Below are 56,380 nucleotides of genomic sequence, written 5' to 3'. Positions count from 1 at the left end.
GGGGGAAGGGTTTGATGTATTTCTCACTGGTGGGGATGCGGACTTGGTCTCCGAGATCGTGCCCGAGGCCAAGGTGGTGCCAGATCTTGTGTTTGTAGGTTTGGCTATGGCGTGTCCGTTGCCCTGAGGTTTTTATGCGTTGGTTGTTTTTGCTGCTGCTCGTTCTCAATACGTTCTATTACATCTGGCACCAACAAGAGGCTCCTCTTCGCGCCAAGGACGTCACGCCATTGAGTTTGTATAAGGGGGCGCAACAGGATATCCGCTTGCTGAGCGAGGCGGCTGATGCTGCTCGCGATAAGGGGAAGGCTAACCAGGCCGACGATGGTTGTCTCTACCTGGGTGGTTTTGCTCGCCAGGAGGCTTCTCAGGCAGTTGAGCGGCGGTTGGCTGGTATGGATATCAAGTTCCAATCCTTGCCGAAGGATTCTTCGGATTCTGCTGGTTACTGGGTACGCGTAGCTCCCGAAAGCCGGCGCTGGCTGGACGATTCGCAGCTAAAAAACCTTTCTAAAGAATTCAATGAGTTAAAACATAAAATAATGCCATGCGAGGGGGTTGCACCCGCCGAATAGTTTGCATAGAATGGCGCCCGCTTCGCAGTGAAGACCTTTACCGGTCAGCAGTGCGAAACAGAGTCAATGCAGCTAACCTCAGGTTTTTAATGAGAAAATGCTTGACAGAAGGCTGGCATGATATAGAATGCCGGCTCGCTTAGGAGGGGTTCCCGAGCGGCCAAAGGGATCAGACTGTAAATCTGACGTCTACGACTTCGAAGGTTCGAATCCTTCCCCCTCCACCATTTTTAGCGAGAGCTGCAAGCTCGCGGGTATAGTTTAGTGGTAGAACCTCAGCCTTCCAAGCTGATGATGCGGGTTCGATTCCCGCTACCCGCTCCATGTTTGCAGATCCTGCATAGTGTTACGCTCTTGTAGCTCAGTTGGTAGAGCACACCCTTGGTAAGGGTGAGGTCAGCGGTTCAAATCCGCTCAAGAGCTCCATATAACAAGGCAGATATGAAAATATCTGCCTTTGTTTTAATGGTCTGGTTGTGTTTCGTTGTGCCTGAGGGTGGTTTGAGTCCCGGGTGCTGGTGGAGTGCAAAGGCCATTGAGTAAATTGTTGTAAAGTCTTTTTCGGGCCGGCATAATGGTCGGCCTGATTTTGTTTTAGGTCAGTAGCTCAATTGGCAGAGCGACGGTCTCCAAAACCGTAGGTTGGGGGTTCGATTCCCTCCTGACCTGCCAGATTCACTTGGTGTGTCTGGCTTTCTTTTCACAGGATCTTCATAGATGACTCCTAAAGCTGAAGCTCAAGGCTCTCGCTTCGATCTGCTCAAGTGGCTAGTAGTAGTTGCTTTGGTGGTTGTTGGCGTTGTTGGTAATCAGTATTACCATGCTGCGCCGATCCTGTACCGTGTGCTCGCTTTGCTTGTCATTGCTGCTGTAGCTGCCTTTGTAGGCCTGCAGACAGTCAAGGGCAAGTCTTTCTTTGTACTGGTGAAGGAAGCTCGCACCGAGATTCGTAAAGTCGTATGGCCAACTCGCCAAGAAACCACGCAGACCACGTTGATTGTTGTGGCTGTTGTTCTGGTTATGGCGTTGCTGTTGTGGGGGCTTGATTCCCTGCTCGGCTGGCTTGTTTCCTTGATTGTCGGCTAAGGGTGTCCCGTGGCTAAGCGTTGGTACGTTGTGCATGCTTACTCCGGTTACGAGAAGCATGTCATGCGCTCGTTAGTAGAGCGCGTAAAGCTGGCTGGCATGGAAGATGGCTTTGGCGAAATTCTGGTTCCCACTGAAGAAGTGGTTGAAATGCGTAATGGCCAGAAACGCAAAAGCGAGCGTAAATTCTTCCCAGGTTATGTGCTGGTTCAGATGGACATGAATGAGGGTACTTGGCACTTGGTCAAGGATACTCCTCGGGTGATGGGTTTCATTGGCGGTACTGCTGATAAGCCTGCGCCAATCACAGACAAAGAGGCGGAAGCGATTCTGCGTCGTGTTGCTGATGGTAGCGACAAGCCGAAGCCGAAGACATTGTTCGAACCAGGCGAGTCGGTACGTGTCAACGACGGACCGTTTGCCGACTTTACCGGTACGGTTGAAGAAGTTAACTACGAAAAGAGCCGGATCCAAGTGGCAGTGCTCATTTTCGGACGCTCTACTCCGGTAGAGCTAGAGTTCAGCCAGGTCGAAAAGGTCTAGCTGATCAAGCATCCCAACCCCGCAGCCCTAGGCTGTGGGGTTTTGTCGTCACTGGGATAAACGCGCAAGTAACCGGGGAGCCTTTCGAGGCGTTCGAACCCGTAATTGGAGTGCCTCATGGCCAAGAAGATTACCGCTTACATCAAGCTGCAAGTGAAGGCCGCTCAGGCTAACCCAAGCCCACCTGTTGGTCCTGCTTTGGGTCAGCACGGCGTGAACATCATGGAATTCTGCAAGGCTTTCAACGCCCGTACCCAGGGTATTGAGCCAGGTCTGCCGACTCCAGTGATCATCACTGTTTACAGTGACCGCAGCTTCACTTTCGAAACCAAATCCACCCCTGCTTCGGTTCTGCTGAAGAAGGCGGCTGGTCTGACTAGCGGTTCTGCTCGTCCGAACACCGTTAAGGTTGGCACCGTGACTCGTGCTCAGCTGGAAGAAATCGCGAAAACCAAAAACGCGGATCTGACTGCAGCTGATATGGAAGCAGCCGTGCGTACTATCGCCGGTTCTGCTCGTAGCATGGGCCTTAACGTGGAGGGTGTGTAATGGCTAAGTTGACCAAGCGTCAAAAGGCTATCGCCGGCAAAATCGAAGCAGGCAAGTCCTACAACTTTGTAGACGCTGCTGCTCTGCTGGCTGAGCTGTCGACTGTCAAGTTCAGCGAGTCGTTCGACGTTGCTGTGAACCTGGGTGTTGACCCGCGTAAATCCGACCAGGTCGTTCGTAGCGCTACTGTGCTGCCACACGGCACTGGCAAGACTGTTCGCGTAGCTGTGTTCACCCAGGGTCCAGCTGCTGAGGCCGCTCTGGCTGCCGGCGCTGACCGTGTAGGTATGGACGACCTGGCTGCCGAAATGAAAGGCGGCGACCTAAACTATGACGTAGTTATCGCATCTCCGGATGCAATGCGCGTTGTAGGCCAGTTGGGTCAGATCCTCGGTCCACGTGGTCTGATGCCTAACCCTAAAGTCGGCACCGTAACTCCAGACGTAGCTACCGCGGTTAAGAACGCCAAGGCTGGTCAGGTTCGTTATCGCACCGACAAAAACGGCATCATCCACACTTCCGTTGGCAAGATCGGCTTCGACGCCGTCAAGCTGAAGGAAAACGTTGAAGCCCTGATCGCTGATCTGAAGCGTATCAAGCCAGCTTCCTCGAAAGGCATCTACGTTAAGCGCGTTACCCTGAGCACCACTATGGGTCCAGGTCTGGTCATCGACCAAAGCTCGCTCGACGCGTAAGACACAGGTTGGCGCGAGCGATCGCGCCAATTGAAAGATTGGGGTCCCTGCCTGGCGGGGGCTATCCAAGACCGTAGGCGACGCAAGTCTTAAACCTCAAGCCTACGCAGATGGTGCTCCCGGTTCCTTACCGAATCAGACACCAAAACGACATCCGGCTCCGGCCAGATGAAACGGTAACAAGCAGGAGTTAAACCCGTGGCAATTAAACTCGAAGACAAGAAGGCCATCGTCGCTGAAGTCAACGAGGCTGCCAAAGTCGCTCTGTCCGCTGTCGTGGTTGATGCCCGTGGCGTAACAGTAGGCGCAATGACCGGACTCCGTAAAGAGGCTCGTGAAGCTGGCGTTTACGTACGTGTTGTACGTAACACCCTGCTCAAGCGCGCTGTTGCTGACACTGAATACAGTGTTCTCAACGACGTGTTCACCGGCCCGACCCTGATTGCATTCTCGAACGAACATCCGGGCGCTGCTGCCCGTATCTTCAAAGAGTTTGCCAAGGGTCAGGACAAGTTCGAGATCAAGGCAGCTGCGTTCGAGGGCAAGTTCCTCGCAGCTAATCAGATCGACGTACTGGCAACTCTGCCGACCCGTGACGAAGCAATTTCCCAGCTGATGAGCGTGATTCAAGGCGCTACCAGCAAATTGGCTCGTACTCTGGCGGCAATTCGCGACCAGAAAGAAGCTGCTGCAGCCTAAGGCTCGTCAACTTCTCGCGTTTTTTGTTTATTTCGATGGTCGCGTAGGCCGTCCCCCAATTCAGGAATTGAGTCATGTCTCTGACTAACGAACAAATCATCGAAGCAATCGGCCAGAAATCCGTAGTGGAAATCGTTGAGCTGATCAAATCGATGGAAGAAACCTTCGGTGTTACCGCTGCTGCTGCTTCGGCTGGTCCAGCTGCTGCTGCCGCTGTTGTTGAAGAACAAACTGAATTCAACGTCATGCTGACCGAAGCTGGCGAGAAGAAAGTTAACGTGATCAAGGCAGTACGTGAACTGACCGGTCTGGGCCTGAAAGAAGCCAAGGCAGTAGTTGACGGCGCTCCTGGCATCGTTCTGGAAGCTGTTTCGAAAGACGCAGCTGACAAAGCAAAAGCCACTCTGGAAGAAGCAGGCGCTAAAGTCGAGCTGAAGTAAGCATCGACTTTGCGTCTCCAGCCCGAGCGTTAAGCGAAAGGCTGATGGCTGGTGGCTCTTGCCACCGGCCTTTTTCCGTTACTGGCAGCCGACTGGGTCGGTGCTGGTAACGAGCTGTAACCACCCGATGCGGTGGCGCAAACCATGGGGTTTGCACGATTTTCTGGCTGCTCCCGTCGGGAGGGGCCAAACAAGCAGGTGACCAAGCTGGGGAACGCTGATGGCTTACTCATATACTGAGAAAAAACGTATCCGCAAGGACTTTAGCAAGTTGCCGGACGTCATGGATGTGCCGTACCTCCTGGCCATCCAGCTGGATTCGTATCGTGAATTCTTGCAAGCGGGAGCGACTAAAGATCAGTTCCGCGACGTGGGCCTGCATGCGGCCTTCAAATCCGTTTTCCCGATCATCAGCTACTCCGGCAATGCTGCGCTGGAGTACGTCGGTTATCGCCTGGGCGAGCCGGCATTTGATGTCAAAGAATGCGTATTGCGCGGTGTAACTTACGCCGTACCGTTGCGGGTAAAAGTGCGCCTGATCATTTTCGACAAAGAATCGTCGAACAAAGCGATCAAGGACATCAAAGAGCAAGAAGTCTACATGGGTGAAATCCCCCTGATGACTGAGAACGGTACCTTCGTAATCAACGGTACCGAGCGTGTAATCGTTTCCCAGCTGCACCGTTCCCCGGGCGTGTTCTTCGACCACGACCGTGGCAAGACGCACAGCTCCGGCAAACTGCTTTACTCCGCGCGCATCATTCCTTACCGCGGTTCGTGGTTGGACTTCGAGTTCGACCCGAAAGACTGCGTGTTCGTTCGTATCGACCGTCGTCGCAAGCTGCCTGCATCGGTACTGCTGCGCGCGCTGGGCTATACCACTGAAGAAGTGCTCGACGCGTTCTATACCACCAACGTCTTCCACGTACAGGGTGAAAACCTCAATCTGGAACTGGTGCCTCAGCGCCTGCGTGGTGAAATTGCTGTCCTGGATATCCTGGATGACAAAGGCAAGGTTATTGTCGAGCAAGGTCGTCGTATTACGGCTCGCCACATCAATCAGCTGGAAAAAGCAGGGATCAAAGAGCTGCAAGTGCCTCTGGACTACGTCCTGGGTCGCACTACCGCCAAGGTCATCGTGCATCCGGCAACCGGCGAAATCCTGGCAGAGTGCAACACCGAGCTGAACACCGAGATCCTGGCAAAAATCGCCAAGGCTCAGGTTGTTCGCATCGAAACTCTGTACACCAACGATATCGACTGCGGTCCGTTCGTCTCTGACACGCTGAAGATCGACTCCACCAGCAACCAATTGGAAGCGCTGGTCGAGATCTATCGCATGATGCGTCCAGGCGAGCCGCCAACCAAGGACGCAGCCGAAACCCTGTTCAACAACCTGTTCTTCAGCCCTGAGCGCTATGACCTGTCTGCGGTCGGCCGGATGAAGTTCAACCGTCGTATCGGTCGCACCGAGATCGAAGGTTCGGGCGTGTTGTGCAAAGAAGACATCGTCGCGGTATTGAAGACCCTGGTCGACATCCGTAACGGTAAAGGCATCGTCGATGACATCGACCACCTGGGTAACCGTCGTGTTCGCTGCGTAGGCGAAATGGCCGAGAACCAGTTCCGCGTTGGCCTGGTACGTGTTGAGCGTGCGGTCAAAGAGCGTCTGTCGATGGCTGAAAGCGAAGGCCTGATGCCACAAGACCTGATCAACGCCAAGCCAGTGGCTGCGGCGGTGAAAGAGTTCTTCGGTTCCAGCCAGCTTTCGCAGTTCATGGACCAGAACAACCCGCTGTCCGAGATCACCCACAAGCGTCGTGTGTCTGCACTCGGCCCTGGCGGTTTGACTCGTGAGCGTGCCGGCTTTGAAGTTCGTGACGTACACCCGACTCACTACGGCCGTGTATGCCCGATTGAAACGCCAGAAGGCCCGAACATCGGTCTGATCAACTCCCTGGCCGCTTATGCGCGCACCAACCAGTACGGCTTCCTCGAAAGCCCGTACCGTGTGGTGAAAGACGCTTTGGTCACCGACGAGATCGTGTTCCTGTCCGCCATCGAAGAAGCTGATCACGTGATCGCTCAGGCTTCGGCCACGATGAACGACAAGAAAATGCTGATCGACGAGCTGGTTGCTGTTCGTCACTTGAACGAGTTCACCGTCAAGGCGCCGGAAGACGTCACCTTGATGGACGTATCGCCGAAGCAGGTAGTTTCGGTTGCAGCGTCGCTGATCCCGTTCCTCGAGCACGATGACGCCAACCGTGCGTTGATGGGTTCGAACATGCAGCGTCAAGCTGTACCAACTCTGCGCGCTGACAAGCCGCTGGTCGGTACCGGCATGGAGCGTAACGTAGCGCGTGACTCCGGCGTTTGCGTCGTGGCTCGTCGTGGTGGTGTTATCGATTCCGTCGACGCCAGCCGTATCGTGGTTCGTGTTGCTGATGACGAAGTTGAAACCGGCGAAGCTGGTGTCGACATCTACAACCTGACCAAATACACCCGCTCCAACCAGAACACCTGCATCAACCAGCGTCCGCTGGTGCGTAAAGGTGATCGGGTTCAGCGCAGCGACATCATGGCTGACGGTCCGTCCACCGACATGGGTGAACTGGCACTGGGTCAGAACATGCGCATCGCGTTCATGGCCTGGAACGGTTACAACTTCGAAGACTCCATCTGCCTGTCGGAACGAGTTGTTCAAGAAGATCGCTTTACCACGATCCACATTCAGGAACTGACCTGTGTGGCACGTGACACCAAGCTTGGGCCAGAGGAAATCACTGCAGACATCCCGAACGTGGGTGAAGCTGCGCTGAACAAGCTGGACGAAGCCGGCATCGTTTACGTAGGTGCTGAAGTTGGCGCTGGCGACATTCTGGTCGGTAAGGTCACTCCGAAAGGCGAGACCCAACTGACGCCGGAAGAAAAACTGCTGCGTGCCATCTTCGGTGAAAAAGCCAGCGACGTTAAAGACACCTCCCTGCGCGTGCCTACCGGCACCAAGGGTACGGTCATCGACGTACAGGTCTTCACCCGCGACGGCGTTGAGCGTGATGCTCGTGCACTGTCGATCGAGAAGACTCAACTCGACGAGATCCGCAAGGATCTGAACGAAGAGTTCCGTATCGTTGAAGGCGCCACTTTCGAACGTCTGCGTTCCGCTCTGGTCGGCCACAAAGCCGAAGGCGGCGCCGGTCTGAAGAAAGGTCAGGACATCACCGACGAAGTTCTCGACGGTCTTGAGCATGGTCAGTGGTTCAAACTGCGCATGGCTGAAGATGCTTTGAACGAGCAACTCGAGAAGGCTCAGGCCTACATCGTTGATCGCCGCCGTCTGCTGGACGACAAGTTCGAAGACAAGAAGCGCAAACTGCAGCAGGGCGATGACCTGGCTCCAGGCGTGCTGAAAATCGTCAAGGTTTACCTGGCAATCCGTCGCCGCATCCAGCCGGGCGACAAGATGGCCGGTCGTCACGGTAACAAGGGTGTGGTCTCTGTGATCATGCCGGTTGAAGACATGCCGCACGATGCCAATGGCACCCCGGTCGACGTCGTCCTCAACCCGTTGGGCGTACCTTCGCGTATGAACGTTGGTCAGATCCTTGAAACTCACCTCGGCCTTGCGGCTAAAGGTCTGGGCGAGAAGATCAACCGGATGATCGAAGAACAGCGCAAAGTCGCTGAACTTCGTAAATTCCTCGACGAGATCTACAACCAGATCGGCGGTCGAAACGAAGATCTGGATAGCTTCTCCGACCAGGAAATCCTGGATCTGGCGAAGAACCTGCGTGGCGGCGTTCCAATGGCCACTCCAGTGTTCGACGGTGCCAAAGAAAGCGAAATCAAGGCCATGCTGAAACTGGCAGACCTGCCAGAAAGCGGCCAGATGCAGCTGACCGACGGCCGTACCGGCAACAAGTTCGAGCGCCCGGTTACTGTTGGCTACATGTACATGCTGAAGCTGAACCACTTGGTAGACGACAAGATGCACGCTCGTTCTACCGGTTCGTACAGCCTGGTTACCCAGCAGCCGCTGGGTGGTAAGGCGCAGTTCGGTGGTCAGCGTTTCGGGGAGATGGAGGTCTGGGCACTGGAAGCATACGGTGCTGCTTACACTCTGCAAGAAATGCTCACAGTGAAGTCGGACGATGTGAACGGCCGGACCAAGATGTACAAAAACATCGTGGACGGCGATCACCGTATGGAGCCGGGCATGCCCGAGTCCTTCAACGTGTTGATCAAGGAAATTCGTTCCCTCGGCATCGATATCGATCTGGAAACCGAATAACACGTGACGCGAATCGAGAGCGGGGCAGGATTGCCCGCTCTCTGCTCCGCCAGGAGGAAAGGCCTTGAAAGACCTACTGAATTTGCTGAAAAACCAGGGTCAAGTCGAAGAGTTCGACGCCATCCGTATTGGATTGGCATCGCCTGAGATGATCCGTTCGTGGTCGTTCGGTGAAGTTAAAAAGCCGGAAACCATTAACTACCGTACGTTCAAACCTGAGCGTGACGGCCTGTTCTGCGCCAAGATCTTTGGCCCGGTAAAGGATTACGAGTGCCTGTGCGGTAAGTACAAGCGCTTGAAGCACCGTGGTGTGATCTGCGAGAAGTGCGGCGTTGAAGTCGCGCTGGCTAAGGTTCGTCGTGAGCGCATGGCGCACATCGAACTGGCTTCGCCGGTTGCCCACATCTGGTTCCTGAAATCGCTGCCGTCGCGTATCGGCTTGCTGATGGACATGACCCTGCGTGATATCGAACGCGTTCTCTACTTCGAGAGCTATGTCGTTATCGATCCAGGCATGACCACCCTTGAAAAAGGTCAGCTGCTGAACGACGAGCAGTACTTCGAAGCGCTGGAAGAGTTCGGCGACGATTTCGATGCCCGCATGGGTGCCGAAGCTGTCCGTGAGCTGCTGCACGCTATCGACCTGGAACACGAGATTGGCCGTCTGCGTGAAGAAATTCCGCAAACCAACTCCGAAACCAAAATCAAAAAGCTGTCCAAGCGTCTTAAGTTGATGGAAGCCTTCCAGGGTTCCGGCAACCTTCCAGAGTGGATGGTGCTGACCGTTCTGCCGGTTCTGCCGCCAGATCTGCGTCCACTGGTCCCGCTGGATGGCGGTCGCTTCGCGACTTCCGACCTCAACGATCTGTATCGTCGAGTGATCAACCGTAACAACCGCTTGAAGCGTCTGCTCGATCTGTCCGCTCCGGACATCATCGTGCGCAACGAAAAGCGTATGTTGCAGGAAGCCGTCGATGCACTGCTCGACAACGGCCGTCGTGGCCGCGCTATCACTGGTTCCAACAAGCGTCCTCTGAAATCCCTGGCTGACATGATCAAGGGTAAGCAAGGTCGTTTCCGTCAGAACTTGCTCGGTAAGCGTGTTGACTACTCCGGTCGTTCGGTAATTACCGTAGGTCCGACCCTGCGTCTGCACCAGTGCGGTCTGCCGAAGAAAATGGCTCTCGAGCTGTTCAAGCCGTTCATTTTTGGCAAGCTGGAAATGCGTGGTCTCGCGACCACCATCAAAGCTGCCAAGAAGATGGTCGAGCGTGAGCTGCCAGAGGTTTGGGATGTTCTCGCTGAAGTAATCCGCGAACACCCGGTTCTCCTCAACCGTGCACCGACCCTTCACCGTCTGGGTATCCAGGCGTTTGAACCGGTACTGATCGAAGGTAAGGCTATTCAGCTGCACCCGCTGGTCTGCGCCGCGTACAACGCCGACTTCGACGGCGACCAAATGGCCGTGCACGTACCGCTGACACTGGAAGCCCAGTTGGAAGCGCGTGCGTTGATGATGTCGACCAACAACATCCTGTCGCCAGCCAACGGTGAGCCAATCATCGTTCCGTCGCAGGACGTTGTATTGGGTCTGTACTACATGACTCGTGAAGCGATCAACGCCAAGGGCGAAGGTCGTGTGTTCGCGGATCTGCAAGAAGTTGACCGTGTGTTCCGTGCCGGCGAAGCCGCACTGCACGCCAAGGTTAAAGTGCGGATCAACGAAACCGTCAACGATCGTGATGGCGGCAGCGTCAAGAACACCCGTATCGTCGACACCACTGTCGGCCGTGCGCTGTTGTTCCAGGTTGTTCCACCTGGCCTGTCGTACGATGTCGTTAACCAGCCGATGAAGAAAAAGGCGATCTCCAAGCTGATCAACCAGTGCTACCGCGTGGTTGGTTTGAAAGAGACCGTGATCTTCGCTGACCAGTTGATGTACACCGGTTTTGCCTATTCGACTATTTCCGGCGTTTCCATCGGTGTTAACGACTTCGTTATCCCGGATGAAAAAGCCCGCATCATCGGTGCTGCTACCGACGAAGTGAAAGAGATCGAAAGTCAGTACGCCTCCGGCCTGGTAACCCAGGGCGAGAAGTACAACAAAGTGATCGACCTTTGGTCCAAGGCGAACGACGAAGTTTCCAAGGCGATGATGGCTAACCTCTCGAAAGAGAAAGTCATCGACCGTCATGGTGTCGAAGTCGACCAGGAATCCTTCAACTCGATGTACATGATGGCCGACTCGGGCGCACGGGGTTCTGCTGCGCAGATCCGTCAGCTCGCCGGTATGCGTGGCCTGATGGCCAAGCCGGACGGTTCCATCATCGAAACGCCGATTACCGCGAACTTCCGTGAAGGTTTGAGCGTACTTCAGTACTTCATCTCTACTCACGGTGCTCGTAAAGGTTTGGCGGATACCGCGTTGAAAACGGCGAACTCCGGTTACCTGACTCGTCGTCTGGTAGACGTGGCGCAGGATCTGGTTGTGACCGAGATCGATTGCGGCACCGAGCATGGCCTGGTAATGACTCCGCACATTGAAGGCGGTGACGTTGTTGAGCCATTGGGTGAGCGCGTATTGGGTCGTGTTATTGCCCGTGACGTGTTCAAGCCAGGTTCCGAAGAAATCATCGTTCCTGCCGGTACGCTGGTAGACGAGAAGTGGGTCGAGTTCATCGAGCTGAACAGCATCGACGAAGTGATCGTGCGTTCGCCGATCAGCTGCGAAACCCGCTATGGCATTTGCGCCAAGTGCTACGGCCGTGACTTGGCTCGTGGTCACCAGGTGAATATCGGTGAAGCGGTCGGCGTTATCGCTGCCCAGTCCATCGGTGAGCCGGGTACCCAGCTGACCATGCGTACGTTCCACATTGGTGGTGCGGCAAGCCGGACCTCCGCAGCCGACAGCGTTCAGGTGAAAAATGGCGGTACCGTCCGTCTGCATAACCTGAAGCATGTTGAGCGAGTGGATGGTTGCCTGGTTGCTGTGTCCCGTTCCGGTGAGCTGGCAATCGCTGACGACTTCGGTCGTGAGCGCGAGCGTTACAAGCTGCCGTACGGTGCTGTGATTTCGGTAAAAGAAGGTGACAAGGTCGACGCTGGCGCAATCGTGGCCAAGTGGGATCCGCACACTCACCCAATCGTTACCGAAATGAAAGGTACCGTGACCTACGTGGGCATGGAAGAAGGCATCACGATCAAGCGTCAGACTGACGAATTGACCGGTATGACCAACATTGAAGTACTCGACGCCAAAGACCGTCCAGCTGCCGGTAAAGATATCCGTCCAGCTGTGAAGATGGTTGATGACAACGGCAAGGATCTCTTGCTGCCGGGTACCGACGTAATTGCTCAGTACTTCCTGCCTGCCAACGCCCTTGTCGGTGTTGCGGACGGTGCGAAAATCGCGATCGGTGATGTTATCGCTCGTATTCCGCAAGAGACTTCGAAGACCCGTGACATCACCGGTGGTCTGCCGCGTGTTGCCGACTTGTTCGAAGCCCGTCGTCCGAAAGAAGCCTCGATTCTGGCTGAAGTCAGCGGCACCATCGCGTTCGGTAAAGAGACCAAAGGCAAGCGCCGTCTGGTTATTACCCCGAACGACGGTAGCGATCCGTACGAAGAGCTGATTCCGAAGTGGCGTCACCTGAACGTCTTCGAAGGCGAACAGGTAAACCGCGGCGAAGTTATCTCCGATGGTCCGAGCGATCCACACGACATCCTGCGTCTGCTGGGTGTGAGTGCGCTGGCCAAGTACATCGTGAACGAGATCCAGGACGTTTACCGTCTGCAAGGCGTGAAGATCAACGACAAGCACATCGAGACCATCCTGCGTCAGATGCTGCGTAAAGTTGAAATCGCTGAATCCGGCGATTCCAGTTTCATCAAGGGCGACCAGATGGAATTGACTCACGTTCTGGTAGAGAACGAGCGTCTGGCTGGCGACGAGAAATTCGTTTCCAAGTTCACTCGCGTGCTGTTGGGCATCACCAAGGCGTCGTTGTCCACCGAATCGTTCATCTCGGCGGCTTCCTTCCAGGAAACCACACGTGTACTGACCGAAGCGGCGGTAACCGGCAAGCGCGATTACCTGCGTGGCCTGAAAGAAAACGTAGTCGTGGGTCGTCTGATCCCGGCCGGTACCGGTCTGGCTTATCACAGCGAGCGCAAGCGCCGCCGTGAAGCTGACAAACCGTTGCGCGTAAGCGCCAGTGAAGTGGAAGCTGCACTGACCGAAGCACTGAACTCGAGCGGTAACTGAGTTCTGCGGTAAATAAGCGTGGGGCCCCGGCAGTCCCGTTCATCGAATCAAGACAAATTGTCGAGGTTGGATGAGCGGGGAGGTCGGGGCCTTGCCTTGACTGGGGACAAGATCCTCTTTAGACTCTTGTACCCCTAAATTTGGCGGGAATTCGTTCCTGCCATTTTGCTTTTCTTGCAAGACAATAGCGTCGCAAGACAACAGTGGAGCTAGTAGATGGCAACTATCAACCAGCTGGTACGTCAGCCGCGTAAGCGTATCGTCGAGAAATCCGACGTGCCTGCGCTGCAGAACTGCCCGCAACGTCGTGGCGTATGCACCCGTGTGTATACCACCACGCCGAAAAAACCTAACTCGGCACTGCGTAAAGTATGCCGTGTGCGTCTGACCAACGGTTTCGAGGTTTCCTCGTACATCGGCGGTGAAGGCCACAACCTGCAAGAGCACAGCGTCGTACTGATCCGTGGCGGTCGTGTAAAAGACTTGCCAGGTGTTCGTTACCACACCGTTCGCGGCTCTTTGGATACTTCCGGCGTTAAAGGTCGTAACCAGGGTCGTTCGAAGTACGGTACCAAGAAGCCTAAGTAGTAGTGGCTTTTTGTAAAAACTGATTTTCTATTTTTCTGAGTCGATAAGAGTAAGGTCGGAGGCGTCCCGTAAGGGCACCGATTCCGAGCGAACCTGAAGACCGTTTGAGGGCTTATCCATGCCAAGAAGACGCGTAGCAGCCAAGCGCGAAGTGCTTGACGATCCAAAATACGGAAGCCAAATCCTGGCCAAGTTCATGAACCACGTTATGGAAAGCGGCAAGAAAGCCGTTGCCGAGCGTATCGTTTATGGCGCGCTGGAAAAGGTTAAAGAACGCAAGAACAGCGATCCCCTGGAAATCTTCGAGAAAGCTCTCGACGCCATCGCTCCGCTGGTCGAAGTGAAGTCGCGCCGTGTAGGCGGTGCTACTTACCAGGTTCCGGTCGAAGTTCGCCCGTCCCGTCGTAACGCCCTGGCAATGCGCTGGTTGGTAGACTTCGCCCGCAAGCGCGGCGAGAAGTCTATGGCTCTGCGTTTGGCTGGCGAACTGTTGGACGCCGCTGAAGGTAAAGGTGCTGCAGTTAAGAAGCGTGAAGACGTGCACCGTATGGCTGAAGCCAACAAGGCTTTCTCGCACTACCGCTTCTAATTTTAGCGTCACTAATTTTGCGAGGGCTTTATGGCTCGTACAACACCGATTAACCGCTACCGTAACATCGGTATCGTTGCTCACGTGGATGCTGGTAAAACCACCACCACCGAGCGCGTCCTTTTTTACACCGGCAAAAGTCACAAAATGGGCGAGGTGCATGACGGCGCCGCGACCACAGACTGGATGGTGCAGGAGCAGGAGCGTGGTATTACCATTACTTCTGCTGCCATTACCGCCTTCTGGCAGGGTTCCGAGAAGCAGCACAAAGATCAATACCGCTTCAACGTCATCGACACCCCGGGCCACGTTGACTTCACTATTGAAGTTGAGCGTTCCCTGCGTGTTCTCGACGGCGCGGTCGTTGTGTTCTGCGGTACCTCGGGTGTTGAGCCTCAGTCGGAAACCGTATGGCGTCAAGCCAACAAGTACGGCGTTCCACGTCTTGTTTACGTAAACAAGATGGACCGTGCTGGTGCGAACTTCCTGCGCGTGATCGGTCAGATCAAGCAGCGTCTGGGTCACACTCCGGTGCCAATCCAGTTGGCTATCGGTTCCGAAGACAACTTCCAGGGTCAGATCGATCTGATCGCCATGGAAGCTGTTTACTGGAATGACGCTGACAAAGGCATGGTTCCACGTCGCGAGCCTATCCCTGCTGAACTGCAAGAATTGGCTAACGAGTGGCGCGGCAATATGGTTGAGGCTGCGGCCGAAGCCAGCGAAGAGCTGATGAACAAGTACCTCGAAGGTGAAGAGCTCACCAACGCGGAAATCAAGGCCGCTCTGCGTCAGCGTACTATCGCTGGTGAGATCGTTCTGGCTGTTTGCGGTTCTTCCTTCAAGAACAAGGGTGTTCCCCTGGTTCTCGACGCCGTTATCGACTACCTGCCGGCTCCTACCGACATTCCTGCCATCAAGGGTACTGACCCGGATGACGAGACCAAGGAAATGGAGCGTCACGCAGACGACAGCGAGCCGTTCTCGGCTCTGGCGTTCAAGATCGCTACCGACCCATTCGTGGGTACCTTGACCTTCGTTCGAGTTTACTCGGGCGTGTTGGCCTCCGGCGACGGCGTGATCAACTCGGTTAAAGGCAAGAAAGAGCGCGTGGGTCGTATGGTGCAAATGCACGCAAACGCCCGTGAAGAAATCAAGGAAGTGCGCGCTGGCGACATCGCGGCCTTGATCGGCATGAAGGACGTCACCACTGGTGAAACTTTGTGCAACGCTGACAAGCCAATCATCCTGGTTCGCATGGATTTCCCGGAGCCGGTTATTTCGGTTGCCGTAGAGCCTAAGACCAAGGACGACCAGGAAAAAATGGGTATCGCTCTGGGCAAGCTTGCTCAGGAAGACCCGTCTTTCCGCGTCAAGACTGATGAAGAGACTGGTCAAACGATCATCTCCGGCATGGGCGAGTTGCACCTGGACATCCTGGTTGACCGGATGCGCCGTGAGTTCAACGTCGAAGCCAACATCGGTAAGCCTCAAGTTTCGTACCGTGAGCGCATCACGAAGAGCTGCGAAATCGAAGGCAAGTTCGTTCGTCAGTCCGGCGGTCGTGGCCAGTTCGGTCATTGCTGGATTCGTTTTGCTCCTGCTGACGAAGGTCAGGAAGGTCTGCAATTCCTGAACGAAGTAGTGGGTGGTGTGGTTCCTAAGGAATACATCCCGGCTATCCAGAAGGGTATCGAAGAGCAGATGAAGAACGGCGTTGTGGCCGGCTATCCGCTGATCGGCCTGAAGGCTACCGTGTTTGATGGTTCCTACCACGACGTCGACTCCAACGAGATGGCGTTTAAGGTGGCTGCTTCCATGGCAACCAAGCAACTGGCCCAGAAGGGCGGTGGTGAGTTGCTTGAGCCGATCATGGCGGTAGAGGTTGTTACACCTGAAGACTATATGGGTGACGTGATGGGCGACCTTAATCGTCGTCGCGGCATGATCCTGGGTATGGAAGATACGGTTTCCGGCAAAGTGATTCGCGCCGAGGTTCCGTTGGGTGAAATGTTCGGTTACGCAACCGACGTTCGTTCCATGTCCCAAGGTCGCGCAAGCTACTCTATGGAATTCAAAAAATACAATACAGCTCCGTCGCACATCGTCGAAACTGTTACCAAAAAACAAGGCTGATTCAGCCCCCTTTAGGCTAGGAGTTAATTGTCGTGGCTAAAGAAAAATTTGACCGTACCCTTCCGCACGTCAACGTTGGCACCATCGGTCACGTCGACCACGGTAAAACCACGCTGACCGCTGCTCTGACTCGCGTCTGCTCCGAAGTTTTCGGTTCGGCTGTTGTTGCTTTCGATAAAATCGACAGCGCTCCAGAAGAAAAGGCTCGTGGTATCACCATCAACACCGCGCACGTTGAATACAACTCGCTGATCCGTCACTACGCTCACGTTGACTGCCCAGGTCACGCTGACTATGTGAAGAACATGATCACCGGTGCTGCTCAGATGGACGGCGCTATCCTGGTTTGCTCGGCCGCTGATGGTCCGATGCCACAAACCCGTGAGCACATCCTGTTGTCCCGTCAGGTTGGCGTTCCGTACATCGTTGTCTTCCTGAACAAGGCTGACATGGTTGACGACGCTGAGCTGCTGGAACTGGTTGAGATGGAAGTGCGCGATCTGCTGAGCACTTACGACTTCCCAGGTGACGACACTCCGATCATCATCGGTTCGGCTCTGATGGCTCTGAACGGCCAAGACGACAACGAAATGGGCACCACTGCCGTTCGTAAACTGGTTGAGACTCTGGACAGCTACATCCCAGATCCAGTTCGTGTTATCGACAAGCCGTTCCTGATGCCAATCGAAGACGTATTCTCGATCTCCGGTCGCGGTACTGTTGTAACTGGCCGTATCGAGCGCGGTATCGTCAAGGTTCAGGATCCACTGGAAATCGTTGGTCTGCGTGACACTACCGTCACCACCTGCACCGGTGTTGAAATGTTCCGTAAGCTGCTCGACGAAGGTCGTGCAGGCGAGAACTGCGGCGTTCTGCTGCGTGGTACCAAGCGTGACGACGTTGAGCGTGGCCAGGTTCTGGTTAAGCCAGGTTCGGTTAAGCCGCACACCAAGTTCGAAGCTGAAGTCTACGTTCTGAGCAAAGAAGAAGGCGGTCGTCACACTCCGTTCTTCAAAGGCTACCGTCCACAGTTCTACTTCCGTACTACTGACGTGACTGGTAACTGCGAGCTGCCAGAAGGCGTTGAAATGGTAATGCCGGGCGACAACATCAAAATGGTTGTCACCCTGATCAAGACCATCGCAATGGAAGACGGTCTGCGTTTCGCTATCCGTGAAGGCGGTCGTACCGTCGGCGCTGGCGTCGTAGCCAAAATCATCGAGTAAGCTCTTTTTGAGTAAGCTTCGATGAGTTGAAAAAGCCCCCGCTTAGCGGGGGCTTTTTTATTGGGTTGACACCTATCTGGGGCGTCTATAGAATTGCGCCTCCTTTTAACGGGCGTATTGCGCTCGGTGGGAATAGCAGCCGGAGTCTGAAATCCAATGCAAAATCAGCAAATCCGTATCAGGTTGAAGGCTTTTGACCATCGCCTGATCGACCAATCCACCCAGGAAATCGTGGAAACCGCGAAACGTACTGGTGCTCAAGTGCGTGGTCCAATTCCACTGCCTACCCGTAAAGAGCGGTTCACCGTTCTGGTCTCCCCGCACGTCAACAAAGACGCGCGTGACCAGTACGAGATCCGTACTCATAAGCGCGTTCTGGACATCGTCCAGCCAACGGATAAAACCGTTGATGCTCTTATGAAGCTTGATCTTGCGGCCGGTGTGGAAGTGCAGATCAGCCTCGGCTAAGACTCGGTCTTAGTCGTGTAACGCTCTGAAATGGGCGGCCATAGCGGGTGAAAGCCCCGTACACTCATGAGGTTTACAACATGACTATTGGTGTAGTCGGTCGTAAATGCGGTATGACCCGTATTTTCACCGAAGAAGGTGTCTCCATTCCGGTCACGGTCATTGAGATCGAGCCGAATCGCGTCACCCAGTTCAAAACTGAAGAGACCGATGGCTATCGTGCAGTGCAAGTCACTGTAGGCGAGCGTCGTGCTTCGCGTGTTACAGCTGCTCAGGCTGGCCACTTCGCTAAGGCGAACGTTGCCGCTGGTCGTACCGTAATGGAATTCCGCCTTGAAGAAGGCGAGTACCAGGCCGGCGATCTGATCAACGCTGAAATTTTCGCCGCTGGTCAACTGGTTGATGTAACCGGTCAGTCCAAGGGTAAAGGCTTCCAGGGTACGATCAAGCGTTGGAACTTCCGCGGGCAAGATAATACCCACGGTAACTCCGTGTCCCACCGCGTTCCAGGCTCTATCGGCCAGTGCCAGACTCCTGGTCGTGTATTCAAGGGCAAAAAAATGTCCGGTCATATGGGCGCTGAGCGCGTGACCGTGCAGTCCCTCGAAGTAGTGCGCGTGGACGCTGAACGCAATCTGTTGTTGGTCAAGGGCGCTGTTCCTGGCGCTACTGGCGGCAACTTGGTTGTACGTCCAGCAGCCAAGGCTCGCGGTTAAGGGGAAGCTGACATGCAATTAAATGTAAATGACGCTCAAGCGATCGAAGTTTCCGAACTGACATTTGGCGGCGAATTCAACGAGACGCTGGTTCACCAAGCAGTCGTGGCCTACATGGCCGGCGGCCGTCAAGGTAGCAAGCAGCAAAAGACCCGTTCCGACGTTCGTGGTGGCGGTAAGCGCCCATGGCGTCAGAAAGGTACTGGCCGTGCTCGTGCCGGTACTATCCGTAGCCCAATCTGGCGCGGCGGCGGTACCACTTTCGCAGCTCGTCCTCAGGATCACACCCAGAAGCTGAACAAGAAGATGTATCGCGCAGCAATGCGTTCCATCCTTGCTGAGCTGGTGCGTACTGATCGTCTGGTTGTGGTTCAGGACTTCGCTGTTGATGCACCGAAGACCAAAGATCTGCTGAACAAGCTGACCGGCATGGGCCTGACTGACGTCTTGATCGTGTCTGAAGTGGTTGATCAGAACCTGTACCTGGCTGCTCGTAACCTGCCACACGTTGATGTACGTGACGTGCAAGGTTCCGATCCAGTTAGTCTGATCGCATACGACAAGGTGTTGATCACCGTGTCGGCCGTGAAGAAATTCGAGGAGCTGCTGGGATGAACCAGGAACGCGTATTTAAAGTTCTGCTTGGCCCGCACGTTTCCGAGAAGGCTACGGTTCTGGCTGACAAAAAAGGCCAGTTCGTTTTCAAGGTTGCAACTGACGCAACCAAGCTGGAAATCAAGAAGGCCGTCGAAAGCCTGTTCAGCGTGAAAGTAGAGCGTGTTACTACCCTGAATGTTCTGGGTAAGAGCAAGCGCACTGCTCGCGGTCTGGGCAAGCGTAATGACTGGAAGAAGGCAGTTATCTCCCTTCAGCCAGGCCAAGATCTCGATTTCAGCAGCAGTGCTGAGTAAGGAAGGGGTGCATCATGGCAATCGTTAAATGCAAACCGACTTCCCCTGGCCGCCGTTTTGTGGTCAAGGTGGTCAACCAGGAGCTGCATAAAGGCGCTCCTCACGCACCGCTGCTCGAGAAAAAATCGAAGACTGGTGGTCGTAACAACAATGGTCGCATTACCACTCGTCACATCGGTGGTGGCCATAAGCAGCATTATCGTCTGGTCGATTTCCGTCGCAACGACAAAGATGGCATCTCTGCCACTGTCGAGCGTATTGAATACGATCCAAACCGTACTGCTCACATCGCTCTGCTGCTGTACGCAGATGGCGAGCGTCGCTACATCATTGCCCCTAAAGGCGTGAGTGCTGGCGACCAGCTGATCGCAGGTGCTCTGGCACCGATCAAGCCGGGCAACGCTCTGCAACTGCGTAACATTCCAGTTGGTAGCACCGTACACGGCATCGAATTGAAGCCAGGTAAAGGCGCGCAAATCGCTCGTTCCGCTGGTGCTTCGGCTCAGCTGATCGCTCGTGAAGGTGTCTACGTGACCCTGCGTCTGCGTTCTGGTGAGATGCGTAAAGTGCTGGCTGAATGCCGCGCGACCCTGGGTGAAGTCTCGAACTCCGAGCACAGCCTGCGTTCGCTGGGTAAAGCTGGTGCCAAACGCTGGCGTGGCGTTCGCCCAACCGTTCGTGGTGTTGCCATGAACCCGGTTGACCACCCACATGGTGGTGGTGAAGGTCGTACCTCTGGTGGTCGTCATCCGGTATCGCCATGGGGCTTCCCGACTAAGGGCGCGAAGACTCGTGGTAATAAGCGTACCGACAAAATGATCGTCCGTCGTCGCAAGTAAATAGAGGGATACGACAGTGCCACGTTCTCTGAAAAAAGGTCCTTTTATCGATCTTCACCTACTGAAGAAGATCGAAGTGGCGGCGGAAAAGAATGATCGCAAACCGGTGAAAACCTGGTCGCGTCGTTCGATGATCCTGCCACAAATGGTCGGTTTGACCATCGCAGTACACAACGGTCGTCAACACGTCCCAGTTCTCGTTAACGAAGACATGGTCGGCCACAAACTGGGCGAGTTCGCCGGTACCCGCACTTATCGTGGGCACGTGGCAGACAAGAAAGCCAAGCGTTAAGGGGTTAGGAAATGGAAGTAGCCGCTAAGTTGTCGGGCGCTCGAATCTCCGCCCAGAAAGCCCGCTTGGTCGCCGACCAGATCCGCGGGAAGAAGGTGGGCGAAGCGCTCAACTTGTTGGCTTTCAGCAGTAAGAAAGCCGCCGAGATCATGAAGAAAGTGCTGGAGTCGGCCGTAGCCAACGCCGAGCATAACGAAGGCGCAGACGTTGATGACCTTAAAGTCAGCACCGTTTTCGTCAACGAAGGGCGTTCGCTGAAGCGCATCATGCCACGTGCCAAAGGCCGTGCTGATCGCATCGTCAAGCGGTCTTGCCATATCACTGTCAAGGTTGCTGACAAGTAACGGAGTCGAAGAGATGGGTCAGAAAGTACATCCCATTGGCATTCGCCTGGGAATCGTCAAGGAGCACACCTCCGTCTGGTACGCAGACGGTCGGACTTATGCGGACTATTTGTTCGCTGATCTGAAGGTGCGTGAGTATCTCCAAGACAAACTAAAAAGCGCGTCCGTAAGCCGTATCGATATCCATCGTCCGGCTCAAACTGCACGTATCACCATCCACACCGCTCGTCCAGGTATCGTTATCGGGAAGAAGGGTGAAGATGTTGAGAAACTGCGTCAGGACCTGACCAAACAAATGGGTGTGCCTGTGCACATCAATATCGAAGAAATCCGCAAGCCGGAACTCGACGGTATGTTGGTTGCGCAGAGCGTAGCTCAGCAGCTGGAGCGTCGCGTAATGTTCCGTCGCGCTATGAAGCGCGCTGTACAGAACGCCATGCGCATTGGTGCCAAAGGCATCAAAATCCAAGTGAGCGGTCGTCTCGGCGGTGCTGAAATCGCACGTACTGAATGGTATCGCGAAGGTCGTGTGCCACTGCACACCCTGCGTGCCGACATCGACTATGCCAACTACGAAGCTCACACCACTTACGGTGTGATCGGTGTAAAGGTTTGGATCTTCAAAGGCGAAGTAATTGGTGGTCGCCAAGAAGAACTGAAACCACAAGCACCAGCGCCTCGTAAAAAAGCTGCTAAGTAAGGGGTACGCCAAATGTTGCAACCAAAGCGTACGAAGTTCCGCAAGCAGATGACAGGCCACAACCGTGGTCTGGCTCAGCGCGGTAGCAAAGTCAGCTTCGGCGAGTTCGCGCTGAAGTCTGTAGCTCGTGGTCGTCTCACCGCTCGTCAGATCGAGTCAGCGCGTCGTGCTCTGACCCGTCACGTTAAACGTGGCGGCAAGATCTGGATCCGTGTATTCCCGGACAAGCCTATTTCCAAAAAGCCACTCGAAGTTCGGATGGGTAAAGGTAAGGGTAGTGTGGAGTACTGGGTTGCCCAGATTCAGCCAGGCAAAGTCCTGTATGAAATCGAGGGTGTAACTGAAGAGCTGGCGCGTGAGGCTTTTGCCCTGGCTGCTGCAAAGCTGCCGCTCGCCACCGCCTTTGTTAAACGGACGGTGATGTGATGAAAGCGAACGAACTTCGTGAAAAAGACGCGCCGCAGCTTAACGAGCAACTGCTCGGCCTGCTGCGCGACCAGTTCAATCTGCGCATGCAGAAAGCAACTGGCCAGTTGGGGCAGTCTCACCTGCTCCGGCAAGTTAAGCGTGACATCGCTCGCGTGAAGACTGTGCTCAAACAGCAGGCAGGTAAGTAATCATGGCTGAAGCCGAAAAAACCGTCCGTACGCTGACTGGCCGTGTTGTCAGCGACAAAATGGACAAGACCATCACCGTTCTGATCGAGCGTCGCGTTAAGCACCCGATCTACGGTAAATACGTTAAGCGTTCGACTAAGCTGCACGCGCACGACGAAACCAATCAGTGCCACATCGGCGACAAAGTCACTATTCGTGAAACTCGTCCGCTGGCCAAGACCAAGTCTTGGGCATTGGTTGATGTTCTCGAACGCGCTGTGGAAGTCTAAGGACTAGGGGTCGGAGAAATTATATGATTCAGACTCAATCCATGCTCGATGTGGCCGATAACAGCGGCGCACGCCGCGTTATGTGCATCAAGGTGCTGGGTGGCTCCCATCGTCGTTACGCTGGTATCGGTGACATCATCAAAGTTACCGTGAAGGAAGCAATTCCTCGCGGTAAAGTGAAAAAAGGCCAAGTGATGACTGCTGTTGTAGTCCGCACTCGTCACGGCGTACGTCGTGCTGATGGCTCCATTATCCGCTTTGATGGCAACGCTGCTGTTCTTCTGAACAACAAGCAAGAGCCGATCGGCACCCGTATCTTTGGGCCAGTGACCCGTGAACTTCGTACTGAGAAGTTCATGAAGATCGTCTCGCTCGCCCCAGAAGTGCTGTAAGGAGATCCGACATGCAAAAGATTCGTCGTGACGACGAGATCATCGTGATCGCCGGCAAAGACAAAGGTAAGCGCGGTAAGGTGCTTAAGGTTCTCGCTAATAACCGTCTGGTTATTGGTGGTCTGAACCTGGTTAAGCGTCATACCAAGCCTAACCCGATGTCGGGCGTACAAGGCGGTATCGTCGAAAAAGAAGCTCCACTGGACGCTTCTAACGTCGCCATTTTCAACGGCGAAACCAACAAGGCTGACCGCGTTGGTTTCAAAGTAGAAGACGGCAAGAAAATTCGTGTCTTCAAGTCGACCCAAAAAGCGGTTGATGCTTGAACACTGCTAGGTAGAAGACCATGGCACGACTAAAAGAGATTTACTGGAAGGAAATCGCACCGAAACTTAAGGAAGAACTTAAGCTTTCGAACGTGATGGAAGTTCCACGCGTTACCAAAATCACCCTGAACATGGGTCTGGGCGAAGCGGTCGGTGACAAAAAAGTCATCGAGCACGCTGTTGCCGACCTGGAAAAGATCACCGGCCAGAAAGTCGTTGTGACTTACGCTCGGAAATCCATCGCTGGCTTTAAAGTCCGTGAAGGTTGGCCGATCGGCGTCAAAGTGACCCTGCGCCGTGAGCGTATGTACGAGTTCCTGGATCGTCTGCTGTCGATCTCCCTGCCTCGGGTTCGCGACTTCCGCGGCCTGAATGCCAAGTCCTTCGATGGTCGTGGTAACTACAGCATGGGCGTTAAAGAGCAGATCATCTTCCCGGAAATCGACTACGACAAGATCGATGCTCTCCGCGGTCTGGACATTACCCTGACCACCACTGCCAAGAACGATGATGAAGGTCGCGCCCTGTTGCGTGCTTTCAAATTCCCGTTCCGCAACTGATTGGAGTAGGAAAATGGCCAAGATGAGCATGAAAAACCGCGAGCTGAAGCGTCAGCTCACGGTTGCCAAGTACGCCAAAAAGCGTGCAGCACTGAAAGCTATCATCGTTGATCTGAACGCAAGTCCAGAAGCACGTTGGGAAGCTACAGTAGCTCTGCAGAAGCAGCCACGTGACGCAAGCGCTTCGCGCATGCGTAACCGCTGCCGCCTGACCGGTCGTCCACACGGCGTTTACCGCAAGTTCGGCCTTGGCCGTAACAAACTGCGTGAAGCGGCAATGCGTGGTGACGTACCTGGTCTGGTTAAAGCCAGCTGGTAAGCACTATCAAAGTCAGGGTGTCCGGGATCGCAAGATCCTGACCACCGGTGACCTTGAACTTGAATCAAGCCCCTTTTGGGGCTTGATTCATTTGTGGGGTGTGTCTAGAATACCCGGCTCGCCTGAGCCCGTGCTTTTTCTGCATGGATGAGCTCGGCGACACGTAGTAGCCGCAAGGCTAATTTTTTTGTATTAGGAGCGTCTAGCCCATGAGTATGCAGGACCCGTTAGCGGACATGCTAACTCGAATCCGTAATGCCCAGATGGCTGAAAAGTCCGTCGTAAGCATGCCATCTTCTACTTTGAAGGTAGCTGTTGCCAAAGTCCTGAAGGACGAAGGTTACATTGCGGGTTATCAGATCAGCAGCGAAATCAAACCTCTGCTGTCCATCGAGCTGAAGTACTTCGAAGGCCGTCCGGTTATCGAAGAAGTGAAGCGCGTTAGCCGTCCAGGCCTGCGTCAGTACAAGTCCGTCGATGATCTGCCAAAAGTTCGTGGCGGTCTCGGTGTGTCTATCGTCTCCACCAACAAAGGTGTGATGACGGATCGTGCTGCGCGCGCTGCCGGTGTCGGCGGCGAAGTTCTTTGCACTGTGTTCTAAGGGGGGATAAGCATGTCACGCGTCGCTAAGAACCCCGTTAAGCTGCCAGCCGGCGTCGAAGTAAAATTCGCAGGCCAACAGCTTTCGGTGAAGGGTGCCAAGGGCACTCTCGAACTGAACATCCATTCGTCCGTTGAGATCGTTGAAGAAGCTGGTGAGCTGCGTTTCGCTGCTCGCAATGGCGATCAACAAACTCGCGCAATGGCTGGTACCACTCGTGCGTTGGTAAACAACATGGTCCAAGGCGTAAGCCAAGGCTTCGAGCGTAAGCTCCAGCTGGTCGGTGTTGGTTACAAAGCGCAAGCAAAAGGCACAGTGCTGAACCTGGCTCTTGGCTTCTCGCACCCAGTGGATTATGAACTGCCGGAAGGCATCACCGCTGAGACTCCTAGCCAAACCGACATCCTGATTCGGGGTATCGATAAGCAGCTGGTAGGTCAAGTGGCCGCCGAGATCCGCGACTTCCGTCCACCAGAGCCTTACAAAGGCAAAGGTGTGCGCTACGCGGACGAAGTCGTCCGTCGTAAAGAAGCCAAGAAGAAGTAGGGCATAGCAAATGACCGACAAAAAAGTTACTCGACTGCGTCGCGCTCGCAAAGCACGCCTGAAAATGCACGAACTCGAAGTCGTGCGTCTCTGCGTGTTCCGCTCGTCGCAGCACATCTACGCCCAGGTCATTTCGGCCGACGGCAACAAAGTCCTGGCATCTGCCTCGACTTTGGATAAAGAACTGCGTGATGGCGCCACTGGCAACATCGACGCGGCCACTAAGGTTGGCCAGCTGGTCGCTACGCGTGCTAAAGCCGCTGGCGTCTCGCAGGTGGCTTTCGACCGCTCTGGCTTCAAGTACCACGGCCGCGTCAAGGCGCTGGCTGATGCTGCTCGTGAAGCTGGGCTGGAGTTCTAAGTTATGTCAAATAACGACCAAAAGCGCGACGAAGGCTACATTGAGAAGCTGGTTCAAGTTAACCGCGTAGCCAAAACCGTAAAAGGCGGCCGTATCTTCACTTTCACCGCGTTGACCGTGGTTGGTGATGGTAAAGGGCGTGTTGGCTTCGGCCGTGGCAAGTCACGTGAAGTGCCTGCTGCGATCCAGAAGGCAATGGAAGCTGCTCGTCGCAACATGATCCAAGTTGATCTGAACGGCACCACTCTGCAGTACGCAATGAAGTCCGGTCACGGCGCTTCGAAGGTGTACATGCAGCCTGCTTCTGAAGGTACCGGTATCATCGCTGGCGGCGCTATGCGTGCAGTCCTCGAAGTTGCTGGCGTTCAGAACGTTCTGGCCAAGTGCTACGGCTCGACTAACCCGGTAAACGTGGTTCACGCCACTTTCAAAGGTTTGAAAGCTATGCAGTCTCCTGAATCCATTGCCGCCAAGCGTGGTAAAAGCGTCAAGGAGATCTTCTGATCATGGCTACCGTTAAAGTTACGCTGATCAAAAGCATGACCGGCCGCATCCCTAACCACAAACTGTGCGTTAAGGGTCTGGGTCTGCGTCGCATCGGTCACACTGTAGAAGTACTTGATACTCCCGAGAATCGCGGGATGATCAACAAGGCTTACTACATGCTGCGTGTCGAGGGTTAATCGATGAAACTCAATGATCTGAGTCCAGCGCCGGGTTCCCGTCGCGAAAAGCATCGTCCGGGCCGTGGTATCGGTAGTGGTTTGGGCAAGACCGGTGGCCGCGGCCACAAAGGTCAGTCCTCCCGCTCCGGTGGCACCATTGCTCCAGGCTTTGAAGGCGGTCAACAGCCGCTGCATCGTCGCCTGCCGAAGTTCGGTTTCGTTTCCCTGAAGGCCATGGATCGCGCAGAAGTGCGTTTGTCCGAGCTGGCTAAAGTGGAAGGCGACATCGTCACCGTGCAGTCCTTGAAAGATGCCAACGTGATCAACGTCAACGTACAGCGTGTGAAAATCATGCTGTCCGGCGAAGTTACTCGCGCTGTCACCATCGGAAAGGGAATCGGCGCCACCAAAGGTGCGCGTGCGGCTATCGAAGCAGCTGGCGGCAAGTTCGAGGAATAAATGGCTAAGCAAGGTGCTCTCTCTGCGCTCGGCAAAGGCGGTATGTCTGAACTCTGGGCTCGTCTGCGTTTTCTGTTCCTGGCGATTATCGTCTACCGAATAGGCGCACACATCCCGGTTCCAGGTATCAACCCGGACCGACTCGCGGACCTGTTTCGACAGAATGAGGGGACCATTCTTAGCTTGTTCAACATGTTTTCTGGCGGCGCGCTGGAGCGGATGAGCATCTTTGCACTGGGGATCATGCCGTACATTTCGGCATCGATCATCATGCAACTGATGAGCGCCGTCAGCCCGCAGCTGGAGCAGTTGAAGAAGGAAGGTGAAGCTGGCCGTCGCAAGATCAGCCAGTACACCCGCTACGGCACTGTCGTCCTTGCTCTCGTTCAGGCCATTGGCATGTCCATTGGTCTGGCGGGGCAGGGCGTTGCGTTCACTGGTGACTTTGGCTTCCATTTCGTTGCGGTATCCACTTTTGTGGCTGGTGCGATGTTCATGATGTGGCTGGGTGAGCAGATTACTGAGCGTGGTGTTGGCAACGGTATCTCGATGTTGATTTTTTCGGGTATCGTCGCCGGTCTTCCGAGAGCGATCGGGCAGTCTTTCGAGTCTGCGCGTCAGGGTGATATCAATATCTTCGCCCTGGTTGCCATCGGTTTGCTGGCAGTAGCGATTATCGGTTTCGTGGTGTTCATTGAGCGTGGTCAGCGTCGTATTGCTGTTCATTACGCCAAGCGTCAGCAGGGCCGCAAGGTCTTCGCTGCGCAGACTAGCCACTTGCCGCTGAAGGTGAACATGGCCGGTGTTATTCCGGCCATTTTCGCGAGCAGCATTTTGCTGTTCCCGGCTTCGTTGGGTGCCTGGTTCGGCCAGTCTGAAGGTATGGGCTGGTTGCAGGACATCTCGCAGTCGATCGCTCCTGGTCAGCCGTTGAATATTCTGCTGTTTAGTGCAGGGATTATTTTCTTCTGCTTCTTCTATACGGCGTTGATGTTCAATCCGAAAGACGTAGCGGAAAACCTGAAGAAGTCCGGTGCCTTTATTCCGGGTATCCGTCCAGGTGAGCAGTCCGCGCGCTACATTGATGGCGTTCTGACCCGCTTGACCATGTTCGGTGCTCTATACATGACGGCCGTGTGCTTGCTTCCCCAGTTCCTGGTGGTTGCAGCAAACGTACCGTTCTACCTTGGCGGGACCTCGTTGCTGATCGTCGTCGTGGTTGTGATGGACTTCATGTCCCAAGTACAATCGCACCTCGTTTCGCACCAGTACGAATCCCTGATGAAGAAAGCCAACCTGAAGGGTTACGGCAGCGGCATGTTGCGCTGAGTACCCATAAGGTTCGAGGAGTTGGTGATGAAAGTTCGTGCATCGGTGAAAAAGCTGTGCCGTAACTGCAAGATTATTCGCCGCGAAGGTGTTGTTCGAGTAATTTGCAGCGCGGAACCGCGTCACAAACAGCGCCAAGGCTGAGTGTGATTGTGCTTCAAGCCCGGTAGCTAGTGCGCTGCCGGGTTGATTATTTGTTATTACAGCGATATTATCTCGCGCCCTATTTCTTGGCTTCCGGGGCGTAGGTAGCTGTCAATTGGAGTCCCACTGAATGGCCCGTATTGCAGGCGTTAACATTCCAGATAACAAGCATACTGTTATCTCGCTGACCTACATCTATGGTGTTGGTCGCACTACTGCACAGAAGATCTGTGCAGTGACTGGGGTAAACCCAGCCGCAAAGATCAAAGATCTGAGCGACGAGCAGATTGAACAGCTGCGTGGCGAAGTGGCGAAGTTCACCACTGAAGGTGACCTGCGTCGCGAAATCAACATGAAAATCAAGCGTTTGATGGACCTCGGTTGCTATCGCGGTCTGCGTCATCGTCGTGGTCTTCCAGTGCGCGGTCAGCGTACCAAGACTAACGCGCGTACCCGTAAAGGTCCGCGTAAGCCGATCCGCAAGTAATCGCCCCAGCGAATCGACAGGAAATTAATCATGGCTAAACCTGCTGCTCGTCCTCGTAAAAAAGTCAAAAAGACAGTGGTTGATGGCATCGCCCACATCCACGCGTCTTTTAACAACACAATCGTGACCATCACCGACCGTCAAGGCAACGCTCTTTCCTGGGCTACCTCCGGTGGTTCGGGTTTCCGCGGTTCCCGCAAGTCCACTCCGTTTGCTGCTCAAGTAGCTGCTGAACGTGCTGGGCAAGCTGCGCTGGAATACGGTCTGAAAAACCTCGACGTTAACGTCAAAGGTCCAGGCCCAGGTCGTGAATCTGCAGTCCGCGCTTTGAACGGCTGTGGCTACAAGATCGCCAGCATCACCGACGTGACGCCAATCCCGCATAACGGGTGCCGTCCGCCGAAGAAGCGCCGCGTGTAATCCAGGAGATTGTAAAGAATGGCTCGTTACATTGGTCCAAAATGCAAACTCGCTCGTCGCGAAGGCACCGATCTCTTTCTGAAGAGCGGCGTGCGCGCGATCGAATCGAAGTGCAACATCGAAGCAGCACCTGGTATCCACGGCCAACGCCGCGGTCGCCAGTCCGATTACGGCACCCAACTGCGTGAAAAGCAGAAGGTCCGTCGTATCTACGGCGTTCTCGAGCGTCAATTCAGCGGCTACTACAAAGAAGCAGCTGGCAAGAAAGGTGCAACCGGTGAAAACCTGCTGCAACTGCTCGAATGCCGTCTGGACAACGTTGTATACCGTATGGGTTTTGGCTCTACTCGTGCCGAATCCCGTCAGCTGGTATCGCACAAATCCGTCAGCGTTAACGGTCAGACCGTAAACGTGCCGTCGTACCAGGTTCGTGCTGGTGACGTGGTCGCGATTCGCGAGAAAGCAAAGAACCAACTTCGCATTGTCCAAGCTCTCGATCTGTGTGCCCAACGTGGCCGCGTAGAATGGGTAGAAGTAGACACTGAGAAGAAGTCGGGCGTTTTCAAGAACGTTCCAGCTCGCAGTGATCTGTCCGCCGACATCAACGAAAGCCTGATTGTCGAGCTCTACTCCAAGTAAGGGCTAGAAAATAGGTGCATCCATGCAGATTTCGGTAAATGAGTTCCTGACACCCCGCCATATTGATGTGCAGGTTGTCAGTCCAACCCGCGCCAAGATCACTCTCGAGCCTCTCGAGCGTGGTTTCGGCCACACCCTGGGCAACGCGCTGCGCCGCATCCTGTTGTCCTCAATGCCCGGCTGTGCAGTAGTCGAGGCCGAGATTGATGGTGTACTCCATGAGTACAGCGCAATCGAAGGCGTACAGGAAGACGTAATTGAAATCCTGTTGAACCTTAAAGGTCTGGCTATCAAGCTGCACGGTCGTGACGAAGTTACGCTGACCTTGTCGAAGAAGGGTTCGGGGGTGGTTACCGCTGCCGATATTCAGCTGGATCATGATGTCGAGATCGTTAACCCCGATCACGTAATCGCTAACCTGGCGTCTAACGGCGCCCTGAACATGAAGCTCACCGTAGCTCGTGGTCGTGGTTATGAACCGGCAGACTCGCGTCAGAGCGATGAAGACGAAAGCCGCAGCATCGGTCGCTTGCAGCTTGACTCTTCGTTCAGCCCGGTTCGCCGTATCGCATACGTGGTGGAAAACGCCCGTGTCGAGCAGCGTACTAACCTGGACAAGCTGGTTATTGATCTGGAAACCAACGGTACCCTGGATCCTGAAGAGGCTATCCGCCGCGCTGCAACCATTCTGCAACAGCAGTTGGCTGCGTTCGTCGACCTCAAAGGTGACAGTGAGCCAGTGGTTGTCGAGCAGGAAGACGAGATCGATCCGATCCTGCTTCGCCCGGTTGACGATCTGGAACTGACTGTACGTTCGGCTAACTGCCTTAAGGCGGAAAACATCTACTACATCGGTGACCTGATTCAGCGTACCGAAGTAGAGCTGTTGAAGACTCCGAACCTTGGCAAGAAATCCTTGACTGAAATCAAGGACGTTCTGGCCTCCCGCGGTCTGTCCCTCGGCATGCGCCTCGACAACTGGCCGCCTGCAAGTCTTAAGAAGGACGACAAGGCGACTGCCTGATCGTCGTAATCACCGAACGTTGTGTTTGGTAAGGAATGAACCATGCGTCATCGTAAAAGTGGTCGTCACCTGAGCCGCACCAGCTCGCACCGCAAGGCCATGTTTCAAAACATGGCGGTGTCGCTGTTCGAGCACGAGCTGATCAAAACTACACTGCCAAAAGCCAAAGAACTGCGTCGCGTTGCTGAGCCGCTGATCACTTTGGCCAAGACAGACAGCCTGGCTAACCGCCGTCTGGCTTTCGACCGTACTCGTTCGAAGGCTATCGTTGGTAAGCTCTTCAACGACCTGGGCAAGCGTTACGCTACCCGTGAGGGTGGCTACCTGCGCATCCTCAAGTGCGGTTTCCGCACTGGCGACAACGCGCCTATGGCGTACGTCGAGTTGGTTGATCGTCCTGCCGGTGGTGAAGCTGTATCCGCTGAGTAAGACGTCAGTCTGAAACAAAAAACCGGGCCTGGTGCCCGGTTTTTTGTGGGCGCTCGAAAAGTGTATTGGCGTTAGTATTTTTCTATCGGTTCGTAAAGGTTAATGAATTTGTAGGCGTCACGTTCGTGGTCAATACTTCCTCTCAGCCGATTAGCCGGCAGCTAAAGACTGACAAAGGAAGAGAACGCATGAGCCAGAGCAAAACGCTGACCACCGCCAGTGGCGCTCCTGTCGCCGACAACCAGAATTCCCGCTCAGCCGGCCCTCGTGGGCCGCTGCTTCTCGACGACTTCCACCTGATCGAGAAGCTTGCCCACTTCAACCGTGAAAACATCCCTGAGCGCCGGGTGCACGCCAAAGGATCGGGTGCTTACGGCACGTTCACCGTCACTCGTGATATCACCGAGTACACCAGCGCCAAACTGTTTGAATTTGTCGGCAAGCAAACCCCAACCTTCCTGCGGTTTTCCACCGTGGGCGGTGAGCGAGGTTCGGCCGACACCGAGCGCGATCCACGCGGTTTTGCCCTGAAGTTCTATACCGAGGAAGGTAATTGGGACATCGTCGGAAACAACACACCGGTCTTCTTTATCCGAGACCCGCTCAAGTTTCCGGACTTTATCCACACCCAAAAGCGCTTGCCGCGAAGCAATCTGAAAAGCGCACAGATGATGTGGGACTTCTGGTCGCACTCGCCTGAAGCGCTCCACCAGGTCACCATTCTGTTTTCCGATCGTGGTATTCCTGACGGCTACCGTCACATGCACGGTTTCGGCAGTCACACTTACAGCCTTATCAGCGCCGGTGGCCAGCGTCACTGGGTGAAGTGGCACTACAAGACCCAGCAGGGAATCAAGAACCTGGCGCCGGCAGAGGCTGCGCGCCTGGCGGGTTCTGACCCGGATTACGCTCAACGAGACCTGTTCACGGCGATCGAACGTGGAGATTTCCCGAAATGGCGCGTGTGCATTCAGATCATGACTGAAGCGCAAGCGGCCGCGCACTACGAGAACCCGTTTGACGTGACCAAGACCTGGTCACAGAAAGAGTTTCCGTTAATCGAAGTAGGCGAACTGGAGCTCAACCGCAATCCGCAGAACTATTTCGCCGAAGTCGAGCAGGCAGCATTTGGCCCGAGCAACATGGTGCCGGGCGTTGGTCTGTCGCCAGACCGCATGCTGCAAGGTCGCGTGTTCGCATACGCCGATGCGCACCGCTACCGCATTGGCACCAACCACCAGCAGCTGCCGGTGAATGCGCCTCGAAGCCCGGTCAATAGCTACCAGCGCGATGGCTCCATGGCGTTCGGCAGTAATGGCGGTGCAGCACCGAACTACGAACCGAACAGCTACGTCGAGTCGCCAAAACAAGCACCTCATTACGCCGAGCCGGCTCTGGCATTGAGTGGTGCGGCTGATCGTTACGATCACCGCGAAGATACCGACTACTACAGCCATGCCGGTGCGCTGTTCCGACTGATGAATGATGAGCAGAAAGCCCTGCTGGTCAACAACATCGCGGGCTCGATGGCGGGGGTTTCCGGTGATGTGATTGACCGTCAACTGCAACACTTTTTCAAAGCCGATCCGGCGTATGGAGAAGCAATCGCAACGGCGTTGGGCGTACAGCTTAACGAAGTCTAAACGAGAAGCAGAACCGCCCTCATGTGGGCGGTTTTTGCTGTATTTAAGCCACTTTTCTCGGAATATCTTCGCTTTTATGGCGCAAGCGGAGTGACCAAAGAGTCGGCTTGGTTCAAACTGCAGACTTTCAAGCAGGGAGATGTAGGGCGATGCAAGGCCACCCAGACGTAATCGATTACCTCAACACGTTGCTGACCGGCGAGCTGGCGGCGCGTGATCAATATTTCATCCATTCGCGGATGTACGAGGACTGGGGTTTCACCGAGCTCTACGAACGCATCAATCACGAAATGGAAGAAGAGGCGCAGCACGCTGACGCCCTGATGCGCCGAATTCTGATGCTCGAAGGCACCCCGCGCATGCGTCCGGACGATCTGGATGTCGGCACCACTGTGCCGGACATGCTCGCTGCCGACTTGCGACTGGAAAACAAAGTCCGCGCCGCACTCTGCAAGGGCATCGAGCTTTGCGAGCTACACAAGGATTACGTGAGCCGCGAGATGCTGCGTATTCAGCTGAACGACACCGAAGAAGACCACACCTACTGGCTCGAGAAGCAGCTGGGCCTGATCAAGTTGATCGGTCTGGAGAATTATCTGCAATCGCAGTTCTGATTGTGTTGTAGGAGCGAGGCTTGCCCAGGAAGGGATCGCCGCGGTGCATCAGCCAAACCGAGGTGAGGCCTTCGCGGGCAAGCCTCGCTCCTACAGAAGCGTACAAAAAAGCCCCTGTCACCAACCCAGTGACAGGGGCTTTTTCATGGACCTGATTCAGGCCCTGTCGCGCTCCAGCAACGGCTTGAGGTAGAAGCCGGTATGCGATTGCTTCATCTCGGACACTTCCTCCGGCGTACCGACGGCAATGATCTGTCCGCCCTTGGAGCCGCCTTCCGGCCCCAGGTCCACCAGCCAGTCGGCCGTCTTGATCACGTCCAGGTTGTGCTCGATCACCACCACTGTGTTGCCGTGGTCGCGCAGGCGATGCAACACGTCGAGCAGTTGCTGAATATCCGCGAAGTGCAAGCCAGTGGTCGGCTCATCAAGGATGTACAGCGTCTTGCCGGTATCGCGCTTGGACAGCTCGCGGGACAGTTTCACCCGCTGGGCTTCACCACCCGACAGTGTCGTCGCCGATTGCCCCAGCTTGATGTATGACAGGCCCACATCCATCAACGTCTGGAGCTTGCGCGCCAGCGCCGGAACCGCGTCGAAGAACTCCCGAGCTTCCTCAATGGTCATCTCGAGTGTCTCGTGGATGCTCTTGCCCTTGTACTTGATTTCCAGGGTTTCGCGGTTGTAGCGCTTGCTCTTGCAGACGTCGCACGGGACATAGATGTCCGGCAGGAAGTGCATTTCCACCTTGATCAAGCCATCGCCCTGGCACGCTTCGCAGCGCCCGCCCTTCACGTTGAAGGAGAAGCGCCCCGGACCGTAACCGCGTGAGCGGGATTCCGGGACGCCGGCGAACAGTTCGCGAATCGGCGTGAACAATCCGGTATAGGTCGCCGGGTTGGAACGCGGCGTGCGCCCGATCGGGCTTTGGTCGATATCGACAACTTTGTCCAGATGCTCCAGACCCTTGATGCTGTCGTGAGCGGCGGCTTCCAGGGTCGTTGCACCGTTGAGTGCCGTGGCGCTCAAGGGAAACAGGGTGTTGTTGATCAGCGTTGACTTGCCCGAACCGGACACGCCGGTGACGCAGGTCAGCAGACCGATCGGAATGTCCAGATCGACGTTGCGCAGGTTATTGCCGCGAGCGCCCTTGAGGGACAGCGACAACTTCTTGTTACGTGGCGTGCGCTCGGCTGGAACGGCAATCTTCACTCGGCCCGACAGGTACTTGCCAGTCAACGAGTCAGGGTGGGCCATGACCTCGGCTGGCGTACCTTCGGCGACGATGTGTCCACCGTGTATACCCGCGCCAGGACCAATATCCACCACGTAATCTGCCAGCCGGATGGCATCTTCATCGTGCTCGACCACGATCACTGTGTTGCCGATGTCCCGCAGATGCTTGAGCGTGCCGAGCAGGCGATCGTTATCGCGCTGATGCAAGCCAATCGACGGTTCATCGAGGATGTACAGAACGCCAACCAGGCCAGCACCGATCTGACTGGCCAGACGAATACGCTGTGCCTCACCGCCGGACAAAGTGTCCGCACTGCGATCCAGCGACAAATAGTCGAGGCCCACGTTGACCAGGAACTGCAGGCGCTCGCGGATTTCCTTGAGAATCTTGTCGGCAATTTCGCCGCGACGGCCCGTCAGCTTCAGAACGCCGAAGTACTCGCAGGCGTCGCCGATTGGCAGATTGGTCACCGCAGGCAATGTCTTCTCGCCGACCCATACGTGTCGCGCCTCGCGACGCAAACGGGTGCCGCGGCAATCCGGACAAGGCTGGGTGCTGAGGAACTTGGCCAGCTCTTCACGCACCGAGGCGGATTCGGTTTCGCGGTAGCGACGCTCCAGGTTCGGCACGATGCCTTCGAACGGGTGCGACCGTTTGACGATGTCGCCGCGGTCGTTCAGGTATTTGAAATCGACGTTTTGCGAGCCGCTACCGTGCAGGATGAACTTCTGCTGATCGGCCGGCAGTTCGTTGAACGGCACTTCCAGGCTGAACTTGTAGTGGGAAGCCAGCGAGCCGAGCATCTGGAAGTAATAGACGTTACGCCTGTCCCATCCGCGAATCGCGCCTTCGGCCAACGTCAGTTCACCGTTCACCAGCCGCTTGATATCGAAGAACTGCTTAACACCCAAGCCATCGCATGTCGGGCAGGCACCGGCCGGGTTGTTGAAGGAGAACAGCTTGGGTTCCAGTTCGCTGATGGCGTGGCCGCAGATCGGGCAGGCGAAGCGCGCGGAGAAGATGATTTCTTCGCCAGGCTCGTCGTCCATCGGCGCAACCAGCGCAATGCCATCCGCCAGCTTCAATGCGGTTTCAAACGACTCGGCCAGGCGCTGCTGCAAATCGGCGCGGACTTTGAAACGGTCGACCACGACATCGATCGAATGCTTCTTCTGTTTGTCCAGCTTCGGCAACTCGTCAAGCTCGCAGAGCCTGCCGTTGACCCGTGCCCGCACAAAACCCTGGGCGCGTAACTCTTCGAAGACCGAAAGGTGTTCGCCTTTGCGCTCGCGGATCACCGGGGCCAGCAGCATGAGTTTGCTGCCCTCCGGTTGCGCGAGCACCAGGTCGACCATCTGGCTGACGGTCTGGGCTTCCAGCGGAATGTCGTGATCAGGGCAGCGCGGAATGCCGACGCGGGCGTAAAGCAAGCGCAGGTAGTCGTAGATTTCGGTGATGGTGCCAACGGTCGAGCGTGGGTTGTGCGAGGTCGACTTCTGTTCGATGGAGATCGCTGGCGACAGCCCTTCGATGGTGTCGACGTCAGGCTTTTCCATCATCGACAGGAACTGCCGGGCATAGGCCGAAAGCGACTCGACGTAGCGGCGCTGGCCTTCGGCGTACAGCGTGTCGAAAGCCAGGGACGACTTGCCAGATCCGGACAAGCCGGTGATGACGATCAGTTTGTCCCGTGGCAGGGTCAGGTCGATGTTCTTCAGGTTGTGGGTTCGGGCCCCACGAATCAGGATCTTGTCCAAAGTGGCCTCGCTCGGCGGGCGTCGAAAACGTAGGAGTATACGGCCAAATACTGGATGGATGCACACTATCGAATAAGCGGGTTATTGTCTTTCATGAAGAGTCTGTCAGCAGAGCGCGGCAAAGCGTCGCGATATACCCCGTCAACCGATGGGACTGGTAGAATCGCCGCCGGTTCACATGAGGTTTTTCCATGCACGATCCCCACAGCGAACGCATGAGTGGCAGTGAGACCCGCGCAGCAAGCGGTCTAGCCCTGGTGTTCGCCTTCCGTATGCTTGGCATGTTCATGGTATTGCCGGTACTGGCAACCTATGGGATGGATCTGGCAGGAGCGACCCCGGCCCTCATCGGGCTGGCGATTGGCGCTTACGGCCTGACCCAGGCGATCTTTCAAATTCCTTTTGGCTTCATTTCCGACCGTATCGGTCGCCGTCCGGTGATCTATCTGGGGCTGGTCGTCTTCGCCCTCGGTAGCGTGCTGGCGGCCAATGCCGATTCGATCTGGGGCGTCATTGCCGGACGAGTCCTGCAGGGGGCCGGGGCCATTTCCGCGGCGGTCATGGCGTTGCTGTCAGACCTGACCCGGGAACAGCACCGGACGAAAGCAATGGCCATGATCGGCATGACGATTGGTCTGTCGTTCGCTGTCGCCATGGTTGTAGGACCGCTGCTGACTCGCGCCTTCGGCCTGTCCGGGCTGTTTCTCGCCACTGGCGGCATGGCGTTGTTTGGCATTGTGATCGTGATGTTCATGGTCCCGCGCGCCACCGGGCCATTGCAGCATCGAGAATCCGGTGTCGCGCGCCAGGCGCTGATACCGACACTCAAGCACCCGGATCTGCTGCGCCTGGACCTGGGCATTTTTGTGTTGCACGCGATGTTGATGTCGAGCTTCGTTGCATTGCCGCTGGCCTTGGTCGAAAAAGCCGGGCTGCCTAAAGAGCAGCACTGGTGGGTGTACCTGACCGCACTGCTGATTTCCTTCTTCGCCATGATCCCGTTCATTATCTACGGCGAGAAGAAACGCAAAATGAAACGAGTTTTATTGGGCGCCGTGCTGACGCTGATGCTCACTGAGCTATTCTTCTGGCAGTTCGGCGATAGCTTGCGGGCTCTGGTGATCGGGACGGTGGTGTTCTTTACCGCGTTCAATCTGCTGGAAGCTTCGTTGCCATCGCTGATCAGCAAAGTTTCACCGGCAGGTGGCAAGGGCACGGCAATGGGGGTGTATTCCACCAGCCAGTTCCTCGGTTCGGCACTGGGCGGTATCCTCGGCGGCTGGATGTTCCAGCATGGCGGTTTGTCGGTTGTGTTCCTGGGATGTGCCGGGCTGGCTGCCCTCTGGTTGGCCTTTGCTGTTACCATGCGCGAACCTCCCTACGTGACGAGCCTGCGCTTGCCGTTGTCGCCCGAGGCGATCCGCGAAGCGGGTCTGGTCGAGCGCCTGAAGGCCCTCGTAGGGGTAACAGATGCAGTGATAGTCGCTGATGAAGCGGCCATTTACATCAAATTGGACACAGAACTATTGGATCGCACCACCCTCGAGCGTCTGGTGAACAACCCGGCCTCAGCTGCGTGCGAAGCCTAGGAGAACGTTATGGCCCGTGGGGTTAACAAAGTCATATTGGTCGGCACTTGCGGCCAGGATCCCGAAGTTCGCTACCTGCCTAACGGTAACGCCGTGACCAACCTGAGTCTGGCGACCAGTGAACAATGGACCGACAAGCAAACCGGCCAGAAGGTCGAGAAGACCGAATGGCACCGTGTGTCGATGTTCGGCAAGGTGGCGGAAATCGCCGGCGAATACCTGCGTAAGGGTTCGCAGGTCTACATCGAAGGCAAGCTGCAGACCCGCGAGTGGGAAAAAGACGGTATCAAGCGTTACACCACTGAAATCGTGGTCGACATGCAAGGCACCATGCAACTGCTGGGCGGCCGTCCACAACAGGGCGACCAGCAAGGCGGGGGTAACAACTACCAGCAGTCCGCTCCGGCTCCACGCCAGCAGGCTCCGCGTCCACAACAGTCGGCACCGCAACAGTCGCGTCAGGCTCCGCCTCCACAGCAGGCAGCTCCGCAACCGGCTCCGGATTTCGACAGCTTTGATGATGATATCCCGTTCTAATTTGCTGCTTTTTTCAGAACCGTAAACAAAAAAAGCGAAGCCATTGATCTGGCTTCGCTTTTTTGTTGGCGCTGTTAACGGGACAGAGCGGTCACATTGGCTCGCGCCATGTGCAATTTTTTGTAGCTGTCGATCAGGCGCAGGTGTCTATCGAGCCCCTCCAGTTTTATGCTCGTAGGCGTCAAGCCGTGGAAGCGCACGCTGCCGTCCACCGATCCGATCGCTGCATCCATCCGCTCGTTGCCAAACATCCGGCGGAAATTGGCCTCGAAGTCCTCCAGTTCCAGGTCTTCGTCGAGCTTCATCTCCAGCACCACATTGACGGCCTGGTAGAACAAACCACGCTCAACCGTGTTGTCGTTGTACTGCAGGAACATTTCCACCGCCTCTTTCGCCTCTTCAAATTGCTGCAAGGCGAGATAGATCAGAAGCTTCAACTCCAGGATCGTCAGCTGACCCCAGGCCGTATTGTCGTCAAATTCGATGCCGATCAAGGAGGTGATGTCGGTGTAGTCGTCCAGCTCACTTTCCACCAGACGCTCAACCAGCGCTTGCAGTTCCTCTTCGTCCAGGCGATGCAGGTTCAGGATATCGGTGCGGAAGAACAGCGCTTTGTTAGTGTTATCCCAGATCAGATCGTCTATTGGATAAATTTCCGAATAGTCCGGCACCAGAATGCGGCAGGCCGTTGCGCCGATATGCTCGTAGACCGCCATGTACACTTCCTTGCCCATGCCTTTGAGAATACCGAACAAGGTCGCGGCTTCCTCGGCATTCGAGTTCTCACCCTGGCCGGAGAAGTCCCACTCCACGAATTCGTAATCCGATTTGGCACTGAAGAAGCGCCACGACACCACGCCGCTGGAGTCGATAAAGTGCTCAACGAAGTTATTCGGCTCGGTCACCGCATGACCTTCAAAGGTCGGCTGGGGCAAGTCGTTGAGGCCTTCGAAGCTGCGGCCCTGCAACAATTCGGTCAGGCTGCGTTCCAGCGCCACTTCCAGGCTCGGGTGCGCACCGAACGAGGCGAACACACCGCCGGTACGCGGGTTCATCAATGTGACGCACATCACCGGGAATTCACCCCCCAGGGACGCATCCTTCACCAACACGGGGAACCCTTGCTCTTCCAGCGCCTGAATACCGGCCAATATCCCGGGGTACTTCGCGAGCACGTGGGCTGGCACATCCGGCAGTGCAAATTCACCTTCGATGATTTCGCGTTTTACCGCGCGCTCGAAGATCTCCGACAGGCACTGGACCTGGGCTTCGGCCAGCGTATTCCCGGCGCTCATGCCGTTGCTCAGGTACAGGTTTTCAATCAGGTTGGACGGGAAGTACACCACCTCGCCGTCCGACTGGCGCACGTAGGGCAGTGAGCAGATACCGCGCTCTTCGTTGCCCGAGTTGGTATCGATCAGATGGGAGCCGCGCAGTTCGCCGTCGCGGTTGTAAATCCTCAGGCAGTACTCGTCGAGAATTTCAGTCGGCAATGCGTCTTTGCGGCCGGGCTTGAACCAGCGCTCGTTCGGGTAATGCACAAACGCCGCATTGGCGATGTCTTCGCCCCAGAACTGATCGTTGTAGAAGAAGTTGCAGTTGAGTCGCTCGATAAACTCGCCCAACGCCGACGCTAACGCGCCTTCCTTGGTCGCACCCTTGCCGTTGGTAAAGCACATCGGCGAGTGGGCATCGCGGATATGCAGCGACCACACATTGGGCACGATATTGCGCCACGAGGCGATTTCAATCTTCATGCCCAGGTCCGCCAGAATGGCCGACATATTGGCGATGGTTTGCTCCAGCGGCAGATCCTTGCCCGCAATATAAGTGCTCGCCTCTGAATTAGACGCAGGCATCAACAACGCCTGGGCATCGGCGTCGAGGTTTTCCACCTCTTCGATCACAAACTCAGGCCCGGCTTGCACCACTTTTTTCACGGTGCAACGGTCGATGGAGCGCAGGATGCCCTGGCGGTCCTTGTCGGAGATGTCCGCCGGCAATTCGACCTGGATCTTGAAAATCTGGTTGTAGCGGTTTTCCGGGTCAACAATATTGTTCTGCGACAGGCGGATGTTATCCGTGGGGATATTGCGCGTGCTGCAATACAACTTCACAAAGTAGGCGGCACACAACGCCGACGACGCCAGGAAGTAGTCGAACGGACCGGGTGCCGAGCCATCGCCCTTATAGCGGATAGGTTGATCGGCCACCACCGTGAAGTCATCGAACTTGGCTTCAAGCCGAAGGTTGTCGAGAAAGTTGACCTTGATTTCCATGGGGGATTACCAGAATAACGGGCTAGACGATTTGGCCGCCATTATCCGGCTTTTCGGCCGTAAGTCTCAGAAAAAAGGCCAGTCACGTGCGTACGCAACTGGCCTTCTTTGTTTCGGGAGCGTCGGATTGCAGCACCCGACGCCGAAGCGTTGATCAATGATGCGCCGCCAGGAACTCGTCAGTGGACACCACGCTTGCATAGGCAAACCCCAAGGCCGACATGAAGGCTGCGTGAACGTGAGCAGCCGCAACGGTGACTCCGTTGAATTCCAGGTCCCGGGAGGCACAGGCATCGTGAATCACCGTGACGGTGTAGCCAAAGTCAGCGGCGGCGCGGGTGATGCCGTCGACGCACATGTGGCTCATGCTGCCGACAACTACCAACTCCTTAATGCCTTGTTCGTCGAGGATCGATTTCAGTTCGGTTTCGCGGAACGAGTTGACGAAGTGCTTGAGCACTACCGGCTCGTCGGCGCGATTAAGGACTTTGGGGTGCAGCTTCGCGCCTTCGGAGCCCGGGGTGAAGAACGGCGCGGCGTCGGAAGTGAATTCGTGGCGGATGTGCACCACCGGTTTTTCGGCGTCACGAAAGGCCGTGAGCAGACGGGCGGCGTTGTCGGCGGCGGCCTCGGCGCCCGCCAGCGGCCACTTGCCTTGGGGGAAGTAGTCGTTTTGGATATCGACTAGGATGAGTGCTTGCTTGGCCATGACTGTTTCCTCGAAGTGCTTGTTGGGTATGGAGTGAAGTATTGGGTCTGGCAGGCCGTCCGAGGATTGGCCGCACCGACATTAGAAGGGGGAAAACTGACAATGAGTGTAGAAAGGGCAGTCGCCGAGCTGGGCGTGTTGATCTATCCCGGCGCGCAGATGGCCGCGGTGCATGGGTTAACGGATTTGTTCGGAGTGGCTAACCGGATTGCTGCCGAACATCGGGCTGCGCAGTTGCCGTTGCTGCGGGTCAGTCATTGGCAGGTCGATGGCGATCAGCTGCCTGAACGCGTTTACGACAGCCATCCCGCCCCGGACGGCGCATTAGTGGCGGTGTTGATTCCGCCGTCGATTGGCGGATTTTCTGAAGGCCAGGCGCCGCAAGGCTTGCTCCGCTGGATTCGTCAGCAACATGCACAAGGCGCGACCCTCGGCGGCGTGTGCGTGGGCTCGATACTGTTGGCCGAAAGCGGCCTGCTCGACGGTCGCAGTGCCACCACTCACTGGACATCGGCCAAAACCTTCGCCGAGCGGTACCCGGCGATCAAGCTCAAGGCCGATACGCCCATTGTCGATGACGGCGACCTGATCACGACGGCGGGGCTGATGGCCTGGTCCGCGCTGGGCTTGCGCCTGGTGGATCGTTTGTTGGGGCCGAGCATTGCTACCGGCACCGCGCGTTTTCTGGTGGTGGAACATAGCGACAGTGCGAGTGAATGCGGCAGCAACTTTGCACCGATTCTCAGCCATGGCGACGCGTCGATTCTCAAAGTCCAACACTGGCTGCAAAGCACTGGAGCGACCGATGTGTCGCTGGCGGCAATGACCGACCGGGCAGGGCTGGAAGAGCGCACCTTCCTGCGTCGATTCCGCGCGGCGACCGGGCTCAAACCCACCGAATACTGCCAACACCTGCGAGTCGGCAAGGCCCGGGAAATGCTCGAGTTCACCAATGGCACGATCGATCACATTGCCTGGACCGTCGGCTACCAGGACCCGAGTGCGTTTCGCGCGATCTTCAAGAAGATTACCGGGCTGGCGCCGAGTGAATATCGGACACGGTTTGGGGTGACTTCGACCGCTGGTGTGGCTCGATAGCCAGCGTCACTCTAAATCCCCTGTGGGAGCGAGCTTGCTCCGGGCGGCGTTCCGACGATGGGGCCATAACTTTCAATATTGATGAAGTCTGACACACCGCTATCGCGAGCAAGCTCGCTCCCACAGGGATATCGCCAGGCTTGAATCGTGCAAAATGCCGGAGTCCTGGAGGGCGTCGTGCAGAATAAAACAGGCGTGATGCCATCACGCTTTCCGCAACCAGCTGATTCGAAAGCCGTTTCACGAAGCCACCCCTTGGCCTGATCTCTGCACCCTTTCAACTATATTCATCAAGTACAGATTGAAGGGGGATGCATGACCCCAACAAACCGCAAGAAACTGGTGGTCGCCCATTCAGTGTGCCCAGACGCTCCGCTGCACGAAGTCGAAACCAATCGTGCGCTGGCGCGTTGGCTTGCACACATTGTCGGGCTCAAATACGGCGGCAGTTACGACCCCGAACGTCACAATGGCCGAGACCTTTACCTGCTGCCAACCCAGACCCTGGTCGGCGTTGCTGCGGCTCGACAATTGGGTGTCAAAGGGCCGGAAGATTTGTGGGGGGGCTACGTCGAGCATGATTTCATTTGTACCAAAGCCATCAGCCACGGCTTACGCAACAAAAATGCGTTTGCCCCCGAAGGCTGGTCACCGTTGTTTTCCGAACGCGTGCGCAACGTGGTGCTGGAGGGGCTGAGTGTGTTCTCCCTGGACGATGCGCGGCCTGCTGCAGAACACCTGCTCTATAGCGGTCCGATTCGCATGAAGCCGATTTATTCCAGCGCCGGTCGCGGTCAGGAAGTGATTCAAAGCCTCGAGCAGTTCGATGCCATCCTCGCCAGACCCGATGCCAAAACTCTCTTTACCGGCGGTGTGGTGCTGGAGCAGGAGCTGGACCACGTGATCACCCACAGCGTCGGCCAGAGCGTTATCGGTGACAAGGTGCTGAGTTACTGCGGTGATCAATATTTGACCGAAGATGGTCAGGGCGAGCGGGTTTATGGAGGTTCCAACCTGCTGGTGGTGCAGGGCAATTACGATGACTTGCTGGCGCTGGATCTGCCGGACGATATGCGGCTGGCAATCCGGCAGGCCCAAGTCTTCGACAGCGCCGCGGATGAGGCCTATCCCGGTTTCTACGCCTCGCGACGCAACTACGACATTGCCCAAGGTCTGGACAGCAACGGTAAACAGCGCAGCGGCGTGCTCGAACAGTCGTGGCGCATCGGCGGGGCCAGCAGCGCCGAAGTGGCGGCATTGCAAAGCTTCGTCAACGATTCGGGCATGCGCGCGATTCGCGTGTCTTCGGTGGAAACCTATATCGATCAATCGCTGCCAACGGGCGCCATCGAGGTCTACCGTGGGCCGGCGCAAAACAGTGACTTTCTTCTCAAGTACGTAATGGTCAAATCCTATGACGGCTAGAAGCGAAACCATTCAGATCGACATCGACGACGAACAGATGATCGGGACTTTTCTCAGTCCCAAATCAAAAGTTCCCGGTGTCCTGTTCGTGCACGGTTGGGGCGGCAGCCAGGAGCGAGACCTGGAGCGGGCCAAAGGCATCGCGGGCCTCGGGTGTGTGTGCCTGACGTTCGACTTGCGTGGGCACACTGGCGGCAAAGGTCTGGCCCTGTCTCGCGTGACCCGGGAAGACAACCTGCGTGATCTGCTCGCAGCGTATGACCGTTTGCTCGCTCACCCTGCGCTCGACACATCCGCCATTGCGGTGGTCGGCACCAGTTACGGCGGTTACCTGGCCTCGATCCTGACCTCGTTGCGCCCGGTTCGCTGGCTGGCGCTACGGGTGCCGGCACTGTATCGCGATGAGCAATGGCACACGCCAAAGCGAGACCTGGACAAGTCTGATTTACGCGATTACCGCAGCACACTTGTCCGTGCCGAGAGCAATCGTGCGCTGCACGCGTGTTCGCAATTTACCGGGGATGTGCTGCTGGTGCAGTCCGAGATCGACGACTATGTGCCCCATGCAACCATCATGAGTTACCGCGCTGCCTGTCAGCAGACGCATTCAATGACCCATCGCATTATTGACGGCGCAGACCACGCGTTGACCGATCCGATTTCCCAACAGGCGTACACCTCGATCCTGGTGGGCTGGATCACCGAAATGGTGGTTGGCGAGCGGTTGAGCATTATTCAATCCAGCTAAGATTTGCGGCGTTCTTTCGATCCTTCGCGAGCAGGCTCGCTCCCACAAGAAACCGTGATCAATGGTGGGAGCCTGCCTGCGAAGGCGTCCTCGCAATCACCCTGACGGGTGCGCATCAGAGTGGCACTTCAGGTTTCACTCTCGGCGGATGGGCGAAAGGTTTCAGCCGCGGTTTGTGTGCAGGCAGCCAGCCGGCCCAGGCGGGAAAATGCCGCAGGAAGTGAAACACCAGAAAGCCGACGGTCATGTGCCAGACGCGTCCGCGCGGCGACGTGTCTGCAGTTATGGCTTTGCAATGGTTATTGCTCAACGTTTCGAGGCGTTGGAACAGTTTTCGGTTGAAGGCCCGGTCGCGGATTAACACGTTGGCTTCCAGGTTCATTGACAGACTCAACGGGTCGAGGTTGCTGGAGCCGACGGTGCACCAGTCTTCGTCCACCAGCGCGACCTTGCCGTGCAGCGGGCGCTCGCAATATTCGTGAATCTGCACGCCGGACTTGAGCAGGTAGTCATAGGTCATGCGCGCGGCCAGTTTGGCCACCAGCATATCGGGCTGACCTTGCAGAATCAGCCGCACATCAACGCCTCGACGGGCAGCGTTGCGGATCTCGCGAAGCAAGCGATAGCCGGGGAAGAAATACGCGTTGGCGATGACCACCCGCCGTTGGGCGCTGCGCAGTACCAGCCGGTAAACCTCTTCGATGTCGGTTCGATGGTCGCCGTTGTCGCGGTACACCAGCCGAACCTGACCGTCGTGATCGCTGAACGCGAGCTCCGAACGGCGTTGCTGTCGACGTTGCCACCAATATTTGGCGTGAACCGGGCGACCGCTTTGCAGCAACGCGAAGTGATGAATGTCGGCCACCGCCGGGCCTTGCACTTCAACGGAGTAGTCCTGTTTCGCCTCGGGCCCGAAGTCGCCCAAATGGTCAGCGGAAAAGTTGATCCCGCCGAGGAACGCAATCGTGCCGTCGACTACCACGATTTTGCGGTGCAGGCGGCGGAACCAGTTGGTGCGGATGCCCAGATGCTTTGGTGCCGGGTCGAATATCTGGAGGTGCACACCGGCTTCACTCAGGGCGGCGAGAAACCCGACGCTCAACTCAGCGCAACCGAAACCGTCAAGGCTGACGGTGATGCGCACGCCGCGTTGCGCTGCTTCGATCAAAATCTGCTGCAGTTCATTGCCGACTTTGTCCTCGAGCAAAATGAAAGTTTCCAGCAGGATTTCATTCTGGGCCTGACGCAGCACTTCAAATACCCGGGGAAAATATTCTTCACCATTTTCCAGCAGATCGACCCGGTTGTTGCCGTGCCAGCCATATTCCACGTCGACTGCTGCCGGCTCGCCCCTTGGCGGTGCGGCAATCTGTTGTGCCGTGGCTTTTTCCATCGATGGAGTGCTCATAGCTCAATCTCCACCGACAGCGATGCGTGGTCGGAAAGGTGTGACCAGGGCCGCGCCGCCAGCACTTGCGGGCGGCTGGCTTTGAGGTTACGTACGTAAATTCGGTCCAGACGTAACGCCGGCATTCGAGCCGGAAAACTGCGCGCCGGTTTGCCGTGTTGTTCGGCGAATACTTCCAGTAAGCCACAAGGCTTGAGCAACGCATCGGCCCGCTGGCGCCAGTCGTTGAAGTCGCCGGCGACGATCACCCGGGCATCGGCCGGTAACGCTTCGAGGCGCTGGGCCAGCAGCTTGAGTTGCTTCTTGCGATGAGTTTCACGCAAGCCCAAATGGACGCAAATCGCATGCACTTCCGGCCCGTTACCGGGCAGTCGCAGTACGCAATGCAAGAGGCCGCGGGTCTCATGGCCGCTGATGGAAATGTCCAGGTTGTCGTGACGAACAATCTGGAATTTCGACAACAGCGCATTGCCGTGATCACCTGCCGGGTAGACAGCGTTGCGCCCATAGGCGAACTGCGGCCACAGGGTGTCGGCGAGGAATTCGTATTGCGGCATCGTCGGCCAATTGCTGTAACGCTGAGGATGATGCTAGTGGGTGCCGTGGACCTCCTGCAAAAACACGACGTCGGCGGACACGCTGCGCACCGCTTCACGCAACTCGGGCAGGATGAAACGCCGGTTGAGCGCGGTAAACCCCTTGTGAGTGTTAATGGTCAGCACGGTGAAACGGCGCACGGCGGCGATGGTTCGTGGATGATCGTCGGCGGGGTCTAACGGCTCATAAGTGTTCATGGCAGCACGCCTTCGGCAGCCGGTTCGCCGGGGGCAGTGACCAAGTCGTTATCGAGGTGGAAATGCTCGAGCAAGCGGCGGGCATCGAAGGGGGCGCGGACTTTGATGTCGTTATCGAAATAGCAGAATACTTCGCGGGACTTGCGTGCCTGGGGTTTTTGCCCAGGGGCAATCAGGTGCGGATCGCGAGGTTGCCTACCGTGATTCCATGCGTCGATCCGGTCACCCCAGCGATCCAGCGCTTGAGGTGTGTAACCGCTGGCGTAGAGCTCTTCGGCACCGTGTAACCGCAGGTAGACGAAGTCACTGGTCAGGTCTTCGTGATACGGCCATTTTCCGGCGGTGTCAGCAATGACGAGGGCCACGTTGTAGCGTTTGAGCAGTCGAACGAATGCGGGGTCGACAAACGTCTCGTTCCTGATTTCGACGGCATGGCGCAGCGGCCTTTTCTTGTAAGCCTTCATGCTGGCGTGACCGTGCAGGTGTGAGTCGTGCTGGCGGGCGAGGGCAGCGGCCTGCTCGGTGTCGCGGGGCAGCTGTTCGAGAAAGCGTTCGAACAGCTCGGCATCGAATTTGAAATTGGGCGGAAATTGCCAGAGGATCGGGCCAAGTTTTTCCTTGAGCTCCAGTACCCCGGAGGCAAAGAAATTCGCCAGTGGCTTATGAATATCTCGCAGGCGTCGGATGTGGGTAATGAAGCGTGGGGCTTTGACGCTGAAGACGAAGTCTGCCGGGGTTTCTGTGTACCACTGGGCGTAACGTTCGGGGCGTTGCAGGGCGTAAAACGATCCATTGATTTCGATGCTGTTGACGGCCCGCGAGGCGAATTGCAATTCGCGTTTCTGGGCCAGCCCCTTCGGGTAGAAATCCCCCCTCCAAGGCGTGTAGCGCCAACCTGAAATTCCAATGTGAATCGCCGCCATGTCGCCTCCCTTCCAGTGGTCCTCTGGTTGCCCCGTCCTTTGATGACTGTCGGGCACGCGAGAAAGTTTCGACGGGACTACGGACGGCACACGTTCAACAAAACACTGGCGATCGAATGTGTGCGAGCCTGCTCGCGAAAGCGGTCTGTCAGCGACATCGATGCTGGATGTGCTACCGCCTTCGCGAGCAGGCTCGCTCCCACAGGGTTTGTCAGTGGCTGGCGAAGAGGCGGGACGAGCCTTTGGGTGGCTCGGCATACACCGGGCCCAACCGATCAAGACGACCACTCCAGGCCGTGAGTGCCAGCGCCACCAGCACCACCAGGCCACCGATCCATGCGGTATGAATCAGCCCCAGGTGAGCGACGATCAACCCGCCGCCCCACGCACCACCGGCGATGCCGAGGTTGAACGCGGCGATGTTCAGGCCAGACGCTACGTCCACCGCATGCGGCGTGTGATGTTCAGCCTGGCGCACCACGTACACCTGCAAACCCGGCACGTTGCCGAACGCGACCGCACCCCAGACCAGCACAGTGGCCAAGGCCAGCCATGGATTGCCGGCGGTGAAGGTCAGCGCGAACAGCACTGCAGCGAGCAGGGCGAAGATGATTTTCAGGGCGCTGATCGGACCGCGTTTGTCTGCCAGTTTGCCGCCCCAGAGGTTACCGACGGCCACTGAGAGGCCGTAGACCAGCAGCACCAGGCTGACCGTGCTGGCGCTGAAACCGGAGATGTCCTGAAGAATCGGTGCGAGGAACGTGAAGGCGATGAACGAGCCGCCGTAACCCACCGCCGTCATGGCATATACCAGCAACAGACGCGGTTGCTTGAGCACCTGCAGTTGCTGCAACAGCGACGCCGGTTTGCTGTGGGCGATGTTATTCGGCACGTAAAGCAGGCTGCCGATGAACGCGATCACACCCAATGCCGATACGGCGAGGAAGGTTTCACGCCAGCCGATATGTTGACCGATAAAGGTTCCAAGCGGTACGCCGGTGACCAGCGCCACGGTCAAACCGGTAAACATGATTGCAATCGCGCTGGCGGCTTTTTCCTTCGGCACCAGGCTGGTGGCAATGGTCGAACCAATCGAGAAAAACACCCCGTGGGCCAGACCGGTGACGATTCGCGCAATGACCAGCGACTCGTAACTCGGCGCTTGCCAGGCCAGCAAGTTGCCGAGGGTGAACAACACCATCAGCGACAACAGCAGTAATTTGCGCGGGACTTTACCGGTGAGGGCGGTCAGCACCGGCGCACCAACGGCAACGCCCAACGCATAAAGGCTGACCAGCAGACCGGCGGACGGCAGGGTGACGCCGAGGTCAGCGCCGATGGTGGGTAACAAGCCAACGATGACGAACTCGGTCGTCCCGATGGCGAAGGCGCTGAGGGTCAGCGCGAGCAAGGCGATGGGCATGGCTGCAACTCCGGTGGATTGATTTCAGGAGTGCAGTGTCAGGTTTTAGGTTGTGCGGAAAAATACTGGGATCGGCATTTGATATTTGCGCAGAGGTCAAATATCAATGGCGAGACACGGTTCAGTGTGGGAGCGAGCCTGCTCGCGAAGGGGGCCGCCCAAACACCATCAATGCCGGATCAGCTTATTGTGCAATTCGGCAGTGGATTGCTGATCCAGCTCCAGCCAGAAAACCTGTTTACCCGCAATCTCGGCTGCCGCCGGCAACCCATTGCGATACACCAGCCGATTACTCGCCAAGGCCGGCACTTTGGCTCCCGGTAAAAGCGTGCCGGCGAGGTTCAGCGGATCAACCCCGCACACCGCAATCAGACTCCCGTCCTGTGGCCGTCGCCGTACTTCCCGCAGTAACGGAATCGCTTCCGGCAGCGCGAACTGTTCACCGGCCAGGCCACTGACAAACCGCCCGCCACGAATTTCGCCCCGGGCCTCCAGCCGATGAAACGTGCGCAACAATTCACGCCAACTCGGTAACCAGTCCGCCTCACGTTCCAGCAAGCGCCAGAACACCACGCCGTAGCGCCGAAGCAACGTCAGGGCGATATGCTCCAGGGTCTCGCTCGGTGTGGGGGCCGGGCGTTTGTTATCCACAATGGGTGCGGCAGGGCCGCGTCGCAACAAAGCCCAGCGGCCGGCATCGTCCATCCCGCCAATAAACGCTCCACGCCCGCGTCGGCTGCTGCGGTTCTGTCGTTTGCTGGCGGGCGTTATCAGCGCCCGCAGACCGGCGAAACTGTCGGCGTTCACCAGTCCGGCGCCGACCAGCTCCTGCAAAGCAGTTTCCAGCTCCGAGCGCAGCAGATGCGCCTCATGAATCAACTCATCAAAAAACAGCGCGCCGTGTTGGCTAAGTGCCTCAAAGACTTTCTGCGTTTTGGGCGACAGTTCGCTGGCTGACGTCTGCTCGGTCAATCCGCTCCACACTCCGACCTGGCTGCGCGGCAATAACACAATCGGCGTGCTGCGCAGGGCCGTGCTGGCGCTTTTGTTGCGCGCGGTCAGGCGGGTCCAGACCAGTTTGCCGCTGCGGCACAGATCATCCAGCCAACCCGGCGAATAACCCTTGAGCCGGGCCGGCAAGATGTCGCTGTCCCAGGCAGATGCGGCGGCGGGGTAGCCTTCGAACTGGCCGATGATCGCTGGCAACACCGCGCTGCCCTGGCCTTGCGTCGCGGCGGAGAGGTGCTGCCAGTCGAACAGAAAGCGCATGAAGTCCTGCAACGCTACCGGCTCGATTTCCCGGCGCAGACGCTTGACCGTGTAGCGATGAATCCGTGCAAGTAAATGCCGTTCGCACCATTCCTCCTGTGTAGCCCCTGGCGTAAATTGGCCGCGCAGCACATAGCCTTCGCGTTCCAGTTGCGCCAGCGCCTGAGTGACGTGTGTCGCCGGTAAACCGAGCGGTTCGGCAATCGCTTTGAGCGGCAATGGACCAAACGCACTGAGCCGCGCACGGATCACTTCCAGCAGCGCATCGTCCGGCTCCCACCTGTCATCGAAGCCCGGCAGCGCTTCCAGCGGTGGCAGCAACATCGCCTGTGGATAAATCGCCCGCAAGCAGGTCAGCCGCTCCCGTGGAAACCATAGCGACTGCTTGGCATTGATCTGTAAACGACTGGCGCGGCCGTTGTCGGCCAACGCGTTCAGCCAGTCGAGCCAATCCGGGTTGGCTTGGGCCTCGGTGTCGGCGATGCACGCAAGGCTCATCAGCGCCTCATGCATTTCATCGACGCCAGTCGGCGCTGGCCAGGCTTCTTCGCGCACCGCTTGAATCGCCTCGGCGTCCAGTGCACCGAGGTCATCGGTGGATTGCGGGTCGCTCCAGCGCCGGTTGAGCACAGCCTGGGTGCGTCGCTCTTCCAGCGGCGCGTCGTCGAGAAAGGTATAAGGCCGCGCGCTGAGAATTTCTGCGGCCAAGGGCGAGGGCGCCGGCAAGTCGCGGCTGATCAGCCGCACATCGCCGCTCTCCATGCGCCGCAACAACGCCAGCCAACCCTCACAGTCCATTGCCTCATGCAGGCAATCGTCGAGGGTTTGTTCCACCAGCGGATGCTCAGGGATTTCGCGCTCGCCGGCGAGGTTTTCCACGCAGGCGATCTGATCGGGAAACACGCTGGCAATCAGGTCTTCGCTTTTCATCCGCTGGATTTGCGGCGGCACTTTGCGCCCGCCTGCATACCGCGGCAACGCCAGCGCGACGCTGGCATTCCAGCGCCAGCGCACGCCGAACAGCGGCGCTTCCAGCACCGCTTGAATCAGCAGGTGTTCGGCGGTGTTGCTGTGCACGTAGCGCCAGACGTCATCAAGATCAAAGCTATGGCTGGTGGACAGCGACAGCACGATCGCGTCCTCGCTGGCGGCGGCCTGCAATTCGAAGTTGAAGGTGCGGCAGAAGCGTTTGCGCAAGGCCAGGCCCCAGGCGCGGTTGATGCGGCTGCCGAACGGCGTGTGAATGATCAATTGCGTGCCGCCGGACTCGTCGAAAAAGCGTTCCATCAGCAGCGTGTCCTGCGAGGGCAGGGCACCGAGGCTCAGGCGCGCGCGGGCCAGGTATTCCACCAGTTGTTCGGCGCTGGCGAGGTTCAGGCCGAGAGTGTCGGTCAGCCAGTCGAGGGCGGGTTGCACGTTACCGGGTGTGGCGCCGAGCAGCTCATCGAGTTGCGCTTGCAGGCGCGCTACGGCAAATGACAGTTCAGCGCTGCGCCCTGGCGCTTCACCGAGCCAGAACGGAATGGTCGGCGGCTGGCCTTGGGCGTCTTCGACCCGGACTTTGCCGGTTTCGACCCGCAAAATCCGGTAGGACGTGTTGCCCAACTGGAAGATGTCCCCGGCGATACTTTCCACCGCAAAGTCTTCGTTGACGCTGCCGATGTTCAGCCCTTGAGGCTCCAGCAGCACGCTGTAATCGGCGTTGTCCGGAATCGTCCCGCCGCTGGTCACGGCGGTCAGTTTGGCGCCTCGGCGACCGCGCAAGGTACGTGTCACAGCGTCGCGGTGCAGGTAAGCGCTACGGATGCCTTGGCGACCGTTGTAACCCTCGGCCAGCATGCGCAGCAGCGCCTGATAATGGTCTTCGTCGAGTTTGGTATAGGGCGAGGCTCTGCGGAGCATCTCCAGCAGTGCCTGCTCCTGCCATTCCTGGCAGCTGACCTCGGCGATGATTTGCTGGGCCAGTACGTCCAGCGGAGCGACCGGGATCAGCAAGGTGTCGAGTTCACCCCGGCGCACGCAATCGAGGAGCGCGGTGCATTCGATCAAGTCGTCGCGGGTGGTGGCGAACAATCGGCCTTTGGGCGTGCCGCCGACCTGGTGCCCGGAGCGGCCGACCCGTTGCAGAAAGCCGGCAATCGAGCGCGGCGAAGCGATCTGGCAGACCAGATCGACGTCGCCAATGTCGATACCCAGTTCCAGTGACGCGGTGGCGATCAGCACCTGCAGCTCGCCGCGTTTGAGCCGTTGTTCGGCGTCGAGCCGAAATTCCTTGGCCAGGCTGCCGTGATGGGCGGCCACGGCGTCCTTGCCAAGGCGTTCGCTCAAATGCCGGCTCAAGCGTTCGGCCAATCGTCGGGTGTTGACGAAAACCAGCGTCGTTCGATGCTCGCGGGCGAGTTCGGCAAGGCGGTCGTAGACCAGCTCCCAGACGTCGTTGGCCATTACGGCCGACAACGGCACTGGCGGCACTTCGATGTCCAGATCTCGCGGGCGGGCGTGACCGATGTCGATGATTTCACAAGGGCGGTCGCGGCCCACCAGAAAGCGCGACACCGCTTCGATGGGTTTTTGCGTGGCAGACAAACCGATGCGCATCAACGGTTGCGCGCACAACGCCTGCAAGCGTTCGAGGCTTAGCGCGAGATGGCTGCCGCGTTTGCTGGCGGCGATGGCGTGGATTTCGTCGACGATCACCGTCCGCGCGGTGCCAAGCATTTGCCGGCCGGAATCGGAGCCGAGCAACACGTAAAGTGATTCCGGGGTCGTCACCAGAATGTGCGGCGCGTTCTTGCGCATCGCCGAGCGGTCTTTTTGCGGTGTGTCGCCGGTGCGCACGGCGGTGTTTATTTGCAACTCCGGCAGGCCCATCCCCCGCAATTGCTCGGTAATCCCGGCCAGCGGGTCTTGCAGGTTGATTTGAATGTCATTGGACAGGGCTTTAAGCGGCGAGACGTAGACCACCAGGGTTTTGTCGGGTAAATGACCGCCGTTGGCCAATCCCTGGTGGACAAGGTCGTCGATGACGGCGAGAAATGCGGTGAGGGTTTTGCCGGAACCGGTGGGCGCGGCGATCAGGGTCGAGCGGCGCTGGCGAATCAGCGGCCACGCCCGGGCCTGGGCGGCGGTAACCGTCGGGAAGGTATTGCTGAACCAAGCACTGACAGCGGGGTGGAAGCCTGCCAGGGCCGCGTCCGTGGGGATGGGCAGATTCATGAGGTAATTTATGCGGGCAGGGTGGGGAAGATGCAAGTACCGCTCAAGACCTTCGCCAATTTCTCGGGCCCCATCGCGAGCAAGCTCGCTCCCACAGGGATCTTCTGTGAACAACAGAGAACACTGTGGGAGCGAGCTTGCTCGCGATGGGGCCCGAGGCCGCACCACAAAACCCGGACATCTATACTTTACGGATGACGGTTGCGCACTAAACCCGCAAAATGCAACGATTCCGGCAATTATCAACGGCATCGCCTGCGGGCAGTGTCGATAAAGCCATCGTTCCAATCAGACTGGGCCTGCTGACTCTATGCGAATGCGCCTTATGTTACTGGGCGGCGGAAATGCCCTTGGGCAGGCGCTGATTCGCCTCGGTGCGGAGGAAGACATCGGTTTCCTCGCCCCCCGCCCACCGCAAGACGGCTGGGATGCCGCGAGCCTGACGCAACTGCTCGACGACACGCGCCCGGACGCGCTGATCAACCTTGCCTACTACTTCGACTGGTTCCAGGCGGAGACGGTCAGCGAACAGCGTCTGGCCGGACAAGAGCGCGCGATCGAGCGTCTGGCCGAACTGTGCCAGCATCACAACATCATTCTGCTGCAACCCTCGAGTTATCGAGTGTTCGACGGCTCGCGGGCAACGGCCTACAGCGAAAAGGACGAACCCGTGCCGCTCGGCCTGCGCGGTCAGGCATTGTGGCGGATCGAGCAGAGCGTGCGCGCTACCTGTCCGCAGCATGTATTGCTGCGTTTCGGCTGGCTGCTCGATGACAGCCCAGATGGCACCCTTGGACGTTTCCTCGCTCGGGCCGAACTGCCTGAAGAACTGCTGATGGCCGACGACCGTCGGGGCAATCCAACACCGGTGGATGACGCGGCGCGGGTGATCATTTCGGTGCTCAAGCAACTCGATTGCGCAGCGCCGCTATGGGGCACCTACCATTACGCCGGGCATGAGGCGACCACGCCGCTGGCGCTGGGACAGGCTATTCTTACTGAAGCCCGCAGTTTGCATCCGCTGGCCATCGAAGCGCCGACCGCCCAGGCTCATGCTGCGCGCCCGGACGCTGCCGAAGAGCCGCAACACGCGGTACTGGCCTGCAAGAAAATCTTGCACACATTCGGCATCAAACCCCGCGCCTGGCGCGCGGCACTCCCAAGTTTATTGGATAGGTTTTATCGCCATGGTTGACAGTCCAGTTTTAATCACCGGCGGTGCAGGTTTCATCGGCTCGCACTTGACCGATGCCCTGCTCGCCAAGGGCCATTCGGTGCGCATTCTCGATGACCTTTCCACCGGCAAACGCAGCAACCTGCCACTGGACAATCCCCGGGTCGAATTGATCGTGGGCGACGTCGCTGATGCCGCCCTGGTGGCACGGGCTGTGACCGGTTGCAGCGCCGTCGCGCATTTGGCGGCAGTGGCTTCGGTGCAGGCCTCGGTGGACGATCCGGTGAAGACTCACCAGAGCAACTTTATCGGCTCGTTGAACGTCTGCGAGGCAATGCGTCAGGCGGGCGTCAAACGAGTGCTGTTTGCGTCCAGCGCGGCGGTCTACGGTAACAATGGCGAAGGTGAGTCGATCGACGAAGACACGCCCAAGGCGCCGTTGACGCCGTATGCTTCAGATAAGTTGGCCAGCGAGCACTACTTCGATTTTTACCGTCGCCAGCACGCGCTGGAACCGGTGATTTTCCGCTTCTTCAATATCTTCGGCCCGCGTCAGGATCCGTCCTCGCCGTACTCCGGGGTGATCAGCATTTTCAGCGAGCGCGCACAGAAAGGCCTGCCGATCACTGTCTTTGGCGACGGCGAGCAGACGCGCGACTTTGTGTACGTCGAGGACCTGGTCGCTCTGCTGGTGCAAGGCATCGAGGAACCGCAGGTCGAAGTCGGTGCAGTCAACGTCGGCTGGAACCAGGCCACGACGCTCAAGCAATTGCTTGAAGCCCTTGAAACGGTGGTCGGCACGTTACCGCCGGTGAGCTACGGCCCGGCACGCTCCGGGGACATCCGTCATTCCCGGGCGAACAACCGGCGTTTGCTGGAGCGGTTTACCTGCCCGCAGCAGACATCGATGAATGTCGGCCTGGCGCGGTTGTTGGGGCGCTGAATCGCAGTCATAAAAAAGGCGCCCTTTGAGGCTAATGCCGATCAGTTAAGTAAAC

General features: G+C 57.0%; 58 protein-coding genes, 4 tRNA genes and 1 pseudogene (1 of these 63 cut by a window edge). 55 read left to right on the top strand and 8 right to left on the bottom strand.

Annotation, left to right across the window (positions count from 1 at the left end):
* The 48 genes from ACM6IR_RS16580 to bfr all read left to right on the top strand — a co-directional run.
* Positions 1-127: the final stretch of a pantothenate kinase gene (locus tag ACM6IR_RS16580; RefSeq protein ID WP_414908696.1), read on the top strand. It extends 623 nt beyond the left edge of the window; the window shows 127 of its 750 coding nt (coding positions 624-750); the start codon falls outside the window, past its left edge; the stop codon is at positions 125-127.
* 7 nt (positions 128-134) lie between these two features.
* Positions 135-575, top strand: a complete 441-nt coding sequence (locus ACM6IR_RS16575) for a hypothetical protein (protein ID WP_414908695.1) — start codon at positions 135-137, stop codon at positions 573-575.
* A 142-nt stretch (positions 576-717) separates the two neighbouring features.
* Positions 718-802: transfer RNA gene (locus ACM6IR_RS16570), tRNA-Tyr, on the top strand.
* Positions 803-825: 23 nt separating this feature from the next.
* Positions 826-899 (top strand) — tRNA-Gly (locus tag ACM6IR_RS16565).
* 26 nt (positions 900-925) lie between these two features.
* A tRNA-Thr gene (locus ACM6IR_RS16560) sits at positions 926-1,001 on the top strand.
* A gap of 170 nt (positions 1,002-1,171) precedes the next feature.
* Positions 1,172-1,247: transfer RNA gene (locus ACM6IR_RS16555), tRNA-Trp, on the top strand.
* 45 nt (positions 1,248-1,292) lie between these two features.
* Positions 1,293-1,661, top strand: a complete 369-nt coding sequence (secE, locus tag ACM6IR_RS16550) for a preprotein translocase subunit SecE (RefSeq protein WP_019693884.1) — start codon at positions 1,293-1,295, stop codon at positions 1,659-1,661.
* 9 nt (positions 1,662-1,670) lie between these two features.
* On the top strand, positions 1,671-2,204 hold the full coding sequence (gene nusG, locus ACM6IR_RS16545) for a transcription termination/antitermination protein NusG (protein ID WP_007896622.1): 534 nt from the start codon (positions 1,671-1,673) through the stop codon (positions 2,202-2,204).
* A gap of 117 nt (positions 2,205-2,321) precedes the next feature.
* Complete coding sequence (rplK, locus tag ACM6IR_RS16540; protein WP_008008888.1) at positions 2,322-2,753, top strand: 50S ribosomal protein L11; 432 nt, start codon at positions 2,322-2,324, stop codon at positions 2,751-2,753.
* Positions 2,753-3,448, top strand: coding sequence for a 50S ribosomal protein L1 (rplA, locus tag ACM6IR_RS16535; protein ID WP_008041297.1), 696 nt, complete (start codon positions 2,753-2,755; stop codon positions 3,446-3,448). Before rplK ends, rplA begins: the two co-directional genes overlap by 1 nt.
* A gap of 198 nt (positions 3,449-3,646) precedes the next feature.
* Positions 3,647-4,147: a 50S ribosomal protein L10 gene (gene rplJ, locus ACM6IR_RS16530; protein WP_038981297.1), complete on the top strand. Its 501-nt coding sequence runs from the start codon at positions 3,647-3,649 to the stop codon at positions 4,145-4,147.
* Positions 4,148-4,221: 74 nt separating this feature from the next.
* Positions 4,222-4,587: a 50S ribosomal protein L7/L12 gene (gene rplL, locus ACM6IR_RS16525; RefSeq protein WP_038981298.1), complete on the top strand. Its 366-nt coding sequence runs from the start codon at positions 4,222-4,224 to the stop codon at positions 4,585-4,587.
* Positions 4,588-4,807: 220 nt separating this feature from the next.
* A complete protein-coding gene (gene rpoB, locus ACM6IR_RS16520) occupies positions 4,808-8,881 on the top strand; it encodes a DNA-directed RNA polymerase subunit beta (protein ID WP_414908694.1) in 4,074 nt (1,357 codons plus the stop codon).
* Between the two features lie 64 nt (positions 8,882-8,945).
* Positions 8,946-13,145, top strand: a complete 4,200-nt coding sequence (rpoC, locus tag ACM6IR_RS16515) for a DNA-directed RNA polymerase subunit beta' (protein WP_414908693.1) — start codon at positions 8,946-8,948, stop codon at positions 13,143-13,145.
* A gap of 216 nt (positions 13,146-13,361) precedes the next feature.
* Entirely contained in the window at positions 13,362-13,733 is a 372-nt protein-coding gene (rpsL, locus tag ACM6IR_RS16510; RefSeq protein ID WP_002555494.1) for a 30S ribosomal protein S12, read from the top strand.
* A gap of 118 nt (positions 13,734-13,851) precedes the next feature.
* Positions 13,852-14,322: a 30S ribosomal protein S7 gene (gene rpsG / locus ACM6IR_RS16505; protein WP_002555493.1), complete on the top strand. Its 471-nt coding sequence runs from the start codon at positions 13,852-13,854 to the stop codon at positions 14,320-14,322.
* A 30-nt stretch (positions 14,323-14,352) separates the two neighbouring features.
* Positions 14,353-16,458, top strand: a complete 2,106-nt coding sequence (gene fusA, locus ACM6IR_RS16500; protein ID WP_414908692.1) for an elongation factor G — start codon at positions 14,353-14,355, stop codon at positions 16,456-16,458.
* 32 nt (positions 16,459-16,490) lie between these two features.
* On the top strand, positions 16,491-17,684 hold the full coding sequence (tuf, locus tag ACM6IR_RS16495) for an elongation factor Tu (protein ID WP_007896660.1): 1,194 nt from the start codon (positions 16,491-16,493) through the stop codon (positions 17,682-17,684).
* A gap of 156 nt (positions 17,685-17,840) precedes the next feature.
* Positions 17,841-18,152 carry a 30S ribosomal protein S10 gene (gene rpsJ, locus ACM6IR_RS16490; RefSeq protein ID WP_003186070.1) on the top strand — a complete coding sequence of 104 codons (312 nt, stop codon included), beginning with the start codon at positions 17,841-17,843 and terminating at the stop codon, positions 18,150-18,152.
* An 80-nt stretch (positions 18,153-18,232) separates the two neighbouring features.
* Positions 18,233-18,868 carry a 50S ribosomal protein L3 gene (gene rplC, locus ACM6IR_RS16485; RefSeq protein ID WP_003186059.1) on the top strand — a complete coding sequence of 212 codons (636 nt, stop codon included), beginning with the start codon at positions 18,233-18,235 and terminating at the stop codon, positions 18,866-18,868.
* A 12-nt stretch (positions 18,869-18,880) separates the two neighbouring features.
* Positions 18,881-19,483 carry a 50S ribosomal protein L4 gene (gene rplD / locus ACM6IR_RS16480; RefSeq protein ID WP_007896707.1) on the top strand — a complete coding sequence of 201 codons (603 nt, stop codon included), beginning with the start codon at positions 18,881-18,883 and terminating at the stop codon, positions 19,481-19,483.
* Positions 19,480-19,779 carry a 50S ribosomal protein L23 gene (gene rplW / locus ACM6IR_RS16475; protein ID WP_002555488.1) on the top strand — a complete coding sequence of 100 codons (300 nt, stop codon included), beginning with the start codon at positions 19,480-19,482 and terminating at the stop codon, positions 19,777-19,779. Before rplD ends, rplW begins: the two co-directional genes overlap by 4 nt.
* Positions 19,780-19,793: 14 nt before the next feature.
* A complete protein-coding gene (rplB, locus tag ACM6IR_RS16470) occupies positions 19,794-20,618 on the top strand; it encodes a 50S ribosomal protein L2 (RefSeq protein WP_003176423.1) in 825 nt (274 codons plus the stop codon).
* A gap of 16 nt (positions 20,619-20,634) precedes the next feature.
* Positions 20,635-20,910, top strand: coding sequence for a 30S ribosomal protein S19 (gene rpsS / locus ACM6IR_RS16465; RefSeq protein WP_002555486.1), 276 nt, complete (start codon positions 20,635-20,637; stop codon positions 20,908-20,910).
* Between the two features lie 11 nt (positions 20,911-20,921).
* Complete coding sequence (gene rplV, locus ACM6IR_RS16460; RefSeq protein ID WP_003103908.1) at positions 20,922-21,254, top strand: 50S ribosomal protein L22; 333 nt, start codon at positions 20,922-20,924, stop codon at positions 21,252-21,254.
* Between the two features lie 13 nt (positions 21,255-21,267).
* Positions 21,268-21,954 (top strand): 30S ribosomal protein S3, encoded by a 687-nt coding sequence (gene rpsC, locus ACM6IR_RS16455; RefSeq protein WP_003176422.1) that lies wholly within the window; start codon positions 21,268-21,270, stop codon positions 21,952-21,954.
* A 12-nt stretch (positions 21,955-21,966) separates the two neighbouring features.
* Positions 21,967-22,380, top strand: coding sequence for a 50S ribosomal protein L16 (gene rplP, locus ACM6IR_RS16450; protein ID WP_008145497.1), 414 nt, complete (start codon positions 21,967-21,969; stop codon positions 22,378-22,380).
* Positions 22,380-22,571, top strand: coding sequence for a 50S ribosomal protein L29 (gene rpmC / locus ACM6IR_RS16445; protein ID WP_008030901.1), 192 nt, complete (start codon positions 22,380-22,382; stop codon positions 22,569-22,571). Before rplP ends, rpmC begins: the two co-directional genes overlap by 1 nt.
* Before the next feature lie 2 nt (positions 22,572-22,573).
* Positions 22,574-22,840 (top strand): 30S ribosomal protein S17, encoded by a 267-nt coding sequence (gene rpsQ, locus ACM6IR_RS16440; RefSeq protein WP_003176419.1) that lies wholly within the window; start codon positions 22,574-22,576, stop codon positions 22,838-22,840.
* Positions 22,841-22,863: 23 nt separating this feature from the next.
* A complete protein-coding gene (rplN, locus tag ACM6IR_RS16435; protein ID WP_002555479.1) occupies positions 22,864-23,232 on the top strand; it encodes a 50S ribosomal protein L14 in 369 nt (122 codons plus the stop codon).
* Positions 23,233-23,243: 11 nt separating this feature from the next.
* Positions 23,244-23,558 carry a 50S ribosomal protein L24 gene (gene rplX, locus ACM6IR_RS16430; protein WP_003176416.1) on the top strand — a complete coding sequence of 105 codons (315 nt, stop codon included), beginning with the start codon at positions 23,244-23,246 and terminating at the stop codon, positions 23,556-23,558.
* A 20-nt stretch (positions 23,559-23,578) separates the two neighbouring features.
* A complete protein-coding gene (gene rplE / locus ACM6IR_RS16425) occupies positions 23,579-24,118 on the top strand; it encodes a 50S ribosomal protein L5 (protein WP_003176415.1) in 540 nt (179 codons plus the stop codon).
* Between the two features lie 13 nt (positions 24,119-24,131).
* A complete protein-coding gene (rpsN, locus tag ACM6IR_RS16420; protein WP_003176414.1) occupies positions 24,132-24,437 on the top strand; it encodes a 30S ribosomal protein S14 in 306 nt (101 codons plus the stop codon).
* Positions 24,438-24,646: 209 nt separating this feature from the next.
* Positions 24,647-25,039, top strand: a complete 393-nt coding sequence (gene rpsH, locus ACM6IR_RS16415) for a 30S ribosomal protein S8 (RefSeq protein ID WP_003186040.1) — start codon at positions 24,647-24,649, stop codon at positions 25,037-25,039.
* 12 nt (positions 25,040-25,051) lie between these two features.
* Entirely contained in the window at positions 25,052-25,585 is a 534-nt protein-coding gene (gene rplF, locus ACM6IR_RS16410; protein WP_007896774.1) for a 50S ribosomal protein L6, read from the top strand.
* Positions 25,586-25,595: 10 nt separating this feature from the next.
* Positions 25,596-25,946, top strand: a complete 351-nt coding sequence (gene rplR, locus ACM6IR_RS16405; RefSeq protein WP_003186037.1) for a 50S ribosomal protein L18 — start codon at positions 25,596-25,598, stop codon at positions 25,944-25,946.
* Positions 25,947-25,949: 3 nt separating this feature from the next.
* Positions 25,950-26,450, top strand: a complete 501-nt coding sequence (gene rpsE, locus ACM6IR_RS16400) for a 30S ribosomal protein S5 (RefSeq protein ID WP_007943782.1) — start codon at positions 25,950-25,952, stop codon at positions 26,448-26,450.
* A 2-nt stretch (positions 26,451-26,452) separates the two neighbouring features.
* Positions 26,453-26,629: a 50S ribosomal protein L30 gene (rpmD, locus tag ACM6IR_RS16395; RefSeq protein ID WP_003186033.1), complete on the top strand. Its 177-nt coding sequence runs from the start codon at positions 26,453-26,455 to the stop codon at positions 26,627-26,629.
* A 3-nt stretch (positions 26,630-26,632) separates the two neighbouring features.
* On the top strand, positions 26,633-27,070 hold the full coding sequence (rplO, locus tag ACM6IR_RS16390; protein ID WP_007896782.1) for a 50S ribosomal protein L15: 438 nt from the start codon (positions 26,633-26,635) through the stop codon (positions 27,068-27,070).
* Positions 27,071-28,399 carry a preprotein translocase subunit SecY gene (secY, locus tag ACM6IR_RS16385; protein ID WP_414908691.1) on the top strand — a complete coding sequence of 443 codons (1,329 nt, stop codon included), beginning with the start codon at positions 27,071-27,073 and terminating at the stop codon, positions 28,397-28,399.
* Between the two features lie 27 nt (positions 28,400-28,426).
* Positions 28,427-28,543, top strand: a complete 117-nt coding sequence (rpmJ, locus tag ACM6IR_RS16380; RefSeq protein WP_002555468.1) for a 50S ribosomal protein L36 — start codon at positions 28,427-28,429, stop codon at positions 28,541-28,543.
* A gap of 130 nt (positions 28,544-28,673) precedes the next feature.
* Positions 28,674-29,030, top strand: a complete 357-nt coding sequence (gene rpsM, locus ACM6IR_RS16375) for a 30S ribosomal protein S13 (RefSeq protein ID WP_003186020.1) — start codon at positions 28,674-28,676, stop codon at positions 29,028-29,030.
* A gap of 30 nt (positions 29,031-29,060) precedes the next feature.
* Positions 29,061-29,450, top strand: a complete 390-nt coding sequence (gene rpsK, locus ACM6IR_RS16370; protein ID WP_002555466.1) for a 30S ribosomal protein S11 — start codon at positions 29,061-29,063, stop codon at positions 29,448-29,450.
* A gap of 18 nt (positions 29,451-29,468) precedes the next feature.
* Positions 29,469-30,089, top strand: a complete 621-nt coding sequence (rpsD, locus tag ACM6IR_RS16365; RefSeq protein WP_003210056.1) for a 30S ribosomal protein S4 — start codon at positions 29,469-29,471, stop codon at positions 30,087-30,089.
* 22 nt (positions 30,090-30,111) lie between these two features.
* Positions 30,112-31,113: a DNA-directed RNA polymerase subunit alpha gene (locus tag ACM6IR_RS16360; protein ID WP_003186012.1), complete on the top strand. Its 1,002-nt coding sequence runs from the start codon at positions 30,112-30,114 to the stop codon at positions 31,111-31,113.
* Positions 31,114-31,155: 42 nt separating this feature from the next.
* On the top strand, positions 31,156-31,542 hold the full coding sequence (rplQ, locus tag ACM6IR_RS16355) for a 50S ribosomal protein L17 (protein ID WP_008145500.1): 387 nt from the start codon (positions 31,156-31,158) through the stop codon (positions 31,540-31,542).
* A gap of 188 nt (positions 31,543-31,730) precedes the next feature.
* Complete coding sequence (locus tag ACM6IR_RS16350) at positions 31,731-33,185, top strand: catalase (RefSeq protein WP_414908690.1); 1,455 nt, start codon at positions 31,731-31,733, stop codon at positions 33,183-33,185.
* A gap of 149 nt (positions 33,186-33,334) precedes the next feature.
* On the top strand, positions 33,335-33,799 hold the full coding sequence (bfr, locus tag ACM6IR_RS16345; RefSeq protein WP_414908689.1) for a bacterioferritin: 465 nt from the start codon (positions 33,335-33,337) through the stop codon (positions 33,797-33,799).
* A 156-nt stretch (positions 33,800-33,955) separates the two neighbouring features.
* Here the strand turns inward: bfr and uvrA are convergent, their stop codons facing one another.
* A complete protein-coding gene (gene uvrA / locus ACM6IR_RS16340; protein WP_414908688.1) occupies positions 33,956-36,790 on the bottom strand; it encodes an excinuclease ABC subunit UvrA in 2,835 nt (944 codons plus the stop codon).
* 191 nt (positions 36,791-36,981) lie between these two features.
* Between uvrA and ACM6IR_RS16335 the strand changes: the two genes are divergently transcribed.
* Both ACM6IR_RS16335 and ACM6IR_RS16330 read left to right on the top strand, forming a co-directional pair.
* Positions 36,982-38,379: an MFS transporter gene (locus ACM6IR_RS16335; protein WP_414908687.1), complete on the top strand. Its 1,398-nt coding sequence runs from the start codon at positions 36,982-36,984 to the stop codon at positions 38,377-38,379.
* A gap of 9 nt (positions 38,380-38,388) precedes the next feature.
* Positions 38,389-38,916, top strand: coding sequence for a single-stranded DNA-binding protein (locus ACM6IR_RS16330; RefSeq protein WP_010467282.1), 528 nt, complete (start codon positions 38,389-38,391; stop codon positions 38,914-38,916).
* 74 nt (positions 38,917-38,990) lie between these two features.
* Here ACM6IR_RS16330 and ACM6IR_RS16325 read toward each other — a convergent pair whose 3' ends face one another.
* Positions 38,991-41,195, bottom strand: coding sequence for an OsmC domain/YcaO domain-containing protein (locus tag ACM6IR_RS16325; protein WP_414908686.1), 2,205 nt, complete (start codon positions 41,193-41,195; stop codon positions 38,991-38,993).
* Positions 41,196-41,349: 154 nt separating this feature from the next.
* Positions 41,350-41,904, bottom strand: a complete 555-nt coding sequence (locus tag ACM6IR_RS16320) for a cysteine hydrolase family protein (RefSeq protein ID WP_414908685.1) — start codon at positions 41,902-41,904, stop codon at positions 41,350-41,352.
* A gap of 102 nt (positions 41,905-42,006) precedes the next feature.
* On the opposite strand from ACM6IR_RS16320, the gene ACM6IR_RS16315 reads away from it, so the two are divergent.
* The 3 genes from ACM6IR_RS16315 (at position 42,007) to ACM6IR_RS16305 (ending at position 45,175) form a co-directional block, all read left to right on the top strand.
* Positions 42,007-43,002 (top strand): GlxA family transcriptional regulator, encoded by a 996-nt coding sequence (locus ACM6IR_RS16315; RefSeq protein ID WP_414908684.1) that lies wholly within the window; start codon positions 42,007-42,009, stop codon positions 43,000-43,002.
* 315 nt (positions 43,003-43,317) lie between these two features.
* On the top strand, positions 43,318-44,427 hold the full coding sequence (locus tag ACM6IR_RS16310; protein ID WP_414908683.1) for a DUF3182 family protein: 1,110 nt from the start codon (positions 43,318-43,320) through the stop codon (positions 44,425-44,427).
* Positions 44,417-45,175, top strand: coding sequence for an alpha/beta hydrolase family protein (locus tag ACM6IR_RS16305; RefSeq protein ID WP_414908682.1), 759 nt, complete (start codon positions 44,417-44,419; stop codon positions 45,173-45,175). The genes ACM6IR_RS16310 and ACM6IR_RS16305 overlap by 11 nt, the downstream gene beginning before the upstream one ends.
* A 115-nt stretch (positions 45,176-45,290) precedes the next feature.
* On the opposite strand, the gene clsB is transcribed toward ACM6IR_RS16305, so the two are convergent.
* The 5 genes and pseudogenes from clsB to ACM6IR_RS16280 all read right to left on the bottom strand — a co-directional run bounded on the left by clsB (position 45,291) and on the right by ACM6IR_RS16280 (position 54,208).
* A complete protein-coding gene (gene clsB, locus ACM6IR_RS16300; RefSeq protein WP_414908681.1) occupies positions 45,291-46,583 on the bottom strand; it encodes a cardiolipin synthase ClsB in 1,293 nt (430 codons plus the stop codon).
* Positions 46,580-47,377: pseudogene (locus tag ACM6IR_RS16295) on the bottom strand (endonuclease/exonuclease/phosphatase family protein). The gene clsB and the pseudogene ACM6IR_RS16295 overlap by 4 nt, the downstream one beginning before the upstream one ends.
* Positions 47,374-48,300 carry a DUF72 domain-containing protein gene (locus tag ACM6IR_RS16290; protein ID WP_414908680.1) on the bottom strand — a complete coding sequence of 309 codons (927 nt, stop codon included), beginning with the start codon at positions 48,298-48,300 and terminating at the stop codon, positions 47,374-47,376. Before ACM6IR_RS16290 ends, ACM6IR_RS16295 begins: the two are co-directional and overlap by 4 nt.
* A 211-nt stretch (positions 48,301-48,511) precedes the next feature.
* Positions 48,512-49,723, bottom strand: a complete 1,212-nt coding sequence (locus ACM6IR_RS16285) for an MFS transporter (protein WP_414908679.1) — start codon at positions 49,721-49,723, stop codon at positions 48,512-48,514.
* 168 nt (positions 49,724-49,891) lie between these two features.
* A complete protein-coding gene (locus ACM6IR_RS16280) occupies positions 49,892-54,208 on the bottom strand; it encodes a DEAD/DEAH box helicase (protein ID WP_414908678.1) in 4,317 nt (1,438 codons plus the stop codon).
* Between the two features lie 310 nt (positions 54,209-54,518).
* Between ACM6IR_RS16280 and ACM6IR_RS16275 the strand changes: the two genes are divergently transcribed.
* On the top strand, positions 54,519-55,403 hold the full coding sequence (locus tag ACM6IR_RS16275; RefSeq protein WP_414908677.1) for a sugar nucleotide-binding protein: 885 nt from the start codon (positions 54,519-54,521) through the stop codon (positions 55,401-55,403).
* Positions 55,396-56,325, top strand: a complete 930-nt coding sequence (locus tag ACM6IR_RS16270; RefSeq protein ID WP_414908676.1) for an NAD-dependent epimerase/dehydratase family protein — start codon at positions 55,396-55,398, stop codon at positions 56,323-56,325. The genes ACM6IR_RS16275 and ACM6IR_RS16270 overlap by 8 nt, the downstream gene beginning before the upstream one ends.
* Positions 56,326-56,380: the final 55 nt, after the last annotated feature.

It is taken from the genome of Pseudomonas sp. IT-P253 (assembly GCF_949768125.1).
GTDB lineage: Bacteria > Pseudomonadota > Gammaproteobacteria > Pseudomonadales > Pseudomonadaceae > Aquipseudomonas.
Note: the sequence above shows the minus strand (reverse complement) of the source record. Positions and strands in the feature narration are given on the sequence as shown.

Coding starts and splice junctions, on each gene's coding strand:
- rpsL (WP_002555494.1), top strand. CDS start 13,362: ATGGCAACTATCAACCAGCTGGTACGTCAGCCGCGTAAGCGTATCGTC.
- rplW (WP_002555488.1), top strand. CDS start 19,480: ATGAACCAGGAACGCGTATTTAAAGTTCTGCTTGGCCCGCACGTTTCC.
- rplC (WP_003186059.1), top strand. CDS start 18,233: ATGACTATTGGTGTAGTCGGTCGTAAATGCGGTATGACCCGTATTTTC.
- bfr (WP_414908689.1), top strand. CDS start 33,335: ATGCAAGGCCACCCAGACGTAATCGATTACCTCAACACGTTGCTGACC.
- rpmJ (WP_002555468.1), top strand. CDS start 28,427: ATGAAAGTTCGTGCATCGGTGAAAAAGCTGTGCCGTAACTGCAAGATT.
- rpsK (WP_002555466.1), top strand. CDS start 29,061: ATGGCTAAACCTGCTGCTCGTCCTCGTAAAAAAGTCAAAAAGACAGTG.
- ACM6IR_RS16280 (WP_414908678.1), bottom strand. CDS start 54,208: ATGAATCTGCCCATCCCCACGGACGCGGCCCTGGCAGGCTTCCACCCC.
- rpsD (WP_003210056.1), top strand. CDS start 29,469: ATGGCTCGTTACATTGGTCCAAAATGCAAACTCGCTCGTCGCGAAGGC.
- secE (WP_019693884.1), top strand. CDS start 1,293: ATGACTCCTAAAGCTGAAGCTCAAGGCTCTCGCTTCGATCTGCTCAAG.
- rpsJ (WP_003186070.1), top strand. CDS start 17,841: ATGCAAAATCAGCAAATCCGTATCAGGTTGAAGGCTTTTGACCATCGC.
- rplQ (WP_008145500.1), top strand. CDS start 31,156: ATGCGTCATCGTAAAAGTGGTCGTCACCTGAGCCGCACCAGCTCGCAC.
- rplB (WP_003176423.1), top strand. CDS start 19,794: ATGGCAATCGTTAAATGCAAACCGACTTCCCCTGGCCGCCGTTTTGTG.
- ACM6IR_RS16270 (WP_414908676.1), top strand. CDS start 55,396: ATGGTTGACAGTCCAGTTTTAATCACCGGCGGTGCAGGTTTCATCGGC.
- rplP (WP_008145497.1), top strand. CDS start 21,967: ATGTTGCAACCAAAGCGTACGAAGTTCCGCAAGCAGATGACAGGCCAC.
- ACM6IR_RS16310 (WP_414908683.1), top strand. CDS start 43,318: ATGACCCCAACAAACCGCAAGAAACTGGTGGTCGCCCATTCAGTGTGC.
- clsB (WP_414908681.1), bottom strand. CDS start 46,583: ATGAGCACTCCATCGATGGAAAAAGCCACGGCACAACAGATTGCCGCA.
- rpoB (WP_414908694.1), top strand. CDS start 4,808: ATGGCTTACTCATATACTGAGAAAAAACGTATCCGCAAGGACTTTAGC.
- rplN (WP_002555479.1), top strand. CDS start 22,864: ATGATTCAGACTCAATCCATGCTCGATGTGGCCGATAACAGCGGCGCA.
- rplV (WP_003103908.1), top strand. CDS start 20,922: ATGGAAGTAGCCGCTAAGTTGTCGGGCGCTCGAATCTCCGCCCAGAAA.
- ACM6IR_RS16360 (WP_003186012.1), top strand. CDS start 30,112: ATGCAGATTTCGGTAAATGAGTTCCTGACACCCCGCCATATTGATGTG.
- rpsQ (WP_003176419.1), top strand. CDS start 22,574: ATGGCTGAAGCCGAAAAAACCGTCCGTACGCTGACTGGCCGTGTTGTC.
- rplO (WP_007896782.1), top strand. CDS start 26,633: ATGAAACTCAATGATCTGAGTCCAGCGCCGGGTTCCCGTCGCGAAAAG.
- rpmC (WP_008030901.1), top strand. CDS start 22,380: ATGAAAGCGAACGAACTTCGTGAAAAAGACGCGCCGCAGCTTAACGAG.
- fusA (WP_414908692.1), top strand. CDS start 14,353: ATGGCTCGTACAACACCGATTAACCGCTACCGTAACATCGGTATCGTT.
- ACM6IR_RS16275 (WP_414908677.1), top strand. CDS start 54,519: ATGCGAATGCGCCTTATGTTACTGGGCGGCGGAAATGCCCTTGGGCAG.
- rpsN (WP_003176414.1), top strand. CDS start 24,132: ATGGCCAAGATGAGCATGAAAAACCGCGAGCTGAAGCGTCAGCTCACG.
- ACM6IR_RS16290 (WP_414908680.1), bottom strand. CDS start 48,300: ATGGCGGCGATTCACATTGGAATTTCAGGTTGGCGCTACACGCCTTGG.
- rpsE (WP_007943782.1), top strand. CDS start 25,950: ATGTCAAATAACGACCAAAAGCGCGACGAAGGCTACATTGAGAAGCTG.
- secY (WP_414908691.1), top strand. CDS start 27,071: ATGGCTAAGCAAGGTGCTCTCTCTGCGCTCGGCAAAGGCGGTATGTCT.
- ACM6IR_RS16315 (WP_414908684.1), top strand. CDS start 42,007: ATGAGTGTAGAAAGGGCAGTCGCCGAGCTGGGCGTGTTGATCTATCCC.
- ACM6IR_RS16335 (WP_414908687.1), top strand. CDS start 36,982: ATGCACGATCCCCACAGCGAACGCATGAGTGGCAGTGAGACCCGCGCA.
- rpsC (WP_003176422.1), top strand. CDS start 21,268: ATGGGTCAGAAAGTACATCCCATTGGCATTCGCCTGGGAATCGTCAAG.
- rpsH (WP_003186040.1), top strand. CDS start 24,647: ATGAGTATGCAGGACCCGTTAGCGGACATGCTAACTCGAATCCGTAAT.
- rplX (WP_003176416.1), top strand. CDS start 23,244: ATGCAAAAGATTCGTCGTGACGACGAGATCATCGTGATCGCCGGCAAA.
- ACM6IR_RS16350 (WP_414908690.1), top strand. CDS start 31,731: ATGAGCCAGAGCAAAACGCTGACCACCGCCAGTGGCGCTCCTGTCGCC.
- ACM6IR_RS16285 (WP_414908679.1), bottom strand. CDS start 49,723: ATGCCCATCGCCTTGCTCGCGCTGACCCTCAGCGCCTTCGCCATCGGG.
- rplD (WP_007896707.1), top strand. CDS start 18,881: ATGCAATTAAATGTAAATGACGCTCAAGCGATCGAAGTTTCCGAACTG.
- rplF (WP_007896774.1), top strand. CDS start 25,052: ATGTCACGCGTCGCTAAGAACCCCGTTAAGCTGCCAGCCGGCGTCGAA.
- rplE (WP_003176415.1), top strand. CDS start 23,579: ATGGCACGACTAAAAGAGATTTACTGGAAGGAAATCGCACCGAAACTT.
- ACM6IR_RS16305 (WP_414908682.1), top strand. CDS start 44,417: ATGACGGCTAGAAGCGAAACCATTCAGATCGACATCGACGACGAACAG.
- rplA (WP_008041297.1), top strand. CDS start 2,753: ATGGCTAAGTTGACCAAGCGTCAAAAGGCTATCGCCGGCAAAATCGAA.
- rplK (WP_008008888.1), top strand. CDS start 2,322: ATGGCCAAGAAGATTACCGCTTACATCAAGCTGCAAGTGAAGGCCGCT.
- ACM6IR_RS16320 (WP_414908685.1), bottom strand. CDS start 41,904: ATGGCCAAGCAAGCACTCATCCTAGTCGATATCCAAAACGACTACTTC.
- rplR (WP_003186037.1), top strand. CDS start 25,596: ATGACCGACAAAAAAGTTACTCGACTGCGTCGCGCTCGCAAAGCACGC.
- ACM6IR_RS16575 (WP_414908695.1), top strand. CDS start 135: ATGCGTTGGTTGTTTTTGCTGCTGCTCGTTCTCAATACGTTCTATTAC.
- rpsG (WP_002555493.1), top strand. CDS start 13,852: ATGCCAAGAAGACGCGTAGCAGCCAAGCGCGAAGTGCTTGACGATCCA.
- rplL (WP_038981298.1), top strand. CDS start 4,222: ATGTCTCTGACTAACGAACAAATCATCGAAGCAATCGGCCAGAAATCC.
- ACM6IR_RS16325 (WP_414908686.1), bottom strand. CDS start 41,195: ATGGAAATCAAGGTCAACTTTCTCGACAACCTTCGGCTTGAAGCCAAG.
- rpsM (WP_003186020.1), top strand. CDS start 28,674: ATGGCCCGTATTGCAGGCGTTAACATTCCAGATAACAAGCATACTGTT.
- ACM6IR_RS16330 (WP_010467282.1), top strand. CDS start 38,389: ATGGCCCGTGGGGTTAACAAAGTCATATTGGTCGGCACTTGCGGCCAG.
- rpmD (WP_003186033.1), top strand. CDS start 26,453: ATGGCTACCGTTAAAGTTACGCTGATCAAAAGCATGACCGGCCGCATC.